At 67.6% G+C, this 57,671-nt stretch carries 55 protein-coding genes and 2 riboswitches (2 of these 57 only partly in view); of the genes, 12 read left to right on the top strand and 43 right to left on the bottom strand.

Features of this window, described 5'->3' with window-relative positions; genetic code table 11:
• From gcvP to secA2, 11 genes are all read right to left on the bottom strand, one after another.
• A protein-coding gene (gcvP, locus tag ACJH71_RS06360; protein ID WP_406757160.1) for an aminomethyl-transferring glycine dehydrogenase crosses the window boundary here: on the bottom strand, nt 1–2,047 show its 5' portion. 785 nt of this gene lie to the left of the window's left edge; the window shows 2,047 of its 2,832 coding nt (coding positions 1–2,047); the start codon lies at nt 2,045–2,047; the stop codon falls past the left edge of the window.
• Between the two features lie 163 nt (nt 2,048–2,210).
• Nucleotides 2,211–2,308, bottom strand: a riboswitch (glycine riboswitch).
• 199 nt (nt 2,309–2,507) lie between these two features.
• Entirely contained in the window at nt 2,508–3,143 is a 636-nt protein-coding gene (locus tag ACJH71_RS06365) for a MerR family transcriptional regulator (RefSeq protein ID WP_406757161.1), read from the bottom strand.
• Between the two features lie 232 nt (nt 3,144–3,375).
• Nucleotides 3,376–3,870, bottom strand: coding sequence for a bifunctional nuclease family protein (locus tag ACJH71_RS06370; RefSeq protein WP_406757162.1), 495 nt, complete (start codon nt 3,868–3,870; stop codon nt 3,376–3,378).
• A gap of 124 nt (nt 3,871–3,994) precedes the next feature.
• Nucleotides 3,995–4,732, bottom strand: coding sequence for a MerR family transcriptional regulator (locus ACJH71_RS06375; RefSeq protein WP_406757163.1), 738 nt, complete (start codon nt 4,730–4,732; stop codon nt 3,995–3,997).
• Entirely contained in the window at nt 4,732–5,217 is a 486-nt protein-coding gene (garA, locus tag ACJH71_RS06380; protein WP_406757164.1) for a glycogen accumulation regulator GarA, read from the bottom strand. The genes ACJH71_RS06375 and garA overlap by 1 nt, the downstream gene beginning before the upstream one ends.
• Nucleotides 5,218–5,392: 175 nt before the next feature.
• On the bottom strand, nt 5,393–5,797 hold the full coding sequence (gcvH, locus tag ACJH71_RS06385) for a glycine cleavage system protein GcvH (RefSeq protein WP_406757165.1): 405 nt from the start codon (nt 5,795–5,797) through the stop codon (nt 5,393–5,395).
• Nucleotides 5,798–5,825: 28 nt separating this feature from the next.
• Nucleotides 5,826–6,599 (bottom strand): DUF881 domain-containing protein, encoded by a 774-nt coding sequence (locus ACJH71_RS06390; RefSeq protein WP_406757166.1) that lies wholly within the window; start codon nt 6,597–6,599, stop codon nt 5,826–5,828.
• Between the two features lie 5 nt (nt 6,600–6,604).
• Nucleotides 6,605–6,937 carry a small basic family protein gene (locus ACJH71_RS06395; RefSeq protein WP_046189077.1) on the bottom strand — a complete coding sequence of 111 codons (333 nt, stop codon included), beginning with the start codon at nt 6,935–6,937 and terminating at the stop codon, nt 6,605–6,607.
• A 79-nt stretch (nt 6,938–7,016) separates the two neighbouring features.
• Nucleotides 7,017–7,946: a DUF881 domain-containing protein gene (locus ACJH71_RS06400; protein WP_406757167.1), complete on the bottom strand. Its 930-nt coding sequence runs from the start codon at nt 7,944–7,946 to the stop codon at nt 7,017–7,019.
• Nucleotides 7,939–8,541: a CDP-alcohol phosphatidyltransferase family protein gene (locus ACJH71_RS06405; protein ID WP_406757168.1), complete on the bottom strand. Its 603-nt coding sequence runs from the start codon at nt 8,539–8,541 to the stop codon at nt 7,939–7,941. Before ACJH71_RS06405 ends, ACJH71_RS06400 begins: the two co-directional genes overlap by 8 nt.
• A gap of 9 nt (nt 8,542–8,550) precedes the next feature.
• Complete coding sequence (gene secA2, locus ACJH71_RS06410; protein ID WP_406757169.1) at nt 8,551–10,911, bottom strand: accessory Sec system translocase SecA2; 2,361 nt, start codon at nt 10,909–10,911, stop codon at nt 8,551–8,553.
• 184 nt (nt 10,912–11,095) lie between these two features.
• Between secA2 and ACJH71_RS06415 the strand changes: the two genes are divergently transcribed.
• Entirely contained in the window at nt 11,096–13,030 is a 1,935-nt protein-coding gene (locus tag ACJH71_RS06415) for an ABC transporter ATP-binding protein/permease (RefSeq protein WP_406757170.1), read from the top strand.
• 81 nt (nt 13,031–13,111) lie between these two features.
• Here the strand turns inward: ACJH71_RS06415 and ACJH71_RS06420 are convergent, their stop codons facing one another.
• The 23 genes from ACJH71_RS06420 to eccB form a co-directional block, all read right to left on the bottom strand.
• Nucleotides 13,112–14,563: an FAD-binding protein gene (locus ACJH71_RS06420; protein WP_406757171.1), complete on the bottom strand. Its 1,452-nt coding sequence runs from the start codon at nt 14,561–14,563 to the stop codon at nt 13,112–13,114.
• Between the two features lie 52 nt (nt 14,564–14,615).
• Nucleotides 14,616–15,116, bottom strand: coding sequence for a VOC family protein (locus ACJH71_RS06425; RefSeq protein WP_406757172.1), 501 nt, complete (start codon nt 15,114–15,116; stop codon nt 14,616–14,618).
• A complete protein-coding gene (locus ACJH71_RS06430; RefSeq protein WP_406757173.1) occupies nt 15,113–15,787 on the bottom strand; it encodes a hypothetical protein in 675 nt (224 codons plus the stop codon). Before ACJH71_RS06430 ends, ACJH71_RS06425 begins: the two co-directional genes overlap by 4 nt.
• Nucleotides 15,788–15,904: 117 nt before the next feature.
• A complete protein-coding gene (locus ACJH71_RS06435; protein ID WP_406757274.1) occupies nt 15,905–16,456 on the bottom strand; it encodes a LysM peptidoglycan-binding domain-containing protein in 552 nt (183 codons plus the stop codon).
• 120 nt (nt 16,457–16,576) lie between these two features.
• Entirely contained in the window at nt 16,577–17,500 is a 924-nt protein-coding gene (locus ACJH71_RS06440; protein ID WP_406757174.1) for a sterol desaturase family protein, read from the bottom strand.
• A 56-nt stretch (nt 17,501–17,556) separates the two neighbouring features.
• On the bottom strand, nt 17,557–18,270 hold the full coding sequence (locus tag ACJH71_RS06445) for an MgtC/SapB family protein (protein ID WP_406757175.1): 714 nt from the start codon (nt 18,268–18,270) through the stop codon (nt 17,557–17,559).
• 19 nt (nt 18,271–18,289) lie between these two features.
• Nucleotides 18,290–19,501, bottom strand: coding sequence for a PPE family protein (locus ACJH71_RS06450; protein WP_406757176.1), 1,212 nt, complete (start codon nt 19,499–19,501; stop codon nt 18,290–18,292).
• A 437-nt stretch (nt 19,502–19,938) separates the two neighbouring features.
• Nucleotides 19,939–20,124, bottom strand: a riboswitch (M-box (ykoK) riboswitch).
• A gap of 126 nt (nt 20,125–20,250) precedes the next feature.
• A complete protein-coding gene (locus tag ACJH71_RS06455; protein ID WP_406757177.1) occupies nt 20,251–21,600 on the bottom strand; it encodes a PPE family protein in 1,350 nt (449 codons plus the stop codon).
• A gap of 5 nt (nt 21,601–21,605) precedes the next feature.
• On the bottom strand, nt 21,606–22,910 hold the full coding sequence (locus tag ACJH71_RS06460; RefSeq protein WP_406757178.1) for a PPE family protein: 1,305 nt from the start codon (nt 22,908–22,910) through the stop codon (nt 21,606–21,608).
• Between the two features lie 3 nt (nt 22,911–22,913).
• A complete protein-coding gene (locus ACJH71_RS06465; RefSeq protein ID WP_406757179.1) occupies nt 22,914–24,137 on the bottom strand; it encodes a PPE family protein in 1,224 nt (407 codons plus the stop codon).
• An 85-nt stretch (nt 24,138–24,222) separates the two neighbouring features.
• A complete protein-coding gene (locus ACJH71_RS06470; protein WP_047317298.1) occupies nt 24,223–24,507 on the bottom strand; it encodes a WXG100 family type VII secretion target in 285 nt (94 codons plus the stop codon).
• A gap of 14 nt (nt 24,508–24,521) precedes the next feature.
• Nucleotides 24,522–24,818: a WXG100 family type VII secretion target gene (locus tag ACJH71_RS06475; protein ID WP_406757180.1), complete on the bottom strand. Its 297-nt coding sequence runs from the start codon at nt 24,816–24,818 to the stop codon at nt 24,522–24,524.
• Between the two features lie 50 nt (nt 24,819–24,868).
• Nucleotides 24,869–25,168, bottom strand: coding sequence for a PE family protein (locus ACJH71_RS06480; protein WP_046286641.1), 300 nt, complete (start codon nt 25,166–25,168; stop codon nt 24,869–24,871).
• 343 nt (nt 25,169–25,511) lie between these two features.
• Nucleotides 25,512–27,302 (bottom strand): type VII secretion AAA-ATPase EccA, encoded by a 1,791-nt coding sequence (gene eccA / locus ACJH71_RS06485; RefSeq protein WP_406757275.1) that lies wholly within the window; start codon nt 27,300–27,302, stop codon nt 25,512–25,514.
• Nucleotides 27,303–27,334: 32 nt separating this feature from the next.
• Nucleotides 27,335–28,504, bottom strand: a complete 1,170-nt coding sequence (eccE, locus tag ACJH71_RS06490) for a type VII secretion protein EccE (RefSeq protein ID WP_406757181.1) — start codon at nt 28,502–28,504, stop codon at nt 27,335–27,337.
• On the bottom strand, nt 28,501–30,318 hold the full coding sequence (locus ACJH71_RS06495; protein ID WP_406757182.1) for a S8 family serine peptidase: 1,818 nt from the start codon (nt 30,316–30,318) through the stop codon (nt 28,501–28,503). Before ACJH71_RS06495 ends, eccE begins: the two co-directional genes overlap by 4 nt.
• On the bottom strand, nt 30,296–31,810 hold the full coding sequence (gene eccD, locus ACJH71_RS06500) for a type VII secretion integral membrane protein EccD (protein ID WP_406757183.1): 1,515 nt from the start codon (nt 31,808–31,810) through the stop codon (nt 30,296–30,298). The genes ACJH71_RS06495 and eccD overlap by 23 nt, the downstream gene beginning before the upstream one ends.
• A gap of 183 nt (nt 31,811–31,993) precedes the next feature.
• Entirely contained in the window at nt 31,994–32,893 is a 900-nt protein-coding gene (locus ACJH71_RS06505; protein WP_406757184.1) for an ESX secretion-associated protein EspG, read from the bottom strand.
• A gap of 148 nt (nt 32,894–33,041) precedes the next feature.
• Nucleotides 33,042–33,326, bottom strand: coding sequence for a WXG100 family type VII secretion target (locus ACJH71_RS06510; protein ID WP_047317298.1), 285 nt, complete (start codon nt 33,324–33,326; stop codon nt 33,042–33,044).
• A gap of 20 nt (nt 33,327–33,346) precedes the next feature.
• The gene (locus ACJH71_RS06515; protein ID WP_406757185.1) at nt 33,347–33,646 is read right to left on the bottom strand and encodes a WXG100 family type VII secretion target; all 300 of its coding nucleotides are present in this window, start codon (nt 33,644–33,646) and stop codon (nt 33,347–33,349) included.
• A 155-nt stretch (nt 33,647–33,801) separates the two neighbouring features.
• A complete protein-coding gene (locus tag ACJH71_RS06520) occupies nt 33,802–34,101 on the bottom strand; it encodes a PE family protein (protein WP_046283697.1) in 300 nt (99 codons plus the stop codon).
• A gap of 359 nt (nt 34,102–34,460) precedes the next feature.
• Nucleotides 34,461–38,675 carry a type VII secretion protein EccCa gene (gene eccCa, locus ACJH71_RS06525; RefSeq protein WP_406757186.1) on the bottom strand — a complete coding sequence of 1,405 codons (4,215 nt, stop codon included), beginning with the start codon at nt 38,673–38,675 and terminating at the stop codon, nt 34,461–34,463.
• Complete coding sequence (eccB, locus tag ACJH71_RS06530) at nt 38,672–40,183, bottom strand: type VII secretion protein EccB (protein ID WP_406757187.1); 1,512 nt, start codon at nt 40,181–40,183, stop codon at nt 38,672–38,674. Before eccB ends, eccCa begins: the two co-directional genes overlap by 4 nt.
• 600 nt (nt 40,184–40,783) lie before the next feature.
• On the opposite strand from eccB, the gene ACJH71_RS06535 reads away from it, so the two are divergent.
• Nucleotides 40,784–42,550: a molybdopterin-dependent oxidoreductase gene (locus ACJH71_RS06535; protein WP_406757276.1), complete on the top strand. Its 1,767-nt coding sequence runs from the start codon at nt 40,784–40,786 to the stop codon at nt 42,548–42,550.
• Nucleotides 42,551–42,726: 176 nt separating this feature from the next.
• Nucleotides 42,727–43,122, top strand: a complete 396-nt coding sequence (locus tag ACJH71_RS06540; RefSeq protein ID WP_406757188.1) for a hypothetical protein — start codon at nt 42,727–42,729, stop codon at nt 43,120–43,122.
• A 19-nt stretch (nt 43,123–43,141) separates the two neighbouring features.
• On the opposite strand, the gene ACJH71_RS06545 is transcribed toward ACJH71_RS06540, so the two are convergent.
• The 5 genes from ACJH71_RS06545 to fabG are packed head-to-tail and all read right to left on the bottom strand — an operon-like array spanning nt 43,142 to nt 47,588.
• On the bottom strand, nt 43,142–43,705 hold the full coding sequence (locus ACJH71_RS06545) for a hypothetical protein (protein ID WP_406757189.1): 564 nt from the start codon (nt 43,703–43,705) through the stop codon (nt 43,142–43,144).
• 14 nt (nt 43,706–43,719) lie between these two features.
• Nucleotides 43,720–44,439, bottom strand: coding sequence for a GntR family transcriptional regulator (locus ACJH71_RS06550; RefSeq protein WP_406757190.1), 720 nt, complete (start codon nt 44,437–44,439; stop codon nt 43,720–43,722).
• A 4-nt stretch (nt 44,440–44,443) separates the two neighbouring features.
• Complete coding sequence (locus ACJH71_RS06555) at nt 44,444–45,637, bottom strand: acyl-CoA dehydrogenase family protein (RefSeq protein WP_406757191.1); 1,194 nt, start codon at nt 45,635–45,637, stop codon at nt 44,444–44,446.
• On the bottom strand, nt 45,637–46,854 hold the full coding sequence (locus tag ACJH71_RS06560; protein ID WP_406757192.1) for an acetyl-CoA C-acetyltransferase: 1,218 nt from the start codon (nt 46,852–46,854) through the stop codon (nt 45,637–45,639). The genes ACJH71_RS06555 and ACJH71_RS06560 overlap by 1 nt, the downstream gene beginning before the upstream one ends.
• Nucleotides 46,851–47,588, bottom strand: coding sequence for a 3-oxoacyl-ACP reductase FabG (gene fabG / locus ACJH71_RS06565; RefSeq protein ID WP_406757193.1), 738 nt, complete (start codon nt 47,586–47,588; stop codon nt 46,851–46,853). Before fabG ends, ACJH71_RS06560 begins: the two co-directional genes overlap by 4 nt.
• Nucleotides 47,589–47,690: 102 nt before the next feature.
• Here fabG and ACJH71_RS06570 point away from each other — a divergent pair, with 102 nt between their 5' ends.
• Nucleotides 47,691–48,878, top strand: coding sequence for an acyl-CoA dehydrogenase family protein (locus ACJH71_RS06570; RefSeq protein ID WP_406757194.1), 1,188 nt, complete (start codon nt 47,691–47,693; stop codon nt 48,876–48,878).
• Between the two features lie 327 nt (nt 48,879–49,205).
• On the top strand, nt 49,206–49,856 hold the full coding sequence (locus ACJH71_RS06575; protein WP_406757195.1) for a peptidoglycan endopeptidase: 651 nt from the start codon (nt 49,206–49,208) through the stop codon (nt 49,854–49,856).
• Here the strand turns inward: ACJH71_RS06575 and ACJH71_RS06580 are convergent.
• The gene (locus ACJH71_RS06580) at nt 49,853–50,434 is read right to left on the bottom strand and encodes a class I SAM-dependent methyltransferase (protein ID WP_406757196.1); all 582 of its coding nucleotides are present in this window, start codon (nt 50,432–50,434) and stop codon (nt 49,853–49,855) included. The genes ACJH71_RS06575 and ACJH71_RS06580 overlap by 4 nt on opposite strands.
• A 4-nt stretch (nt 50,435–50,438) precedes the next feature.
• Between ACJH71_RS06580 and ACJH71_RS06585 the strand changes: the two genes are divergently transcribed.
• The gene (locus ACJH71_RS06585; protein WP_406757197.1) at nt 50,439–51,035 is read left to right on the top strand and encodes a hypothetical protein; all 597 of its coding nucleotides are present in this window, start codon (nt 50,439–50,441) and stop codon (nt 51,033–51,035) included.
• 21 nt (nt 51,036–51,056) lie between these two features.
• Nucleotides 51,057–52,712: a recombinase RecB gene (locus tag ACJH71_RS06590; protein WP_406757198.1), complete on the top strand. Its 1,656-nt coding sequence runs from the start codon at nt 51,057–51,059 to the stop codon at nt 52,710–52,712.
• Nucleotides 52,713–52,718: 6 nt separating this feature from the next.
• Here ACJH71_RS06590 and ACJH71_RS06595 read toward each other — a convergent pair whose 3' ends face one another.
• Complete coding sequence (locus ACJH71_RS06595) at nt 52,719–53,114, bottom strand: hypothetical protein (protein ID WP_406757199.1); 396 nt, start codon at nt 53,112–53,114, stop codon at nt 52,719–52,721.
• A gap of 121 nt (nt 53,115–53,235) precedes the next feature.
• Between ACJH71_RS06595 and ACJH71_RS06600 the strand changes: the two genes are divergently transcribed.
• Nucleotides 53,236–53,547 carry a hypothetical protein gene (locus ACJH71_RS06600; protein ID WP_406757200.1) on the top strand — a complete coding sequence of 104 codons (312 nt, stop codon included), beginning with the start codon at nt 53,236–53,238 and terminating at the stop codon, nt 53,545–53,547.
• 117 nt (nt 53,548–53,664) lie between these two features.
• Nucleotides 53,665–54,348: a glycoside hydrolase gene (locus ACJH71_RS06605; protein WP_406757201.1), complete on the top strand. Its 684-nt coding sequence runs from the start codon at nt 53,665–53,667 to the stop codon at nt 54,346–54,348.
• A 107-nt stretch (nt 54,349–54,455) separates the two neighbouring features.
• Here ACJH71_RS06605 and ACJH71_RS06610 read toward each other — a convergent pair whose 3' ends face one another.
• Nucleotides 54,456–55,151, bottom strand: a complete 696-nt coding sequence (locus ACJH71_RS06610) for a TetR/AcrR family transcriptional regulator (protein ID WP_406757202.1) — start codon at nt 55,149–55,151, stop codon at nt 54,456–54,458.
• A gap of 159 nt (nt 55,152–55,310) precedes the next feature.
• Here ACJH71_RS06610 and ACJH71_RS06615 point away from each other — a divergent pair, with 159 nt between their 5' ends.
• The gene (locus tag ACJH71_RS06615; protein WP_406757203.1) at nt 55,311–55,682 is read left to right on the top strand and encodes a DoxX family protein; all 372 of its coding nucleotides are present in this window, start codon (nt 55,311–55,313) and stop codon (nt 55,680–55,682) included.
• Nucleotides 55,683–55,704: 22 nt separating this feature from the next.
• Nucleotides 55,705–56,346: an NAD(P)-dependent oxidoreductase gene (locus ACJH71_RS06620; RefSeq protein WP_406757204.1), complete on the top strand. Its 642-nt coding sequence runs from the start codon at nt 55,705–55,707 to the stop codon at nt 56,344–56,346.
• Nucleotides 56,347–56,397: 51 nt separating this feature from the next.
• On the opposite strand, the gene ACJH71_RS06625 is transcribed toward ACJH71_RS06620, so the two are convergent.
• Nucleotides 56,398–57,189, bottom strand: a complete 792-nt coding sequence (locus tag ACJH71_RS06625; protein ID WP_406757205.1) for an SDR family NAD(P)-dependent oxidoreductase — start codon at nt 57,187–57,189, stop codon at nt 56,398–56,400.
• Nucleotides 57,190–57,498: 309 nt separating this feature from the next.
• Between ACJH71_RS06625 and ACJH71_RS06630 the strand changes: the two genes are divergently transcribed.
• On the top strand, nt 57,499–57,671 hold the 5' portion of the coding sequence (locus ACJH71_RS06630; RefSeq protein ID WP_406757277.1) for a DUF6319 family protein. It continues 223 nt past the right edge of the window; the window shows 173 of its 396 coding nt (coding positions 1–173); it begins with the start codon at nt 57,499–57,501; the stop codon falls past the right edge of the window.

The following is a 57,671-nucleotide window of genomic DNA, read 5'->3' on the forward strand; positions in this document are numbered from 1 at the left end:
ACTTTCCGGGCCGAGCCAGGCCGACCAACGCGTTGAGGTTGGCTCCATCGACGTAGACCTGGCCGCCGGCGTCGTGCACGGAGGCGCAGATCTCGGCGATGTCGTGCTCATAGACGCCGTGCGTGGAGGGGTAGGTGATCATCAACGTCGACAACGCCGCAGCGTGCTGGTCGACCTTGGCGCGCAGATCGTCAAGGTCGACATCGCCGTTGTCCCGGCAGGCCACCACCACCACCCGCATTCCGGCCAGCGCCGCCGACGCGGCGTTGGTGCCGTGGGCGCTGGAGGGGATCAGGCAGATGTCGCGATGCGACTCACCGCGGCTGGCGTGGTAGGCGTGGATGGCCAGCAGACCCGCGTACTCCCCCTGCGAACCGGCATTGGGCTGCAGCGACACCGCGTCATACCCGGTGATCCCCGTCAGCCAGGTCTCCAACTGGGCGATCAGCGTCCGCAGTCCCACCGCGTCGCCGGCCGGGGCGAACGGGTGCTGGCGGGCGAACTCCGGCCAGGTGACCGACTCCATCTCGGCGGCGGCGTTGAGCTTCATCGTGCAGGAACCGAGCGGAATCATGCTGCGGTCCAAGGCAATGTCCTTGTCCGACAGCGTGCGCAGGTAGCGCATCATCGCGGTTTCGGTCCGGTAGCGGGTGAACGCCGGGTGCGTCAGGAATTCCGACGTGCGGGTGGCGATCGATGCGCCGGTGGGCTCGACCGCGGCCAACCCGAAGGCGTCCAGCACCGCCGCCACATGCGCGTCGGTGGTGGTCTCGTCGCAGGCCACCGAGACGTGGTCGGCGTCGACACGCCACAGGTTGATCCCCTTGGCCTTGGCCGCGGCGATGACCTCGTCAGCGCGGCCGGGCACCCGGGCCAGCACCGTGTCGAAATAGCGCTCGTGCACCAGCGCCTCGCCGAGTGCGGCGCCGATCTTCTCGGCCTGGCCGTGCACACGCCGCGCGATGGCGGCCAAGCCGTCGGCACCGTGGTAGCTGGCGTACATCGCAGCCATCACGGCCAGCAGCACCTGCGCGGTACAGATGTTCGACGTGGCCTTGTCCCGGCGGATGTGCTGTTCGCGGGTTTGCAGCGCCAGCCGGAACGCCGCTGATCCATCGGCGTCCAGGGACACCCCGACCAGCCGGCCGGGCAGCTGGCGGGCATGGCCCGAGTGCACCGCCAGGTAGCCGGCGTGCGGGCCGCCGAAGCCCATCGCCACCCCGAACCGCTGGGCACTGCCGAACGTCACGTCGGCGCCGATCTCGCCGGGCGGGGTGAGCAGCGTGCATGCCAGCAGGTCCGCACCCACCGCCACCAGCGCACCACGCTCATGGGCGGTCTCGATCAGCTCGGACCAATCGGTGATCCGGCCCGAGGCGCCCGGCAACTGCACGATCACCCCGAAGAAGTCGCCGTCGGGAAGTCCTTCCCGCAGGTCGGCGGTGACGATCTCGATGCGCAGCGGCTCGGCCCGCGTAGCCAGCACCGCCGCGGTCTGGGCGAACAGATCGGAGTCGACCAGCAACCGATGCGAGGCGCCCCGCGTCGCGCGGTGCATCAACGTCATCGCTTCGGCGGCGGCGGTGCCCTCGTCGAGCATCGAGGCGTTGGCGATCTCACACCCGGTCAGATCGGCGATCATGGTCTGGAAGTTCAGCAGGGCCTCCAGCCGGCCCTGGCTGATTTCCGGCTGGTAGGGCGTGTACGCGGTGTACCACGCCGGGTTCTGCATGATGTTGCGCAGCAGCACCGGCGGGGTGAGCGTGTCGTAGTAGCCCTGGCCGATCATCGACACCGCGACGGTGCTGGCATCGGCCAGTTCGCGCAGTTCGCCCAGGGCCTGAGCCTCGGTAGCCGGAGCCGGAAGGACGTCGAGCCCCGGCGCGATGCCATCGGCATTCAGCGCGTCGAGGATGCCGGCGGGCACCGCCTTTGCCGCGAGATCCTCCAGCGACCCGACACCGATGGCGGCGAGCATCGTGCTGATCGCGGTGTTGTCGGGGCCGATATGCCGGTCAACAAAGCTGGATTCGGGGTGCTCGGACACGGGAACTCCTGGGCGCTAGACGACTGCGAGACGAATTCGTGTCCTCCCCCTCTGTCGTCTGCCCGGCCCGGGCGCCTGAGAGATTCGGCGCCGCGATGTCTGGGGCGCCTTTCCCCATGGGCGGGTGTTGCCCGACTGGGCGTCACCGCTTTCCAGAGGCATCAATGCCGGCGCGGTCCGGGTGCCTGAGAGGTTGACGGAGAGGTATTGCTCCTTCGGCGTCCGCGGCTGGCTGCCACGGAACTCTCCCGCGCAAGGCTGATGCGGACCCAATACTACCCGCCGAGCCTCGCTCCGCCGACGTCGAAGCCCGCTACCGCGCGCAGATTGGCCGCGCCGAACAGGTGAAAGACGCCGGGCGCCGGGTCAGCGAAGTGAATGGCTAAGACCGGATCGGATAAAAGCCGCGTGCCCCAACGGGTTTCGTTGGCTGCGAAGCCGCAGGAAGCCCTGGGAAGCCCTAGCCGGTCTTGCGGTCGCGGAACTTGCGGCGGCTGGCCAGCTCGTCTTCGGGCGCGGCGATCGACTCGCCGCCGTCGGCGCGCTCCCCGGGGAAGTCGGAGATCACGCCGGTCAACTCACGCATCGCGCCCGACACCGCGATGCCGAACACGCCCTGGCCGCCCTGCAGCAGGTCGACGACCTCTTCGGCCGAGGTGCATTCGTACACGGTGGTGCCGTCGGAGAACAGCGTGATGTTGGCCAGATCCTGGACACCGCGCTCACGAAGGTGATCCACGGCGATCCGGATGTTCTGCAGCGAGATACCGGTGTCCAAGAGTCGCTTCACGATCTTGAGCACCAGGACGTCTTTGAACGAGTACAGCCGCTGGCTGCCGGAGCCGGCCGCGCCCCGGATCGAAGGCACCACCAGCGAGGTCCGGGCCCAGTAGTCGAGCTGACGGTAGGTGATGCCGGCGATCTGGCAGGCGCTGGGGCCGCGGTAACCGACAAGCTCGTCCGGGACGGAGTCGTCGGGGAACAGTCCGCCCTGTACGGGTTGGCCGGCACTGGATGGGGCCGCAGGGACGTCACGGTCACCCTGGTCGGACTGACCCATGTAGTCCAGCTGATCCTGCCCCGGTTGGTCGCCCACGCTGCTTCCTCTCGCCGATCGCGCTCGTTGCCACTGGCTGGCCGGTGGCCGCGTTTGCTCTTGCCCGAGTTGGTCGTGAGCATACGCCGTCCGACGAGCTGCCGTGCAGTTGTTCCCGCCGTGGCTCAAGTATGGGGGCCCGGTTTTGCGCGTGTTGCTTTCGTTCGGGCGTGTCGCGCTGACCGCGAGAGATGAAACGGATCTGTGACGAGGCTGAGTCCGCCGCGCCGAGTCAGGTTGCTTTGAAATCGTCGGGCGACACGCTATCGAGGAATTCCTTGAACTTCTCCACCTCGTCTTCGCGCACCGCGCCGGCGGTCTCGTCGTCGGTCTCGTCGGGGATCAGCAGGCCCGCTTCGGCCAGCACCGCTTCCTCGACATAGATCGGCACCCCCACCCGCAAGGCGATGGCCACCGAGTCCGACGGGCGCGCCGACACCGTGATGTCGCGGTCGAAGATCAGGTCGGCGTAGAACGTGCCCTCCTGCAGATCGACGATTCGGACCTCCTTGAGCGAATGCCCGAGTGCGCCGATCAGGTCACGGATCAAGTCGTGGGTCAGGGGCCTGGCCGGCTCCACGCCCTGCTGCTCCAGGGCGATGGCGGCGGCTTCGGCCTGCCCGATCCAGATCGGGAGATATCGATCACCGTCGGCTTCACGCAGGAGCAGCACCGGCTGGTTCTGCGGCTGCTCGACGCGGATGCCGACCACGCGTACTTCACCCATCTCCAGTCAGCCCTCCGCGTTCGCTGCGTCCCAAAGTCCTTGTCGTCCCAGTATGACTCGCTGCGAAACCCTCGGTCGGACAACCGTATGCCGCGCAACTAGCCGCCGAGGCGAAGTCTAGTCCTCAGCCGTGCAGTACGTCGTGTACCGACGACTTGAGCAGCGCGGTGTGCAGTGCGATCGCCAGCGCCGCGACCTCGCGGGCCAAGTCGTCGGCCCGGTCACGTGCGCCGGCCTTGCCGCCCTTGACCAGCGGACCGGCGATCTGGGCGATCAGGTCGGATTGCCGGTCGGCCGCCGAGCGGAAAGCACGCAGGTGCCGCGGCTCGACGCCGTAGTCGGCCAGCCCCCGCGCGCACTGGACGATCACCACCGCGTGCTCGTCGAACAGCCCACCGGGCCCGGCGGTGATCACGCCCGATCGCACCAACGCCGTCACCAGGACGTCGTCGCCGCCCGAGCGCGCCAGCAGATCCTCCCGGCTCAGCCGCACCTGCCGGGGCGGCGCAGGCAGCGCCGTCCCGTTATGGGCGGTGTCACCGCCGGCCGAGACCAGCCGCGGCGTGGGATACGGCGACTCCGGTGAGGGCAGCGCGCCGTCCGGTTCGGCATCCAGCCGCGCCTTGATCACCTTCAGCGGCAGGTACTGGTCGCGTTGCGCGGTCAGCACGTAACGCAGCCGAGCGCAGTCGTACGCGCTGAATCGGCGGTAGCCCGACGCCGCCCGCTGCGGCATGACCAGCCCCTCGGTCTCCAGGAAGCGAATTTTGGAGACCGTGACGTCGGGAAAATCCGGCCGAAGCAGATCCAGCACCGCTCCGATTGACATCCCGGCCAGTTCAGGGCTGTCAGGCGCGGTCATTAGCTGCCCGGCCCGGCCTCTGCCTCACCCGTCTTCGGGCCGGTCAGGAACACCAGACGGAACTTGCCTACCTGGACCTCGTCGCCATTGACCAGGACCGCCGAATCGACCGGCTCCCGGTTCACGTAGGTCCCGTTCAGGCTGCCCACGTCGACGACCTGAAACTCGTTGCCTTCCAGCCGGAACTCGGCGTGACGACGACTCACCGTGACGTCATCGAGGAAGATGTCGCTGTCGGGGTGCCGACCAGCAGCGGTGACCGGTTGGTCGAGCAGGAACCGCGATCCGGCGTTGGGACCGCGCTTGACGACCAGCAGCGCCGAACCCAGGGGCAGCCCCTCCACGCCTGAGGTCAGGCTCTCGCCGCCCGCCTGCGCGGGAGCGTCGAGTTCGTTGAGGAAGTCGGCGCGGAAAACCGATGTGGTTTCCACGGTGACCTCGTCGCCTGCCTGGTCTTGCCCCGTCGCCGGGTCCTTCTCCGTCACCCGCTACTCCTCACTGGCCGCTGTTTTGCTACCTGGTCGCGCCTGCCGGACATGTGTTGCGCCCAACCCTGAATCGTTGAGTCGACCGTACCGCGCAGCGGTCCGTCATGTCCCCCGCACCGCGGGATCGTGTCGCCGGACACCCGGCGCGTCCCGGCAGGCAGGCTAACAATCGTCATTCCGACAACGTCGCCCGGTAGGCGTCGGCGGTCAACAGACCCGACAGACTCTGGTCCAGAGCCGCCGAATCCGCGTTGGCCACCTGAAGTTCCAGCAGCCAGCCGGCACCGTACGGGTCGGAGTTCACCAACTGCGGGTTCGCGTCCAGGTCGGCGTTGACCGCGCTCACCGACGCGGTGATGGGCGCGTAGAGGTCGGAGACGGACTTGGTCGACTCCACCTCGCCGAAGGCCTCGCCCGCGGTGACCCCGGTGCCCGCAGCGGGCAGTTGGACGAAGACCACGTCGCCCAGCGCCGCCTGCGCGAAGTCGGTGATACCCACCCGGACAGTGTCCGGGCCGGTGCGGCGAACCCACTCGTGCTCAGCGGTGTAGTACAGGTCGGATGGAACGTCGCTCACGGTGATCGTGCTCCTTGCGCTGTCGGGCTCACTTGACTGGCTGAGCGTATTGGCGTGGTTTCGGTTGCCGCAACACGGTCACCTCCACGCGGTCGGCCTGTTGCACCGCCATGGCGCCGCCGAGGCGTTTGACGCTGTCGACCGCCCCGCCGGGAATGTTCATCGCGGCCGCCAGAGTCGGGGGATCCCCAATCGCCAGAACCGAATACGGAGGCGTCAGCGCGGTGCCATCGAACTCCAGCGCGCCGGGCGTGCCGGCGACCCACGAGTCCACGCCGATGCGCACCGCCTTCGTGCCATCGCGGACTTCCATCGCCTCGGCGCCGGCCGCCCGCAGCTCGTTGATCACGTCGAGCATCGTCTCGGGTGCGACACCGCGGGCCGGATCCTCGACGGTGACCACCACGCCGGGGCCGACCGCACCCACGGTGCCGATCATGATCGCCAGGGCGGCGAGCCGCGCTTGGGCGTTCTCGATAGCGGCCTGGTCACTGCTGCCGGACTCCTGCAGTGCATTGAGCGTCTGCTGCAGTTCGGCGACTTCGGTGCCCAGCGTGGCCTCGCGTTGACGCAGTGAGTCCAGCAACACCAGCAGGTCGGCGGGCCGAGCCGTCTCCAGTGCGTCCTGGGAATCGTTCTGGCGAACCTGGGTGACAATCGCCACGCCCAACAACAGGCACAGCAGCATCCCCAGCACGCTGAACAACGGCCCGGAGCGGCCCCGCGGCGGCGGCACGCCGTCCTGCGGTGACGGCTGCGGCCGCTCGTGGCGGCCGTGCGACGCCGGGTCGGTGCTGCTCATGGGAGTCAGGCCCCGAACAGTCGTCGCCGCAGTGCCGCCGCGTTGCCGAAGATGCGGATGCCCAGCACCACGATGATCGCGGTCGAGAGCTGTGTGCCGACCCCCAGCTGGTCGCCGAGGTAGACCAGCAGTGCGGCCACCAGAACGTTGAACACGAACGACACGACGAACACCTTCGCGTCGAAGATCCGCTCCAGGTAGGCACGCAGGCCACCGAACACGGCGTCCAGCGCCGCCACCACGGCGATCGGCAGATAGGGCTGAACCACCTCCGGCACGCTGGGATGAAACACCAGCCCCAGCACTATCCCGGCGATCAGCGCGGCGATACCGATCATTGCGAAACCACTCCAGCCTCCCGAACCGGACCCGTGCGGGCCGCAGCGGCAGCGCCGCGGCCCGCAGCGCAAGCTTGCGTCACGATGCCCCTATCTGTTTGGCAAACCGGACATCTCGCACCGAACCAGCCGGCAGCGTGATGTCGGCCGAGCCGCGGCCGTCGACGCGCACCACCACCCCGTAGGAGGCCTCCAGCAGCCGCAGCCGGTAAAGCCCCGGGCTGCGGTCGAAGGCATCGCGCAGCTGCTGTGGCGGCCCGATGGCCTGCAGCGCATAGGGACTGCTGATCGGCTTGTTGTCGACCAGGATGGCGCCACCGGCCTGCCGGATCGTGACGTTGGGGCCGATGCGGACGTCGCCGACGGCGATCGCCTCGGCCCCGCTGGCCCACAGCGAGTTGACCACCAGCTGCAGGTCGCGGTCCAAGATGATCTGCTGGCTGCCCGACACCCGTTGTTTGGACGCATCGGAGAGATTTCGCCCGGCGCCCGGATCGGTCACCGTGACGGTGACCCCGGGGCCGGCCACCCGGGTGCTGGCAGCCTCCAGGCTGAGCGCATCCAGGCCGGCCAGCACCCGCTGCCCCTGGGCGTCGTCGGCCAGCCGGTGCCGGCGCAGGTCGTCGACGCGGTTGGCGTACGTGTCACGTTTGTCAGCCAGCTTGCCGGTCACGGCTTCGGCCGATCGGACGTTCGTCGCCAGCACCTGTTGGGCGTCGTGCACCCCGGGCGCCACCGACCGCGCCTGCGCCACCGCCACGGCGAACACCGTCGCCACCAGCAGCGCCGCCACCGCCTCCCAGGCCCATCCCGCGACCCGGGTGGTGGCCGCGGGGGGCGCGGTCCGGCGTGCACGCCGGGCGGCCGCGGCGGCATAGCCCGGGTCGAGATGTTCGGAAAGCAGCGAACGCAGCAGCGACGGCACCGCGAACTTCCGTGGCCGGCCGGCCTGGTGGGCACCCGCACCCTGGGAGTCGTATCCGCTCAGCGCGAAGAACGGTTCAGCCACCGGTCACCTTCGGCATCGTGCGGACCACCAGGGTCACGTGGATCAGATACAGCACGAACGCCCACAGGTACATACCCAAGCCCCAGAGCAGGAAACCCCAGCCGGCCGAGAGCACCACCCGGCTCCACAGCTGGTCCCACTGCCCCAGCAGGATCAACGGAAACGCCGACATCAGCGCGAAGGTGCCCGCCTTGCCGATATAGGTCACCGGCAGCGCGGTCAGGCCCCGGCTACGCAGTGCAGGCAGCGTCGCGGCCAGCAGCAGGTCCCGGGCCAACAGCGTTGCGATGATCGCCCAGGGCACCAGTCCGCGCATCCCGAAGGCGACCGGAATGGTGATCATGTAGAGCCGGTCGATCGCCGGATCGAGCAGGGCGCCAAGCCTCGAATACTGGTTGAACAGCCGAGCCACTTTGCCGTCGGCCCAGTCCGAGGCGCCGCTGAGCATCAGAATCGCCACCGCCGGCCCGTCCGCCCGCGCGACCAGCAGCAGGTACAGAAAGACGCCGATCAGCCCGAGACGGGCCAGGCTGATGACGTTGGGCACCGTAAGCACCCGGTCTTGGACGCGGTCGGAGCCGGACCCGGCAGACATTCCGACCCCCTAGCGGAAGATCCCGGGCAGGCTCAGTGCGTCCATGCTGTCGTCACTCAGCGGGTTGTCCCGGACCATGTAGGTCCACGTCGAGGTGGGCCGCGCCAGCTTCGACAGGTCGATACCCGGCTCGGACTCGATCGAATCCGAGGTCTCCAGCGTCTGTTGGGAGGCCTCGATGGCGTCGGCGGCCAGCGAGGCGAACGCGTCGAGTGCCAACCGGTGGAATTCGTCGAGCGGGTTCTGCCGGCCCAGCGCACGCAGGTGGATGCTCTCCCTGATGTCGGCCAGGTACGCGAGGTGGTCGGCCCAGCCGCGGTCCAGGTGATAGAGCATGATCAGCCGGCAGATCTTCTCCAGCTTGGCTTCGCCGTCTTCCCCGTTCTGCCCCAGCTGCGCCTTCAACTCGGCGTAGCGCTTCGGGGTGAGCTCGGCCAGCTCCTCGCGAGCGGCCGGGGTGGACAGCAGCGTGTTGCGCCGCTCCACGATGATGGTGCGCTGCTGGGCGATCAGCTGGTTGTACCGCCAGGTGTTGGCGTGGATGTCGAGCAGCTTGCCCTCGGCGATGCGCTGCGCGTGGTCGAGCAACCCGGAGGCCTTGGGACTGAGGATCCGCGCGTCGTCGTCGGTCTCGGTCGGGAGCTTGTTGGCTTCCAGGTTGGTCGCGGCGACCTCGTCTTCCCAGCTGGAGAAGAACACCGACGACCCCGGGTCCCCCTGACGGCCGGCCCGGCCCCGCAGCTGATTGTCGAGGCGCTGGGTGTGCTGTCGGCCGGTACCGATCACGTGCAGCCCGCCCAGTTCGACGATCGCGTCGTGGTCGGCCTCTTCGGACCCGCCCAGGCGGATGTCGGTGCCGCGGCCGGCCATCTGGGTGGAGACGGTGACCACCCCGAGCTTGCCGGCCTCGGCGATCACCGTGGCCTCTTCGGCGTCGTTCTTGGCGTTGAGGACCACCGCCGGAACACCGCGCTTGCGCAGCCGCTCGTGCAGTTCCTCGGACTCGGCGACGTCGTGGGTGCCGACCAGCACCGGCTGTCCGGTGGCGTGCACCTCGACGATGTGGGCCACGATCGCGTCGTTCTTGGCCGCGGCGGTGATGTAGACCCGGTCCGCCTCGTCCTCGCGGATGTTGGGCATGTTCGGCGGGATCGGCGAGACCCCCAGCTGATAGAACTGCCGCAACTGTTCACCGGCCGCCAACGCAGTACCGGTCATGCCGCACACGGTCGGATACCGGTTGACCAGCGCCTGCACCGTGATGGTGTCGAGCACCTCACCGGTCTCGGTGGTCTCGATGCCTTCCTTGGCCTCCACCGCGGCCTGCAGGCCGTCCGGCCAGCGCTGCAGGGCGGCGATCCGGCCGCGCGAGGCATTGATCAACTGCACTTTGCCGTCGCGGACGATGTAGTGCACGTCGCGCTGCAACAGCACGTGTGCGTGCAGAGCGACATTGACCTCGGTCAGCGTGGAGACCACGTGCTCCTCGGAGTACAGGTCGATGCCACCGAGCGCCTTCTCGACTTTATTCGCCCCCACCTCGGTGAGGTGGATGTTGCGCCGGTCCTCGTCGGAGTCGTAGTCCACTCCGGGCTTGAGTCGTCCGACCAGCTCGACGATCTCCATCCGGGGCGTCTCCCGGTGGGTGGTGCCGGCCAGCACCAGCGGCACCAGCGCCTCGTCGACCAACACCGAGTCGGCCTCGTCGATCAGCGCCACGTCGGGGTTGGGCGAGACCAGGTCGTCGACATCGGTGACCAGCTGATCCCGCAGCACGTCGAAACCGATCTCGTTGATCGACGCGTAGGTGACGTCGCACTGGTAGGCCGCACGGCGCTCGGCTGCCGTGGAGTCTTCGGTGATCCACCCGACGGTGACCCCGAGAGCCTCCAGCAGGGGGCCCATCCACTCGGCGTCGCGGCGGGCCAGGTAGTCGTTGATGGTGACCACGTGCACGTGCCGGCCACCGATGGCGTAGCCGGCGGCGGCGATCGCGCCGGAGAGCGTCTTGCCCTCACCGGTGGCCATCTCGACCACATCGCCGGCCAGCATCCGCAGCGCGCCCTGCAGCTGAACATCGAACGGGCGCTGCCCGATGCTGCGCTCGGCGGCCTCGCGGGCGATTGCCAAGAACTGCGGGATGTCCGAGGCGTCGGCCAGCTCCTTGAGTTTGAGCAGTTGCGCGGCTTTGCGCAGCTGCTCATCGTCGAGCCCGGCCGCCTTCTTGGCGTACTCGCCGGCGGCCGTGACCTCGGCCATCGAACGACTCTGGTTCTTCTCGGTGCTGGCGCCCAGCAATTTCCAGAATTTCCCGCTGAGCCGACCCGATTTGGTTCGCGTTGCGGAGACAGTCTTGGAGGTGTTAGCCACAGCACAACGGTACGCGGTGGCCACCGCCTGCAAGCCGGGGGCACCATCGCGTCGGCGGGGTGACGGGCAAGGCTTATCCGGCGCGACGCCGCACTGCTGCGGTAGGTTTCGCACGGGATTTCTCGATTCGGATACCGGCCGCGACGCGATTGTGGCGATAACGAACGGCAAGGAGACATCGGCAGTGGACTCGAAGCTGTTCAACCCATCCATCGACTGGGCGCACGCGCTGCCCGATTCCCTGGTGTGGATCGCCCTGGCCTGGACCATCAGCGCCGTCAGCGTGCTCGCTGTGGCCGCCCTGCTGCGGGTCAGCACCCGATGGGGACGCCAGTTCTGGGAGATCAGCGGCGCCTACTTCACCGGGCGGGAGAGCCTCCGCGTCTGGCTGATGCTGGGCGTGCTGCTGCTGTCGGTGATCACCGCCGTCCGGCTCAACGTGTTGTTCAGCTTCCAGGGCAACGACATGTACTCGTCGCTGCAGACCGCCTTCCAGGGCGCCGCCGGGGGCGACGAGGCCATCAAGCAGTCGGGCGTACACGGATTCTGGATGTCGATCGGCATCTTCAGCGTGATGGCCGTGCTGCACGTGGCACGGGTGATGCTCGACATCTATCTGACCCAGCACTTCATGGTGAACTGGCGCAGCTGGCTCACCGAGCGACTGACCGGGGACTGGTTGGACGGGCGGGCCTACTACCGGGCCCACTTCGTCAAGACACCGCTCGACCCGGCCGTCGGCGAAGCTATCGAAGGCGCGATCGACAACCCGGACCAGCGCATTCAGCAGGACATCGACATCTTCACCGCGGGCAACGGCGCCAACGTCAACGCACCGGCCAACGGCACCGGCAGCACGCTGTTGTTCGGCGCCGTGCAGTCCATGGTCACGGTGGTGTCGTTCACCGCCATCCTGTGGAACCTGTCGGGCACGCTGACCGTGTTCGGGTTCGACATTCCGCGGGCGATGTTCTTGATCGTGCTGGTCTACGTGGCCATCGCGACCGTCGTCGCGTTCTGGATCGGCCGTCCCCTGATCCGGTTGAGCTTCCGCAATGAGCTCACCAACGCCGCCTTCCGGTACGCGCTGGTGCGCGTGCGCGACGCCGCCGAATCGGTGGCGTTCTACCGGGGCGAGCTGGCCGAGCGGGTCCAGCTGCGGACGCGGTTCCGCGCGATCATCGCCAACTATCTGAAGTTCGTGAACCGGACCATCGGGTTCTCCGGCTGGAACCTGTCGGTCAGCCAGGCGATCGTGCCGCTGCCCTGGGTGATCCAGGCGCCACGGCTGTTCTCCGGGCAGATCATGTTCGGCGGGGTGGCGCAGACCGCCTCGGCGTTCGGCAACATCTCTGACTCACTGTCGTTCTTCCGCAACGCCTACGACAACTTCGCCGGCTACCGGGCCTCGATCATTCGTCTGCACGGGCTGGTGGAAGCCAACCGCGAGGCCCGGGACCTTCCCGAGCTGCTGGTCAAGCCCAGCCCGGACGGCACGGTGGCCCTCGAGGGTGTCGAGGTGCGCAACCCCGAGGGTGTCCCGCTGATCGAAGCGCTCGACGTGCAGCTGGGCATCGGTGACGCCCTGATGATCGCCGGACCGTCGGGCAGCGGCAAGACGACGCTGCTGCGCAGCCTGGCCCAGTTGTGGCCGTACGCGTCGGGAACCCTGCGGCGCCCCGATGCGGTCAACGCCACCATGTTCATCTCGCAGCTGCCCTACATCCCGCTGGGCGACCTGCGCGCGGTGGTTTCCTACCCGCTGTCGGTCGGCGAGGTCTCCGACGCCGAGATCACCGAGGCGTTGGTCAAGGTGTCACTGCCGAATCTTCTCGACCGGCTCGACGACGTCGAGGACTGGGCCAAGGTGCTCTCACCCGGTGAGCAGCAGCGCGTGGCATTCGCCCGAATCCTGTTGACCCAGCCCAAGGCCGCGTTCCTCGACGAGTCGACATCGGCCCTCGACGAGGGGCTGGAGCTGACGCTGTATCGGTTGCTGCGCTCCGAGCTGCCCGACACCATCCTGGTCAGCGTGAGCCACCGCCACACGGTCCGCCAGCACCACAAGCACGTGCTGGAGCTGCTCGGCCAGGGCCGCTGGGACCTCAGTCCGGTCTAGCCGCCGCCTCCCCCTTCGCCGAACGTGAAGCCACCTTCACGCTCGACGGGGGTAGGGACGCTGGGCGCGTAGGGCGGGGCGCTAGCGGGTTGCCGCGTGCTCCCCGGCGCGGCGGCCGAAGAACGAGCCCTCCCCCAATTGGGTTCCACTGGCATAGCCCTTGCCGTCCTGGGCAATGTTGGCCGCACAGGCCCCGGCGGCGTAGAGGCCCGGGATCGGCTGGCCGTCGCTGCGCAACACTTCGCCGTCCACCGAGGTCGCCAGCCCGCCGATGGTGAAGCCGGCGTAGATCGCCTTGCCCAGCGACAGGTCGAACGCACCCCACGGTCCGGTGTCCTGCGGAGCCAGGAACGGCGGCTGCTTGTGGAAGTCCGGGTCCTGTCCCTGCGCCGCGTGGGTGTTGTAACGGTCCAGGGTGGCCACCAGGTTTCCTTCCGGAATGCCTAGTGCGGCTTCCATTTCCGGCACCGTCTCCCACCCGTCGATCAGGGGAACCAAGGGCACCTGCGGCTTGCGCATGTGGGACTCGTCGACGATCAGGAACGCCGCGCTGTCGGGCTGGTCCATGACGAACCCCGAGGTGCGTGAGTGGTAGGAGTCCTCGGCGACGAAGCGCTTGCCCTCTTTATTGACGATGATCCCGGTGAGCAGGATCGAGGGCGGGTAGACCGGCGCGGTGATGAATATCTGGTCCATGTGCTTGGTGGCGCCGCCCGCCGACATCCCCATCCGGATGCCCAGGCCGTCGTCGTAGGTGTTGCCCAGCACGAACGGCTTCTCCGCCAGCTTCGGCGTGTACTGGGCGACCATCTCCGGATTCATCACGAAGCCACCGGCGGCGATCACCACCGACTTCGCCTTGATGACACCGCTTTCGGTGAAGTGCTTCCACGTGACACCCACGATGGCGCCGGCGGCGTCGGTGACCAGACCGGTGGCACCGGTTTCGTAGCGGATCGTCACGCCGAGGCTGTCGGCCCGCTTGAGCAGCAGATCGATCGCCATCTTGGCGCCCTGGGTGTCACCGGGCACCGGGACCTTGTGCCCACGCGGGGCCGGAACGGCCTCGTTCAGAAACGGCCACACCTTCTCGTTGCCGGTGAACATCAGCCCCTCGGTGTTGGGCTGGATCACGGCCTTCTCCGGGTAGTAGCTGCGCTCGAACGCAATGCCCAGGTCTTCAAGCCAGTTGAAGTGCTCGACGCTGCCGTCGCAATAGGCCCGGATCTTGTCGTGCTCGGGTTCGCGCGACACCGCGACGAGGTACTTGTACATCTCGTCGGCAGAGTCGGCATGCCCGGTGGCCTGCTGGACCGCGGTGCCCCCGCCGAGGTAGAAGTGACCGCCGGCCATGGCGGTCGTGCCGCCGGCCTCGGCGGCCCGCTCCAGCACCAGCACCCGGGCCCCGGCTGCCGCCGCGGTGACGGCCGCGCAGCCGCCACCGATGCCGAAGCCGATCACCACGACGTCGAACTCGTCGGACCACTCCGAAACCGTTTCGGCACTGGTGATGTCCGGGATCTGGGTGCTCATTGCCGCCACTCCTCTTCGTCGCCGGCGCTCGTCATCGGCGCCGCTGCGGTGTTCACCGCTGCTCCTGTTTGATGTAGTCGAAGACCGCTCGGATCTCGGCTGGGATGTAGGCGATCTCCAGGTAGGGGATGCCGGCGTCCGGAGCTGAGACGTACGCGAATTGCATGCCTCCGGGCATCACGCCCCGGGCAACGACCTGGGCGCCCTGCTCGGCGGCGTCGTTCAGCATAACTTCGAAGGTCGCGGGGTCCTCGGCCTCGATGCAGACGTGGTGCAGGCCCGGCCCGCGGTCACGGAGGAAGTCGTCGTAGAGGCTGCGCCCGCGCACCGGTGCGATCAGCTCCAATTGCATGTCTCCGGCATAGCTCAACGCGATGTCGGCGACGAAATCGGCCGGCTCACCCAGGTAGCTGCAGGTGTCCGGGGCGAAGTGCACCCCCGGCATACGGACCCATTTCCGCACGCCCAGCAGCGCGGTCAGCATCGATGCCGTGGCATCGAGATCACCTGTGACCCAGGCGATCTGGATGGGCGGGCGCGGCGTAGGCGTCACGACAGCGGGGTCGGCACGCCGACGTCTTCGCGGACCTGCTGGGAGATCGCCGGCCACGACACCGCGGCGGGGTAGTCGCCCCACATGCTGTTGAACAGTCCGACAATCCGGGCCGAGCCACCGTCGCGCAGCGCATACACCGGACCGCCGGAGTCGCCCTGCTGACTGCGAACACTGCGACTCATGGTGAACCAGCCGTTGTTGATCCGCTCGACGGTGCCGCAGGTTTCTCCGGTGACAATGCCGAAGTGGCAGACCGGCTCGCCGGGCTCAAGGCTGTCGTCCGGGCCGGCCTGCAGGTGCCGACCATCCGGCAGGACATCGTTGACATCGACGTCGTCGGCCAACTCGATCGCCTCGTAATCGGCGATCACCTGGTCGGTGTTGACCGTCGAACCATTGGGCGTGTTGTCACGAAAGGTCGCCAACCGACCGATCACCGTGCCGCCCCGGTCGGTGACGATTCCGCTCCCCCGACAATGACCGGCGGTGAAGGCCACCCGCAGCAGCGGGTCGACGTAGCCGAGAGTGCAGACATGGGTGTCCTGGCGGATCTCCATCCCCGGGAACACCAGCACTCGATCGGCTCGGGCCGTGGCGACGGTCGGGCCGGCGGCAGCCGCGCCGACCCCCAACAGCACCGCCAGCACCCGCGCAACGAGCCTGCGCAACCGTCGACTCCTATCGTTGAGGGCCGGGTTTCGGTCCGGCCGGACCATGCCACCATGGCGCAGCGCGGCGGCCCGGCCCCTGGGGATCCGGGCCGCCGCGGCGGCGTTGCGCGGCGATCAGGGGATCGTCAGCTCCTGACCGGGGTGGATCAGGTCGGGGTTGGCGATGCCGCTGGCCTCGGCGATCTGCGGGTACTTGTTGCCGTCACCGTAGAACCGCTCGGCGATGGCGAACAGGGTGTCACCGGCGACCACGGTGTACGTGCGCGCCGCGGGTGCTGCCTCCTCCACGGGAGCCGGAGCCTCTTCGGCCTTGGGCTCCTCGGGCGGCGGGGCGTCGGTCTCGGTCTTGGTGGACCAGGCCGCGCCGTCGGCGGCGTAGAGCACCACGTTGCGGTCGTCCTGCAGGACCAGCTTGACGTCCTTCTTGCCCTTGGTGTCGGTGTGCCAGATCGGCTTGTCGGCGGTGTACAGCACAAAGTTGCCGTCCGTCTGCACCTCGGCACGCACCACGTCGTTGCCATTGGTGCCCGATGACCAGATGGCTTTGCCTCGCGCCGCCAACACCAGGTTGCCGTCCTCCTGCAGCGTCAGGGTGTAGGCCCCGTTGTTGGAGGTCAGCGACTCGCCCTTGACGAGTTTCTTTCCTGCAGTGAGCGTGTCTCCCAAGCTCTGTGCCACGTTGTCCCCTTCTCATCGGCACGCCGCGACCTGAATCGTCGGGCGTTGTCGCTCGGATGCGACGTTAGTCAGCCTAGGCGAACACCCGCCGGAGTGCCCCGCATTACGTCAGCGCGGTCTCGGTACCGGAGCTCCGGCCGGTTCCGCGGCCATGGGCTGCCAGCCGGGCGGCCCGAAGATGTAGCCCAGCCGGTCGCGCCACCGGGTCGCGCCGCGTACATCGGCGACGATCGAGGCGTACTCGTGGAATTGCAGGGTCACGATGTTGAAGGTGTCGACCGGCTTGGTCAGCCCATAGTGCGGTCGAAACCGCTCGGGAGCGAAGCTGCGAAACATCCGATCCCAGATGATGAGGATTCCGCCGTAGTTCTTGTCCAGGTACTCGGGGTCCATGCCGTGGTGCACCCGGTGGTGCGACGGAGTGTTGAAGACGAACTCGACTGCCCGCGGCAGTTTGTCGATTCGCTCGGTGTGCACCCAGAACTGGTAGACCAGGCTCACCGAAAAGCTGGCGAACACCATCCACGGAGGAATGCCCAACAGTGGCAAGGGAATCCACATCAAGATCTCGCCACTGTTGTTCCACTTCTGGCGTAGCGCGGTGGCGAAGTTGAAGTAGCGGCTGGAGTGGTGCGCCTGGTGCGTCGCCCAGATCAACCGGATCCGATGCGCGATGCGGTGGTAGCTGTAGTAGAGCAGGTCCACACCGACCAGTGCGATCACCCAGGTGTACCAGCGCGCGGGCGACAGATGCCACGGCGCCACATACGTGTAGATCGCCGCGTAGCCGAGCAGCGCGACGAACTTCCACGCCGCGGTGGTGGCCATGGACACCAGGCCCATCGAGATGCTCGCCCAGGCGTCCTCGGTGCGATAGGCACCGGCGGGCACACCCTGTGAGTCGAACTGCTCGAGCTTGCGCGCGGCGAACCATTCCAGGCTCAGCAGCAGGAGGAAAAAAGGCACGGCGAATATAACCGGGTCACGCATCGGCCCGGGCAACGCCGACCACACACCCGCGATCGCATCCACCGCCTGCTACCTCCGGATCACCAGCCTAGCGATGCCGGACTCGGCGGCACCCCCGATCAGTCCGATGACAACGACGACTGGTCCTCGGCGTGCCACTGCACCGCGTAGACGCCCGGCTGCAGAGACAGTTCGCCGACCAGTCGCTCAAGCCGGTCCGGCGCCCGGCTGTCCGACAGCATGGACGCGGTGAGGGCAATGTTGTCCTCGCCGGCGCGGACGGTGTGAATCCCCCGCAGAATCAGGTCGTTACTGGCGGTATGTTGCACGATCTGGGCGCGCAGGTACTTCTCGGACTTCGGCCGGCAGATCACCTGCACCTCATACGGCGACTGCGGTTCGTCTTCCTCCACGTGCTGATCACGGTCGATGAGCCGACCCAGCGGCCTCAGCAACACGTGGGTACCGACGATCGCGCCGGTCCCGATCACCGCGAACAGCAGGTTCCCCGCTGCAGCCAGCACACCGACCGCAGCCGAGCACCACAGCGTGGCCGCGGTGTTCAAGCCGCGAACGTTGAATCCTTCACGCAGGATGACCCCGCCACCGAGGAAACCCACCCCGGACACCACATACGATGCGACGCGGGTGGAGCTGGTGTCATCCGCAGCGATCGAGTACAGCACGAACAGCGTTGCGCCGGCGGCCACCAGCGCATTGGTACGCAGCCCCGCCATCCGCGCGCGCCACTGTCTTTCCAGCCCGATCAGCGCACCGCAGCCCAACCCGACAGCCAGTCGCAACGTGAACTCGGCGACGGTCAGCGTCTGCATGGACTTCAGCCTCCCACAGTCACCCGGCGACCACCGGCCGAGCCATGACCGTGGGCTTGAAGCCGTACCGCGGGGCGGCGAAACCGTAGTTGCGGCCCTGTCCGGCGCCCGCCAGCGGCACACCGGGCATACCGGCGGCGCCGGCCTCCGGTGCGTGCGCGGCGACCGTCCAGCCGGTGGCCGCGACCGAGGTACCCGGAGCTGCGGTAGCCGGTACGGCGGCAGCCCACGTCTGCGGAACCGACAGTGCACCGACTGATGCGGCGTGGCCCATGCTCGCCGAGGCGGTGCCCAGACCACCCAACCCGTGCATTCCGTTGCCCAATCCAGCGCCCAGCCCGCCGAGCATCGGCGTGAACGGGTCGATGGCACCCAAGCCCAGCGGGTCACCGGCGGCGATGGCAGCACCACGCACCACCGCCATGTCGGCAGCGAAGCTGGAGATCCCGGCCGCGGCCATCGGACTGAACGAGCTGCTCATGAGGTTGGTGGCGCCGTTCGCCACATCGCCAGGCTCCACACCCAAGAAGCTGGCGAGCCAGTCGATCAATGAAGCAGGCGCCGACGGCTGGGTGGGCGACGCGAGGCTCTGCAGTGTGTTCGGCGTGTTCGCAAGCGCCTGGGATGCTGCGGATTGCGCATTCGACGTGGCGGCCGTACCGGCGGCCTGGCTGACCGCGCCCTGCTGCGCGCCCTGCGCCGACGGATCGGCGACCTCACGCGGCGAGGTGAACGGCGTGACCTTGGTGGCTGCCGCCGACGACGCCGCGTAGCCGTACATCGCAGCGGCGTCCTGGGCCCACATCTGGCCGTACTGCGCCTCGGTGGCCGCAATCGCCGCGGCGTTCTGGCCGAGGAAGTTGGTGGCCACCAGTGCCGCGAGCTGGGACCGGTTGGCGACGATCAGCGGCGGTGCAACCGTCATCGCGTATGCCGCGTCGAACGCCGCGGCCGCCGCCTTGGCCTGCATGGCCGCCTGCTCTACCTTGGCGGCGGTGGCGCCCATCCACACCGCATAAGGTGCGGCCGCAGCGGCCATCGCGTTGGACGCCGGCCCCATCCAGCCTTCGCTGACGAGTCCGTTGATGACGCCCTGGTAGGCGGCCTCGGCCGAGCTGAGCTCGGCGGCCATCTTGTCCCAGGCGCCGGCGGCGACCATCATCGGTCCCGAACCGGGCCCGGTGTAGATACGCGCTGAGTTGATTTCCGGCGGGAATGCTCCGAAGTCCATGGTATTGCTCCCTTTTGATGGTTTTCGCCGTGAATTGCTGGTCTTTGGGTGGGTTGTGCAGGCACGCTCGATGCCCGATATGCGTTGCAGCCGTAATTCAGACGGCCGGAGAAATCGGGACAGCGGTCATAGCGACATGCCGGAGCCAGTCATGCCGAACCGCTCACCTGCTCGACGAAAAGATCGAGCTACCAAGCAATTTCAGGGCATGCCGAAGCCTGGCGCCTTCCGCTTCGGAAAGGTACGCCAGTCGACGAGTTCAGCGCCGGTGCGAATCAGATGGTGAAAGCAGTACCGAGATCGAAGGAGACGAACATCGATCTCGGATAGGAACTATCACTCGGACTCAATGTCGCTCTCACCTCCTCTCGGCCTGGGCACGCGCGGGTGCCTGCACGTATGCACGACGAGGTGAAGTTACCCGGCGACAGCCGAGATCCGCACCCCTCTCGTCAGAGCTTCGGCACTGCACGGCGTGTCCTGGCCTGCGCAAATGTGCAAACCCGGAAGCCACTTGGGCTCAACCCTTAATCCGGGAGGAGCTGTCCTGACCCGGGGCGTCTTTCGACGTTCGGGGTCAGTGGCCTATATCCGTGCAGACGCCTCACCTAACGAGGTGCTTGCTTAACCATAGTGCACCAGTGCGGTGACAGGGTCAATCGGACGCGGCGGGTCGCCGGCAAGCCGCCGTCCACGGGCCCGCGCCGGATACGAAAGAGCTTGCCCTCACAAGAGAAGTCGCACCGGAGTCAGCCCGGCTGCCGATCCGTTCCGGCACCGCTGTGACCGTCCGGGTTGACGTGAACGGCGTGCACGCCGGGCTGCTCGGCGAGTTCCTCGAGCAGGCTGTCGAGGCGGTTGGGGTCGACGTGCCAGTGCTGCACGTCGGTGGTGCCGGCCAGCTCGGTGACCAGGCGTTCTAGTCGGCTCTGTGCATGTCCGTTCATAGCCGCGGCGGGCCCGCCGCGCGGGGCTGCGCCGGTGAGCGCCCTTCCCGCCAGGCTCGCCAGCGTCATATCAGCGAACACGCCGGTGGGGATCCCGGCCGCGGCGGCCGCAGCGGCTGGCGCCCCCACTACCCCGGCGGCCGGCACCGCGGCGGCGGCCAGCTTGGCCACCGGCGCGGTCGACGTCCAGCTCGGCGGAACGCTGAGCCTGCCAACCGTTCCCGCCGCACTCGGGGGCGAGGATACCGACCCGGCGCCGGTGGCCAGCGGTACCATGGTCTGCCCTGAAGCAGCCAATGCCGAAGCCCCAGAACCGAATCCAGCACTTCCTCCGGTAGCCGCCGCGATGTCCAGGTCGGTGGTGAGATTGCGGGAGTATTGGATCATGCCGTACAGAACGGATTTGATGGCGTCGTTGAACGGCACGATGCTCTTCGGCAGGATCAACAAGTAGGAGACGAGTTGTGACAGGGTTGGCGCGCTCGCCTGAGCCGTCGGGGGCGACAGCGAAGCCGCCGCCTGACCAAGCCCGTGCAACGCCTGCGGGATCGCACTGATCAACCGCGACAGCTCGCTGTTTGCGGTCGCTTGGGCGACCGCCGCCGCCTGCCCGCCCAACCCCGAGGGGTCGGTGGTGGCCGGCGGCTGGGTGAACGGGGTCAGCTCGGTCGCGGCCGCTGACTGGGCCGCATAGGCGTACATGGCCGCGGCGTCCTGAACCCACAGGTGTGCATACTCGGCCTCGAGCGCCGCGATGGCTGCACTGTTCTGGCCGAAAACGTTCGTTGCGACCAGCGGCTCCAGCGCACTGCGGTTAGCTGCTATCACCGGTGGCGGCGCAATAGCCGAGTACGCCTCTTCGAAGGCTGCCGCCGCCGCGGTGGCGCGGGCCGCGGCTTGTTCAGCGAGCGCCGCGCTCGCATTGAGCCACTCCACGTACGGTGCGACGGCGGCGGCCATCGAGCCCGCGGCTGGTCCCAGCCACCCCTCGTCCAGCAATCCCGTCAGCACCGACTGATAAACCCCGGCAGCCGAAGCGGTTTCGGATGCCACCTGTGCCCACGCGGTCGCGACAGCCAGCATCGGCGCCGAGCCCGGCCCGGTATACAGGCGTCCGGAATTGACCTCCGGCGGCAGCACGGCGAAATCCATCTCGGTCACCCCCCGTGCCCGGGACCTTCGCACGAGCCCGGCTGTTGATCGGCGTCGAAGTACACCTCATGGACACCGGGTTGTGTGGCCACCTCGCCCAGCAGGCCCTTGAGCTCGCCCGGTTCGGCATGCCAGTGCCGCACCTCGTTGGTTCCGAGGAGCTCAGCGGTGGTCCACTCGCTATGGCTCTCGGCCCGCCCGCTCCTGTGGCCTGCGCGCCCGCCGACAGCAGCCGCCGCCACCCCGACGCCAGGGCGTGCAAGGGCTGCCGCGGCTGCCGGTGGCGTCGCGGGCGCGGAGGTCGCAGTGGTCCCTACCTCGGGCACCGAGTCGGTCCAGGCCGACGGGACCGCAAGCTTTCCGACCGCACCCGCGGTTCCGGTGCTCGCAGCCACCACCGGCCGGGCGCCGGCCCTGATTGACGTGGATTCGATCGCGGTGGAGATCGTTGTACCGGAACCGAATCCGGCTCGGCCGCCGGTGGCCTGGGAAATGTCGAGGTCGGTGTTGAGGTTGCGCGCATACTGGCCCATCCCGTAGAGCACCGAGATGTTGGTGTCGTTGGCGGGCAAGACCGACCGCGCCAAAGTCTCGATATAGGACGCGGTCTGCGACACCGGGTCGCTCGGCGCGGCCTGCGCACTTCCCGCGGCGGAAAGGCCCTGCAAATCGTGCGGAATCGCGCCGAGCATCTCCGACAGCTGGGAATGCGTGCTGTCCGAGGAGGCCAGTCCCGTTGCGACACCCTGGGCGGGTAACGCGGCCGGGTCAACGACCGGTGGCGGCGCGGTGAACGGCGCCACGGCTGTCACGGCTGTCACGGCTGTCGAGCGGGCCGCGTAGCCGTACATTGCCATCGCGTCCTGCAACCACATCTGGTTGTAGTCGGCCTCGGTCTCGGCGATCGAGGCCGCGTTCTGCCCCACCGCGTTGGAGGCAACCAGGACCGCCAACAGGCTGCGGTTGGCGGCAATCGCCGTGGGCGGCACCGTCGCTGCGAACGCCTGCTCGAAATCGCTCACGGACCGCAGCAGCGCGCTCGCCGCCTGCTCCGCCGATACCGCGGTGGTGGCGAGCCAGTTCGCGTACGGCGCAGCCGCGGCAGCCATCGACTGCGATGCCGGACCGAACCAGCTCTGCCCGGTGAGGCCGGAGACCACCTGTTGGTAGGCCGAAGCCGCAGCGCTGAGCTCCCCGGCCAGCCCGCGCCATGCCGCGGCCGCGACCAGCATCGAGCCGGTTCCCGGACCCGCGTACATCCGCGCAGAGTTCACCTCCGGTGGCAAGGCTGCGAACTCCCCGCCCGACACGGATCAGTCCGCCGCGGACGGGGGAATCACGATGATGGTCGCCTTACTCGGCTTACTGGGCTTGCTCGACGCCGCCAGTCCGGTGGCCCCGCCTTCCCCGCGCCCGGCGGCTGCCCCGGTGGCACTCATGGCCCGCGCGGCCAGACCGCCTAGAGCCAGGTCGCCGGCCAGTCCGCTTTCGCCCTCCGCGGCAATTGCCGCAACGGCTCCCGGGCCGGCTTCGGGAAATACCGCGGCGACCGCCTTCGCGGTCGGGGTCTGCGCTATCCAGCCCTGCGGCACCGCCAGTCGCCCGATCCAGCCGCCGTTGCCCGACGCCGCTGACACCACCGGGGCGCCGACCAATCGGTTTCCCGCCAGCGCTCCTGCCGGTAGTGCCTGCGGCCCCTCGAGCCAGGGTTTGGGTCCCAGCGCCCGGTTGACCGAGGAGACGACATTCGCCCCGTTCATCGGCAGCAGCACGCACTGGATCGCCAGCAAGTACGGGATACCGCCGATACCGAACAGCGAGATCGGCGACAGCGGGCCGGCCAGGAAATCAAGGATCGCGGTCGGATCCGCCTGGGCCGACCCCGATAGCGCCATACTCTGCAGCGCCTGGGGCACCATCGAGATCAGTTGGGCTAACGACGACTGAGTCTCGGCTCCGGCTCCCCCGGCCGCCTGGGTCGCTGCCGCGGACTGGGCCTGCAGACCGGCTGGGTTGGTGGTCTGCGGCGGTGTGGCGAACGGCGGCAGGGCGGTGGCGCCGACCGACGCGCCGGCGTAGCCGTACATAGCTCCCGCATCCTGGGCCCACATCTCGGCGTATTCCAGCTCGGTGGCCGCGATAGCCGGGGTGTTCTGGCCCAGGATGTTGGTGGCGATCAGGGACAGGAGCAGGCTACGGTTCGCCGCGATGACCGGTGGCGGGACCGTCGCACCGAAGGCGACGTCGTATGCAGCAGCGGCGACCCGGGCTTGCACGGCGGTCTGCTGGGCCTGCGCGGAGGTGCTGCCCATCCAGCCCGCGTAGGGCTGCGCGGCCGAAGCCATCGATGCCGCCGTCGGGCCGGACCAGACATCACCGGTGAGACTGGAGACCACCGAGCTGTATGACGCCGCGGTGGACGTCAACTCCCCGGCCAGGGCATCCCACGCGGCGGCAGCAGCCAACAAGGGACCGGAACCCGGGCCGGAATACATCCGGCCCGAGTTGATCTCCGGCGGCAATAGCCCGAAATCCATGCCAGTCCCCTTTGGTCAATCGACCACCGGGCGGATTTCCGATCAGCTGGTGAAAATTACTTGCGCCCCAGCGCGTTTCGGCCGATCAGGCCCAGCTGGAGCCCACCGAGGCGTCGGTGTTGGCCATGTTGTTGCCGGCCGACTGCACCTTCTGACCGTGGCTGTTGGCCTGCTCGTAGATCACCGCGAAGTTGCGACCCAACTGCGCCACAAACTCCTGGCACGCCACCGAACCAGCACCACCCCAAAAATCACCGGCAGCCAGCACATCGTGCACGATCGCCTGATGCTCAGCCTCCAACGAAGCAGCCTGCGCACGAATCAACGCACCGTGAGCATCCACATCACCGAACTGGTAGTTAATCGACATCTGCGGTTCTCCTTCTAGCTCGACAGGATCTGCTGGGAAGCAGCTTCCTGCTGCTCGTAGTGGTTCGCGTCCCGAATCAGCCCATCCCGCACACCGTGCAGCATGGTCACGATGTTGCGAAACGCGGTCTGCATCTGACCCATGGTGTCCATCGAGGTCCGCTCGGCCAGACCACCCCAGCCCGCACCGGAGATGTTCGTCGAGGACGCCCACATCCGACGAGCCTCGTCCTCCACCGTCTGCGCGTGCACATCAAAACGGCCCGCCATCGAACGCATCGCGTCCGGATCGGTCATAAAACGTGTTGCCATGTTTGTTTCCTCGATTCTTGAAAGTTGTTGAGATGTAAAGGTATTTGGAACTATCCGGCCGACGCGGCGTTGGCCGCCTCGGTCGCTGCGTAGGTGTTGGCGCTGGTGTTCAAGGTGGCCACGAACGCTTGGTGGATGGCCTCCGCCTGGGCGCTGATGGCCTGGTACATGCTGGCGTGCGCGGCGAACTGCGCAGCGGTCAGCGCCGAAACCTCGTCAGCAGCGGCCGGCACCACACCCGTGGTCGGCGTTGCCGCCGCCGCGTTCTGAGCACTGAGCGCCGAACCGATGGCGGCCAGATTGCCCGCAGCCGCCGTCAGCGCCTCCGGCTGGGTGTTCACAAAAGTCATGGGACTCTCCTCCAAGAATGCCGGCCGCAGCACGACCGACGCTCACCGACTGCGACGAGCCGAGGCCCCGTGACGACGTCGTACCGGAGCGTGCTCAACGCAACATGGTTCAAATAACAGAAACGGTGCCGGAGTCGGATCGGGACCAATCAGTCGCCGATTCCGAGCGGGAATTATCGCCGGGACACAACTCTCGTCCTCACCTCCTGACACCGACAGAGACCAACTGAGCCGGGCAAAAGCACCGGCCCCTTACCTGCGCAATGGTGGCATCGGTACCGGTGAGCGTCAACCCAGACAAGCGGTCCTTACCCTGTGAATCGACTGTCGGGCGACTGTTAGTTCAGGACGGCTTCTTCTCGGCAACCGCCGCGCTGAGTCCTTCGGCGAGGTCCTCGCGGGTCAATTCCCTGAACTTATGCAGCCATTCCTCGCTGAAATCGGTGACATCGCCGGAGAGCACCGCGTCCAATTCGGAATCATCGAGACGGAAACTGCGGTGATCGCGGGCCTTCTCCACGACATTGCGGACGAAACCGGCGTTGCCCAGCACGTCGATGCCCCGGATCAGATCGCCGTCCTCGGAGTAGTTCTCGTCGGCGTAGAACTTCTCATAGGACGGCAGCAGTCCCTCGACAGCCTCGTCGCTGACCACGTCCTCGTTCTCCGCGCCCATCATCTTGGTCAGTTCCAGCAGTTCGGGCGGGGTGTAGCTGAAGAACTCGATCACCGTCGAGAAGCGGCGCCGCAGTCCCTGGTTGACCTCCAGCATCCGCTCCATCGCGTTTGCGTAGCCGGCACCGAACACCACCAGTTCGTCGCGGTGATTCTCCATGTAGAGCAGCAACGTGTTGATGATCGCGTTGCCGTACGCGTCGCCCTGGCTGTAGCCCCGCTCGTTCAGGGTGTGCATCTCGTCGAAGAACACCGCACCACCGAGCGCGCCTTCGAGCAGTTCCTCGGTGTTCTTCTCCGCGTCGGCCATGTAGCGGCCCAGCAGCTTGGAGCGGTTGGTCTCCACCACCAGTGGTTTGCGCAGCACGGTCAGGCCGCACAACTGTTTGGCGAAGGCCCGGGCCACCGAAGTCTTGCCGGTGCCGGGCGGGCCGAGCAACAGGGTGTGCCGCGAGGCCACCGGAACCGGCAGCCCCATCTTGGCGCGCGCCAGATTCACCTTGGTGGTCGCCTTGATCAGCTTGATCTCCCGCTTGGCCTGCTCCATGCCAAGCATGGCGGCCAGCTCCGCATCGCCCTCGGCCAGGTACCGGGCGGCCTCTTCGGCGTGCCGATCGGCTTCGGCCTGTTCACGGGTCGGGGCACTGTCGGGATCCCACGGATCGGTGCGGGCCTCGATGGTCTCCGGGTCGGTCAGCACCAGGCGAAAGTCGGGATTGTCCAGTGCCTCGCGCGCGGGCGTGAATTTGGAGTCCCGCGAATAAACCCGGCGCAGCAACTCGGCGGCCTCGTCCTCGCGGCCCAGATGGCGCAGACACATGCCCTGGGTGTAGAGCGCGACGTTTGCGGCGCCGGGCACGCGGTCGCCCTCGATGGCCTCCTGAGCCCGCCGCGTCGCCTCCTCGAACACCCCCAGCGAGGCCAGCGCAGTGGTGGCCATCGCCGCCGCCGCGGCCTTGAGTTCGGGCTGGCGCCAGGGCGCCGCTGCCGGGAACTGCTTGAGCACGTCCGGCCAGCGTCCGGTCCGGAAGTACAACAGACCCCGCACGTAGCTGACCAGTTCGGTTTCGAAGGGGTTCCGCGGCTCGATGCCGTCGAGCAGCTTCGCCGCCTCGTCGTAGCGCTTGGCTTCGGCCAGCGCCGCGGCATACGCGGCGGCCAGCGACTCCACGCTGGTGACCATCAGGCGCAGGAACATGCCGTCGGAGACTTCCGGGCGGAACTCCAAGTCGGACAGGCCCAGTCGCCGGGTCTCCCAACCGAACGTCCGAACCGTCCGCCAGGCGTTCCCCAGCGTCTCGATGTCGGAGTCACCGGCTAGCACCCGAGCCAGCCAGGCATCGCACATGCTCGGGTCGATGGAGCTGGCCGTGGTGAACATCTGCAGCGCGACCTGCGGGTTGTGACTCGGCTGCAGTCCGTTCACCGAGATCCCGGAGGCCAGCATGCCCGCGACCATCGCGTTGCGCGCGTCGGACGTCGCCGGTCCGGTCACCCGCGCGCTCCAGCCGCCGCCGCGGGTGTGTACTCCTCGATCACATCGACCGACACCGGCAACTGCTCACCGTCCTGCAAGTCCCGTCCCGGCACCGACATCCGCCGATGGGCGGTGGGCGCCGGCAGGCTGGCGCAGACGGCTTCCAGCTGGCGCCGGCCCACGAAACGGTTCAGCGCGGACCGCACGTTGCGGCTGGGCTTGTCGGCAGTGTGATAGCGCGCCAACACCGAGATCTCGGTGGTTCGGCCCCCGCCGCGGGAGAGCCGCACCGTGACCACCGTTGCTTCGCTCTCGGGGTACCACAGATGTTCGAGATTCTCCGGGTTGATGTCGTTCGGCGAGACCCAGAAGTTGGTGACTTGACCTGCCGGCCGGTCGCGGAACAACCGGTGCCGCAACTGGGTGGCATCGAGGCCTGCGAGTACCGCCTCGTCGACGGCGTCGAACTCGTCGGCGTGCAGTACCTGGGCGCTGAGCTGACGGCCGTCGATCTCCTCGGCCAGTCGCTCGGTGGCGGCCGCCAAGGTGGCGGCCAGTGAGTCGCGCGTGGCCACCGCGTTGACGTTGTGCTGCGGGTCCATCCGCAGCACCACCCAGGTGTGACGGCGGTCGGGCATCGACGGGTTCTCTTCGACATCGGGGTCGTCGGCGTCGCGCGGATCCTTGCGGGTGCCGACGGACACGACATCGATGCTGTCCAGCCGCACGTCGAACTGGCGCAGCCCGGCGGCCAGGCGCTCCACCGGCAGGGTCGCCTCCGCAGCTCGGCCGTGCCGGCCGGTCACCGACGCGGCCCGCCCGCCCACCGCGATGACCGTCACCAGCCGGCCTTCGTGCTCGCGGACACCGACCGACTCGCGTCCGAAGCGCCGGTGGTGATCGATTGCCACGCCACGGCCCTGATGCAGCGCCGCGTCGGGGTCGGTGAACTGATCGGCCACCCAGGCCGCCCACATCGTGCTGATCGGCACCCGCCGATAGGTGAGCAGCGCGAGGAGCGCGACCAGCACGGCGACGGCGACACCGGACCACCACACGTAGTCAGCCGCCTTCGGGTCACCGGGCCAGCGACCGGCGAGGACCAGGATCCCCACGTCGATCAGAAAGACCACGGTGACCCGCATCCAAGACAGGTTCAGACCTAGTGCGTGATGTGCCTTCATCGGTTCCTTGACGATCGTCGCAGTGCTGCCACTCCCAGTGCCACGCCGGCCGCCGCGAGCGCCGCCAACAGCCCGGCTCCGGCGACCCAGGCCGGTGTCATGTCACGTTCGGGCGGCATCGGCGGTACCTGCAGCGGTGCCGACAGCCGCTCCGGCGGCTGGGCCGGAACGTCGGGGACGTCCCAGGTCAGTGCCGCGACCGGGTCGACGATGCCGTAACCGACCACATTGTCGACGCCACGCGCCGGTGGCCGGGCGGTCCGGATCAGCCGGTTGATCACCTGGTGTGCCGACAGTTCCGGGTATTTGGCCCGCACCAGGGCCACCACCCCGGAGACGATCGCCGTGGAGAAGCTCGTCCCGGACGGGACCAGCAGCGAGTTCTCCGGGCCGTCGACGGCGTTCATCAGCCCGTCGTCGCGCGGCGAAAGCCCCTCGATGTCGGTACCGGGAGCGGCGATCGACACCCATGGGCCGGCCACACTCGACTTGGACATCGGTGCGCCCGCCGAATCGACCGCGCCGACGGTCAACACGTACTCGTCGTACCAGGCCGGGGTCACCACGGTGTTGACGCCGTTCCAGTCGCGGGGGTCATCGGGGCGCATCGCGTTGTAGACGGGGTTCTGCTTGCAGTCCCGCCAACTGGCGTCACCGGCGGCGGCGACGATCACCGCGTTCTTCTCCACCGCGGCGTAGCGCACCGCCGCACCCAGATCGGCCTGGTCGATGAGCGTGCGCACGTTCATGCAGATGGCTGAGGAGATGTTGATGACCTGCGCACCCATGTTGGCGGCGTGCACGATCGCCCGGGCCATGGTGCGGATGCCGTCGGTCTTCTCCCGCAGCTGCGGGTCACGTCCGTCCGCGAACGGTTCCTTGGGCCCGAAGGCCGCGCTGTACTGCCGGATCGCGATCACCTGCACGTCGGGCGCGATGCCACTGAACGCGTCCGGCGCCCCGCCCGGTGGCGGTGCGCTCGGGGCGCGGAAGTCGACCGGCGCGGTCCGGGCCTGACCGGAGAAGCCGGCCGATCGCACCGCACCTGCGCTTGCGCCAGAGGGCGTGTGCGTCGACGACGCTGCAGCGCCGGGCCCCGGGGCCGGCCCGGGCGCCGGTCCAGGTGCCGGAGCAGGAGCGGGTGCGGGAGCGGGGGCCGGCGCGGGGGCGGGTACCGGGCCCTGGCCCGGAGCCGGTTCCTCGCCCTCGACAGGCGGTGGCGGCGGCGCTTGTGGCGGCGGCATCACCAGGATGGTCGTCGCCGGCGACGGCGTCGGTGGCGGCGGCTCGTTGGTGGGAACCGACGGTGGCCGACGAGTCTGACGGGGCGGTGGCAACGGGGCCACCCCGTTGTCGGGCATCGCGGCGATCAGCGAGGCCACCAAGGTGCCGTGCGCATCGCAGTCCGACAAACCGTCGCCGCCGGCCATCACATAGTCACCGCCGGGGATCAGGTTCGGCAGCCGCGGGTGCGGGCTCACGCCGGTGTCGATGACGGCGACGGTGACGCCTCCCCCGCGACCGAATTTCCAGGCCTCCTGCAGGTTGAGCATGTCCATGTAGGCCGGCTGCACGCGGAAGTCGGAGTTCGGCAGTACCCCGACCTCGGTGCAGTACGAGGTCTGCCGCATGGTCTGCGGCGGTCCGGGCGTACCGTCCGGCGGCAGCGCCGCAGGGTCGATCCCGGGCGGCTCGATGGCGCCGGCCGGTGGCATACCGGCCAGCGAGCCGCTGGCCACCATGATCATCGCGGCGCCGGCGGCCGCGGTGCGCTGCAGCCGACGCACGCCCCTACCGGTACCGGATCGCTTCATAGGTATTCATCAACCACAGTGCCAGCGGGAACAACGGCATGAGGCACAGGTATTCGATCCACTCGACGAACTTGCGGAACAGCGGGCTGTAGATGGTGTTCGGCACGATCACCGCGGAGAGCAGCCCGAACATCGGAACCAGCACCAGCACCGCCACGCCGACCACCAGAGCCGTGGGCGTCCACAGCACCACCGCGAATCGCACCACCACGGCCGCGACGATCACCAGCCCGGTCAGCGTCACCGTGACCGCCTGCAAGCGATCCCGGAAGGAACGGCCCCGCAACACCAGGAACCCCGCGGTCAGGCCGGCCAGCAGCAGCGGCAGCCACGACCGGTCCGAGTGGGGGTCGCACAGCCCGGTCATGCACACCGCAATCAGCACGCCCAGCCCGGACAGCAGGCCGGTCAGGAACGACCGCGCCCGTTCCGCGCGCAGCACCACTTCGCGAACCGACTCCGGCCCCTCCAGCGACGGCGGGGCGCCGGGCGTGGTCACCACCGTGGTGGGCAGGTCGGGGCGGGCCTCGAACACCCAGCGGCTGGTGGCCGACGGGAATACCGGCAGCCGCAGCCCGGCCAGCCACCGCGACAGCGACGGAGCCCACTGGTAAGCCAGCACACAGACCAGGTACACGCACGTCATGAGGGTCACCGCGCCGGTCAGGAACAGCATCCGCAGCACGCAGGCGAACATCACGGCCACGCTGATGGTGGCAACGGCCGAGTAGGCGGCCAACTGCCGCCCGGTGAGCCGGATGACAGCCAATGCCGCAATACCGGCGACACCGAAGCCCAGCGCGGCATGCGCTGCGCCCACCTCGCCGGGCACCGCCGCCGCGGCCGCCACCACCAGGGGGATCAGGCCGGTGGCCAGCAGAATGTCACCGACGCGCCGGTCGGACGCGTTGCGCGCCTGCATCAGGATCAGTGCGGCGGCGATCAGCACCAGGAAGGCCAGGCCCGCACTGAAGCCGGCCGTCAGCCAGCTGTCGTGCTGGACGCGCCAGCCCGCGAGGAGTCCGGTGGCCAGCAGCACACCCAGCGACAGGGTCGAGACCCCGACGCGCACGGCCGTTGCCGCGTCGACCGGGGCGAATCGCTTTGCCAGGTTGACCGAGACCGCGGTGGAGATGTGCTCGATGACCGGCGAGCGCCGCTCCCGGTCCTCGATGAAGCGCAGCCACAACCGGTCGCCGTCGTAGACGTCCTGTTCGGTCAGCGACTGGTTCGGCCGCAGCGCCGTGCCGTCGACCAGGCACAACACCCAGCGGCCACGGCCCTCGGCTTGCAGGGTGGGTTCTTCGAGTTCGGCAAGCCGGCCGTTGATCACCTTCAGCAGCGGGTCCAGCATCACCGATACCGGGGCGTCGGCGTCGAGCAGCGTCCCGATCTGGACACCCTCGCCCGCCATGACCCCGACCACCACGGCCCGGGGTGCCGACGGAGCAAGGTCGCCGCCCGCCTGTCCCGACTCGATCGCCGCGGTCATGAGTGCATCACCTGACCGACGAATACTGACCCCATAGAGCCCATAGGTGCCGCCTTGCAATTTGTCATTTTTAAAGTCAGTCCAATTCTAAAGGCACTTCATGTTATTCGCACGACCCGCGTTTACTCGCAGTTTTCCGGTGCGACACTTGGCATTCGGCGCCCAGACCTAACGAGCGGTCCGTCAGACCCTCCGATGCGTTTTCCAGGCGCCGTAGGGCAGGGTGTCCAGGACGGTCTTGACGCCCACCTGAACCAGCTGCGGAGTGGCCGGGCAGATCGCCAGCCACGCTTCGCCCGAACCTGCGGTGCGCGCCTGCTGATACAGCGCAATCCGGCCGCCTGACCCGTCTTTGAGCGACAGCACCGAGGCACTCGGACCCTTCGCGTCATCGCGGTATTGCCGCGCATACACCGCGGCTTCGGCCGCCGGCTCCGACAAGGCCTGTCCCAGCGCCGCGACGGTGGCGGCACTGATTCCCATCCGGCGCAGGTCTCCCCCGGTGAAAATGTTGAAACCCGAATCCTGCCAGCTCTGGGTGGCCTCCAGCATCTCCTCCATCGGCACGTTGACCGCGGTGATCTGGGCCGGGTCAGCGTGGTGGATGGATTCCATACCGTCGATCACCAGCGCGGCGATCGAGGCGGGGTCGGTCACCGAGACGTCGTCGACGGTGATGTCGGTGCCGACGCGTACCGCCGACACCCAGTGCTCACCGCGCCGCGCCAACAGCACCCGGAACTCGTTGTCGGGGATGTCGCGGGTGCCGGGTTCCTGGTCTTCGGCGTCGATGACCCCGTAACGCAGCTTGCCCAGCGACAGCAGCGCGATCACCTCGAGATCGGGTGCCGCGAGCACCCGCATTCGTGCTGCGACGGTCTCGTTGACCTCGTCGTCGACGACGATGCCCTGCTCGCGCATCACCGCCATGCCGGGATGCTCGGACAACCAGTCACTCGAGTCAGTGGAAACATAAGGCCGACAACGTAACTCGGGTGCAACATGGCGGATGTCCAGCAGCGCCTGCAGCATCCAGAAACCCTCGACGTTGACGGTGATGTCGGTGCGAGTGCTCGGGTCCATCACTACCCTCCTCTTACGGGTTGGTCGATGTACTTGGCTATTGGATCACGCGAGAGGGCGCGACCGCTCGGCACCACCCGCCAATTGCAGCACGCGACAGCACACCCGTGGATCGGGTGTGCTGCCGCGCTGCGAAATTGCGGGGCGCTCAGGCCCAGCTGGAGCCCACCGAGGCGTCGGTGTTGGCCATGTTGTTGCCGGCCGACTGCACCTTCTGACCGTGGCTGTTGGCCTGCTCGTAGATCACCGCGAAGTTGCGACCCAACTGCGCCACAAACTCCTGGCACGCCACCGAACCAGCACCACCCCAAAAATCACCGGCAGCCAGCACATCGTGCACGATCGCCTGATGCTCAGCCTCCAACGAAGCAGCCTGCGCACGAATCAACGCACCGTGGGCATCCACATCACCGAACTGGTAATTGATCGACATGTTCGTGTTTCTCCCTCTGCCTAGCTGCCCGACAGGATCTGCTGCGACGCAGCTTCCTGCTGCTCGTAGTGGTTCGCGTCCCGAATCAGCCCATCACGCACACCGTGCAGCATGGTCACGATGTTGCGAAACGCGGTCTGCATCTGACCCATGGTGTCCATCGAGGTCCGCTCCGCCAGACCACCCCAGCCCGCACCGGAGATGTTCGTCGAGGACGCCCACATCCGACGAGCCTCGTCCTCCACCGTCTGCGCGTGCACATCAAAACGGCCCGCCATCGAACGCATCGCGTCCGGATCAGTCATAAAACGTGTTGCCACTGCACTGTCTCCTTGTCTGAAGTTCGTTGTTTCTGATTGTTTTTCGTAGTTGACGGGTTATTGCCGCCGGTTACGTCGGTAACCGACGACCGGCTTTGAACGAATGAATGGTTCCCCTTCCATCAGCCCGTAGCCGGTAATGCGGTTGGCTCCGATCAGCCCGCCGCGGCAGCGTTGGCTGCCTCGGTGGCGGCGTAGGAGGTCGCACTGCTGTTGAGAGTGGCCACGAACATCTCGTGGATCGCCGCAGCCTGCGCGCTGACCTGCTGGTACATCGTCGCGTGCGCAGCGAACTGCGCCGCGGTCAGTGCCGAGACCTCGTCAGCAGCGGCCGGGACCACGCCGGTGGTCGGGGCGGCAGCGGCGGCGTTCTGCGCGTTCAACGCCGAACCGATACCGCTGAGATTCGCAGCGGCAGCTGACAACGCTTCTGGCTGCGCATTCACAAACGACATTCGAGTCCCTCCTCATCGATCGCGGTCAGCAATCTCTCCGCTGTCGATCGTAAGGGCTCAAAGTGCCCGGGAGTAGCCACAACGCCGAGTGTTCACCTGCCGATAACAAGTGTTCATCTGGGGTAACAATCCGGCAGCGGCGACCAGGCCGCTGGGCCCTTGAAATGGCTCCAAACTGGAAAAACACAGCGCTGCTATTTCCAGCACCGTCGGCGGCCGCGCACTGCTGTGAAACCTGCCGTCACGACGCCCCGATTAAAATCCTGCCGCGATTAATTCGCAGTCCCATGACGGGCTGTGACAGCGCCAGCAACCACCGTGAAGCTGTTGTAGGCGTCACAGTGGTTGCTGGAGTCCGGTCAGCCGGCCGGGGTGGCGGCGCGCTCTTGCGCCGGCGCCCGCCGCAGCTCGGTGGCGGCGACCTGAACGAACACACCGGTGTCCTCGGCCATCAGCAGGCCACGACCGCGAGGCAGCGGGCCGCCCTTCATCTTGCCGCGGATGAAGCCCTCGTCCGGGTCGGCGTCCATCACCAACAGTGGTGCGTTGGCCTGGTGCAGTGCCCGGAGCAGCGGGTCGGCACCCGCCGACGACCAGCCGCCGAAGGTGCGGGTGGCGATCACGTGCAGACCGACGTCTGCCGAGCGCGTGACCCAGGGCGCAGCCTTCTGGAACGGCGAGTCGAAGCCGGGCGGGAACTGCTGGATGTCGTCGATGATCAAGAAGATCTCCGGCCCACTCCACCAGGTCCGCGACAGCAGCTCTTCGGCCGACAGTCCTGGCGGAGGTTCACGGTTTGCCAGCGTGGTGGCCAACTCGTTGACCAGCGCCACGGCGCCATCCATGTTGTAGGCGAACTTCTCCACGTAGTCCGACCCCAGCGTGGTCAACAGCTGACGACGTGGGTCGATCAGCCACACCTGCGCCGACGGCCGACCGTCCGGGCTGGGCGCGGGCGCGCTGCTGGATCCGGGCGCGTAGAGCCGCTCGATCTCGCTCATGATGGTGGCCAGCGTGGTGGTGCGACCGCACTCGCGACGCCCGGTCACCATCAGGTGGCCGTTTTCGGCGAAGTTCAGGTAGACCGGCTGCAGGTCGAGTTCGGAGATCGCCCAGGCGATACCGCCCGCTCCCACTCCTTCGCGGCGGTCGTTGGCCGCGACCGCACGCACCTCTTCCAGCCCGAACCGCGCCGGCAGACGCCGCACCGGGCGCACCCGACCCACCGCCAGCTGGCTCACCGCCGCCGCGACGCTGTCGGACTCGAACACCTTGCCGCCGGTGTCGGCCATCGCGGGCCGGGCGATCAGGGTGTGCAGACCGGACTGGGGATCGCTGTCGAGGCGTACGTAGTTGACCGCGACCATGCCGCGCCCCGGCTTCACCGGGACATCCTTGGCGAACCGGGAGCGCACCAGCTTGGCGTCCTCGACCGCGGCCAGACGCAGCTCGACCCGGGATCCGAAACCGCTTCGCACCGGCGGGCGCAGCTCCGATTCGCGGTCGGCGGTCACGATCACGTGCACACCGAACGACGGCCCCTGGTTGATGATCTGGTTGACCTGCTCGACGAGCACCTCGTTGTCCTCCGAGAGCGCCCGGTAGTTGTCGACCACCAAGTAGACGTCGCCGAAACCGTCGTTGGGCACCGTGCCCGGCGCACCCTCGAACTTCCGCCGGCGGAAGACGTCCATCGACGCAACGTCGTTCTCCAGGAAGCTGCGCTTGCGGGTTCGCACCAGCGCCAGCAGCTCGGCCACCGTGCGGCGCACTCCGTCGGGGTCGGTCGGACCACAGACGCTGCCCACGTGCGGCAGTCCGGCGACCGTGGTCAGCGAGGTGCCGCTGTAGGCCAGGCAGTAGAACTGGACCTGCTCAGGGGTGTGGGTCAACGCCGCCGAGCAGATCAGCGTCTGCAGTGCGGTCGTCTTGCCCGAACCACCGGCGCCCAGGATCAGCACATTGGCGCCCGGACCGGAGGTGTCCACCGTCCACGGCGGCTGATCGTGCTTGAAGGGCCGGTCGATGACCCCGATCGGGAACACCAGGTCGCGCCGGGTGCCGTAGTCCTGCTGCCACGGGTGACCCAGGTAGCGGTTGACCAGGTCCTCCACGGTCACCGGGGTGTCCAGCGGCGGCTGCCACAGCCGGTAGGGCTCGAAGTCGATCTGGCGCAGCTGGTCGATGATGACCGTGCCGACCTTGGGCGTCCGGATGAAGTCCTCTTCCTCGGCGGGCTCACCGGCCGCTGGCGCGGGTTTGGTGTCGATCGCCGGGATCTCGTCGGGCGCCTCGATCTCGGGCGTGCTGACGCTGACCTCGAGCGGAGTGAACTCGGTGGTGAACAGCTGCGGGCGGATGTAGTCGACGGAATGCGTCAACGGCATCTGGTCGTCGTCGAGCATTCCGCCCCGGTGGTAGTCGCGCCACAGGAACTCGGCCTGGAAACGGATGACCTCTTCGCCGCTCTTGCGGAAGTAGCCGAGACCGGCCTTGGCCGGCAGGTTCACCGCATTGGGCACGCCGGCTGCCTGCGCGGCGCCGGCGGTCTGCGCCTTGAGCACCAGCCGGTAGCCCATGTTCTCCATCAGCTTCTCGGCGCGGCTCTCGATGGTCTGCGAGGCCATCATCAGGTGCACCCAGTAGGCGCGGCCCTGCCGGCCGATCGAGTCCAACACCTCCACCGCGGTGGGCATGATGCGGAACCACTCATAGAACTCGTCGATGACGACGACCAGCATCGGCAACGGCGGCAGGCTGTCGTCCCCGCGCGCCCGCATCCGGGACCGGATCTCGTTGTACTCCTTGGCGCCGTCGACACCGGCGTTGTCGCACATGGTCTTTCGCCGGGCGATCTCACCCCACATGGCTTCCAGGAAGCGCTCCATGAGGGCCTGGTCGTCTTCCAGGTCGGTGATGATCCGCGACACGTGCGGCACCCCGGCGAACGGCTTGACCGCCGATCCACCCTTGAGGTCGGCCAGCACGAACTGCAGCTCGTCCGGCGGGTGAGCCAGCAGCAGCGACTCGATCACCGTGCGCACCAGGGTCGACTTACCCGAACCGGTGGTGCCGGACATGACGCCGTGCGGCCCGTCGCCGCCCTCGTCGAGGGACTTCATGTCCAAAAACAGCAGTTCGCCGTTGTCGGAACGGGTTCCGAACGGAATCCGCAACCGGCCCCGGCTGCCCGCATCGCGCCGGGTCGCCCACAGCTCTTCGAAGTCGATCCGCCCGGCGTCGTCGATCCCGTAGTAGGCCATGATGTCGCGCGCACCGATGTGGTGCGTCACCTTCTGGCCGATCTCCTCGTAGGCCGCCGCGAGGCGCCAATGCGCCAACCGCTGCCCGAACTGTTCGGCGTCGGTCGGGCTGACCTGGTCCGCGAGGGCGAAGAACCACTCGTTGTCGTCGATGACCATCCACGTGTCGCGGTCCCGCGGCAGGGCGTTGATGATGCCCTTGTCGTCGAGGCGCAGCACCCGCTGCGAAACGCCCCGCCACTCCGGGGCGCCGGTCAGGTCGAAGAACGTCACACCGTCGATGCCCTCGGTGGTGTTGACGTACTCCCACTGCGGGTCCAGGCCGTCGACGATGATCAGGTGGTGCGGCGTCGGGGTCTCCGCCGACGAGCTGGCGTGGCGCGGCATGAACGATCCACGCCCGGAGAACAGTTCGGCGTGTTCGGTGGCGAAGTCCTGCACCGAGCCGTAGACCATCCGGGCGTTGCCCGCGGCGTCCTGGCGGCGCGGGTCGCCGAAGTGCGGCATCCACTTGACCCAGTCCCACTGCGCCACATCCGACGTCACCACGACCATGCGCAGATGGTCAGGCCCGTGCGAGAAGGCCAGTTGGCAGATGATCGCGCGCATCAGCCCGAGCACTTGCTCGCGGTCACCGACCAGCGAGTACCAGGGCTCGACCAGCAGCGAGATCATCTTCGGCAGGTTGTAGACCACGCTCTGGTAGCGCCCGAACTCCTGCAGCGCCTTGCCGGTCACCGGTTCTAGCTCGATGTCGGTGGGCATGTTCTGCGGCTCACCCCAGGTGACCTCCGGCCGGGTCATCCCCACCCCGACCCGGGCCAGGCCGAAGTTGAGGTCCTTGCCGTTGGGCTGGCGCTCCCACATGCGCGACGACCCGACCGCGGCGGCCAGGGTGGACGGCGCCGGGTGGTACCACCGGTAGTTGGCGTCCATGCTGTCCGCGGACTCCGCCGCCGACTCGCGCAGCCGGTCCAGCATGAGCATGAACTGGGCGCGCATCGCGTCGAGCTTGGGCCGGCTCAGCTGCTGGGCGCCGCCGCCGAAGCGGCCGCCGAACATCATCATCGCGACGCCGCCGATCATGAAGATCGGGAAGATCGAGCCGGCCCCCAGGAACATCCGGGAACCGCTGGCCACGGTCATCGCGACCATGCCCACCAGCAGGCCGACCACCAGCACGCCGACCACCACCAGCCACCACGGCTTGCCTTCCGGCGGCGGGACGCTCAGCGGCGTCGGCAATACGATGTTCTCCGGTTTGACCACCGGCGCGCGTTCCGGCGTCGGCCGGGCGTATCCACGTTTCACTTGGGCACCGCCAATTCTGCTGGGCTCATATCGGTTGGCAGAGTGTCGTGACGTACCAGCGCATCCTGGCGAGACAGGGTCGGGCCGTGCGCCAGCAGGCGCAGCGCCACCGACGGCGCCAGTGCCGGTTCGCCGACCAGGCCCAGCGCCTTGCGCTCGTCGTCGCCGGGGATCCCGAATCGCACGCCCGACGCGGAGATCCACCACAACGATTCGCGCGTCGAGGCATCCGGGTCGTTGCCGGTCACCGCGACGAAGTTTCCGTAGCCCGAACCGAAGTAGACCCGGTCGGCCTCCGGCACGTTGGTGTCGTTGGTCTTGACCAGCGACACCACCCGGTTCATCTGCTTCTGCGACACCGGAATCGTGGGGCCCGACACCACCTGCACCCGGGCCCGGCTGTCACCGGTGGAACGCTCCCACCACCAGCACGTGGAGGGGTTCTCCTTGATGTCGACGACCTGCAGCGGCCCCTCGGGGTAAGCCGACAGGTCCAGTCCGGTGACCACCGGCATCTTCGCCAGATCCTGCGGCGTCACCACCGCGGGGGCACCGCCTCCGGTGGCCCCGGCGTTCTGCAGGATGCGGGCCACCACCGGCGACACCGTTTGCACGCCGTTCATCAGGACAACCGAATACTGTTGCGGCCCAGCCAACTGCGGTGTGGTGAACACCATTCCCACCGGACCGGGGGCATTCGGGAAGGCCGGCGGGTGACCGGCATCCGGCACGAACGGCACGGCCAGTTCCGGACCCACCGGCAACGCGTCGAACAGTGCCTGACTCATCGGGCGAGCGTGGTCGACCTGCTCGGGGGTCAATCCCAGCGGCAGCAGCACCGCCCGGTCGGCCGCGTCGATGCGCGAGCGGCGGCCCTGGCGAACCACCCAGGAGTCATTGCCGTAGCGCAGCACCACCGCGTCGGGCCCGTCCAGCACCCGGCGGCGGGAGTTGAGCTCCGGGGCGCCGTCGATCACCGTCACGGTCACCGGCGACGGCGCACCGACGCCCTGAACGTTGGCGACGGTGTCGCAGATCAGCCACGACGACGTGGAGGGTGTGGTCGGCAGGATGTCCGAGGGCGCACCGGGAATTCCGACGAGCGGGCCGTGCGGCTGCTCGGCGATCTGAGTGGAGCGCACCTTGTGCGGGTTGTCTGCCCGGCCGGCGATCAGTCGAGCCGAGGCCAAATTCAGTGCCGGATATATGGTGTCGCCGACCCGCACATACAGGGCGCCGGAATCACGGTCGGCAATGATGGGCGATTCGTTCATCTGGCCCGACGGACTCAAAAACGACCACAGCAGCGCACCGAGACAGACGACGGCTCCCGCCGACACCGAGGCCACCACGGCCAGCGACTGGCGCCGGCCGGGCTCTACTTCCATCCGAACCTGCCAGCGGGTCAACGCCATCGCGGTCCGTCGCGCCAGGAATTGGTACCCGGTCATCTGGGTACGCGTCGACAGCCCAAGGCCGTAACCGGGTCCCCGCTGTTCGTCAGCCACGGCGCGCCCCAGCCCCCGCCCGCAGCATTGGCAGTACTGCCGAATTACGGCGCGGTGCCGGTCCCCTATAGGTCGTCATCTACCCCTGCCTGGTCACAAGTTTCTCCACTGCGCATGCTAGCTGTGTCGCGCTAGGACTGCCCGCAGTGCAGATTGCAATCTGATGGCGATGGCGAAACGCACTTCGCCCGTTCTGCCTCGAATTATGACCGCGCTAGATGAACGGTCTGTAAAGCGCGAGATCCGCGTGAGTTCACTTCTGCCCTGCACAGCGAAATGCGGCGGTTTGCCTACCGAAATAATCGCCTCGATCGCACGATCGTGCCGGTCGGCGCCCCAGCACACGCCAGCCGGCGGCACGGTGGCCGTCGACCATCGCCGAAATCCGCACTTGCGTTACCTGAGTTTCCTGTCAGAAGCCTGCGTATCTGATGTCAGAGTATCGGGACACGAGCCTTTTCGCGCTACCGTCGAAAAGTGACCACGATTGATGGACAGGGTGCTGAAGGGCAGCTCGACCCGCGGGGTCCCGCGACCTCACCAGCAACGAAAGAGACAACTCACCCAGTCAGCTACTCCGCTGACGTCGTCGACGTCGAGTTGGAGCTGGAACAGGGGTACCGGGCAGAGATTCACAAAAACCACAACGAGACCGTCGACGTCGAGACCTACGGTGGCGGTTTCGACCTCAGCCGGCGCGCGGTCGCCCCGCATCTGCGTGTCGGCAAGGACAAGTGGTTCAACCTGCTCTGGCTGATCCCTATCGGCTTCGTCGGGCTGATAGCGATGATCGCGATCGGCAAGGGCATTCGGCACATGCCCGGCGTGGAGGATTTCATCGCCACCTACCCGGGCAGCAGTCCGTCCACCGAGGTCGCCGGCGGCCTACCGGCCTGGGCCGGGTGGACCCACTTCTTCAACCTGTTCATGATGATCTTCATCATCCGGGCCGGCATCCAGATTCTCTGCGACCACCCGCGGCTGTACTTCAGCCGCAACTCCACCCCCGGTAAGGACGAGTGGCTGCGAGTGGGGCCGCCGGTTCCAGACGACCCGTACTGGACGGCCAACGCCGACACCGTCGCCCTGCCGGCGCAGTTCGGTCTGCCGGGCTTCCGGCACTCGATCGGGCTGGCGCGGTGGTGGCACATGGGGCTGGGCGTGTTGTGGCTGCTCAACGGCGCGGTCTTCTATGTCCTGCTGTTCACCACCGGTCAGTGGCGCCGCATCGTCCCGACCAGCTGGGATGTCGTTCCGCACGCCGCCTCGGTGATGATCCAGTACGCGTCGCTGGACTGGCCGGACGACCACACCTGGACCAACTACAACGCGCTGCAGCTGATCTCCTACTTCGTCACGGTGTTCGTGGCCGCGCCCGCCGCGCTGATCACGGCGCTGGGCATGTCCCCGGCGCTGTCACAGCGGCTGGGGCTGATCAGCAAGCACATGCGACTGAACCTGCAGATCGCCCGGTCCCTGCACTTCGTGGTGCTGGTCTACTTCCTGATGTTCATCCTGGTGCACGTCACCATGGTGTTCGCGACCGACGCCTTCGACAATCTCAACCACATGTTCGCCGCTCGCGGTTGCGCTGAGGGTGCGGGCCCGGAATGCCACAGCCCAATCGGCTTCTATGTCTTCTGCGTGGCGGCGGTGGTGTGCATCATCGGCTGGATTGCCGCCACTCCGCTCACCCTGCGCTACCCGCGGGTTGTGCAGAAGATCGGCTACGCCCTGATCGGGCCGTTCCAGCGCGCCCTGGAGCATCTCGACCCCGAGCCGGGGACTTTCACCGAGGCCGACATCTCACCGTTCCACTGGCGCAACGGCCGGCTGCCCGAGACCGTCGAGTACAAGGAATACGAGGCAAACGACTTCAAGGACTGGCGGCTCAAGGTCTACGGCCTGGTCGAGAACCCGATGGAGTTCTCCCTGGAGGATCTCAAGGCTCTTCCGTACCACGACCAGATCACCCAGCACATGTGCGTGCAGGCCTGGTCCGGCGTGGCCAAGTGGGGCGGAGTGTCGATGTCGACCATCATGGACATCGTCAAGCCGCTTCCCCAGGCCAAATGGGCGATCTTCTACTCGATGGGCCTGGGCGCCACCGGCGGCATTTTCTACAACGCACACCCGGTCGACCAGATGTGGCACCACATGTCGATGCTGGCCTACAACATGAACGACCAGCCGCTGCCCTACATGCACGGCCGGCCGCTGCGACTGCGCAACGAGCTGCAGCACGGCTACAAGCTGGTGAAATGGATCAAGGGCATCGAGTTCGTGGAGAGCTACAAAGAGATCGGCAGCGGACACGGCGGCTACAGCGAAGACCACAAGTTCTTCGGACGCCATCAGACGATCTGAGCCGAACCCAGGGAAAGCCCGCTCGCGCGGCCTGACAGGAACACCTGTCAGGCCGCGCCGCATCTGCGGAAGTTACGACGGCCAGCAGCCCGGCCTGACGTTGGCGACGGCTAGTCCGCCAAAGCCACCCGCGCGTCGTAGGGTGACATGAGGCAACTGAACAACGGGGAGAATCCATGCGCAATCGCGGAATCGGAAAGTCAGTCCTGTCGGTGGTGGCCGTCGGGCTCACAGTGGGCGCGGTGGCGACCGCCTGCGGCGGCTGCGACAGTGATTCCGAGGAGGACAGCTACGGCGAGGTCACCCAGGCACCCGCGTCGCCGGCGCCGCTGGCGCCGACCCCGCCCGCGGACAGCGGCGCCGACGAGTCCGGCCCCACCACGTTGCCGGATGCACCGCTCACCAGCGCCGCCCCGGTAGTCGAACCCACCGCAAAGCAGGCTCCGGCGGCTCCCGCAGCGCCGCGGGCCCCGTCTGCGCCGGCAGTCCCGGCCATCCCCGCGATTCCGGCAATCCCGGCGATTCCGGCAATCCCGGCCATTCCGGCCATCCCCGCAATCCCCTACCCGTAGGGGTCGCACCGGCGAGCGGTCAGATACCGGTCCAGGCGGAGTCCAGCTGCTCGGCCACGTCGATGATCTGCGCCCGCTGAGACTGCGGGCTGTCGATCTCGGCAGCCACGTAGTGCGCGATGAATCGGCGGATCTCGCCATCGACTCCGGCGAAGATCCGCAGCAGCTCGCCGCGGATGGACGTCGACGACACCTCGACGGTGATGTCGGAAGACCGTGGTTTGGGCACGTCAATGATCAGCAGCAGCGGTTCGGCGGCTCGCGCGGTGGCATGCAGGGCGATGTCGCCGGCCACGGTGAACCGTTGCTTGTCCAGCCGCAGATCGATGAGCAGGTCGATCTCCAGCGGAATGTGGATCGCGAACGTCAGCAGGTCGCCCAGACCGCGTGCCACCCGGGGCTCTTGGACCCGCACCTTCGCGGTGACCTTGGCGATGCCGCCCGGACCCTGCCGCATCGCGGGCATCTCGAACTCGTCGCCGGCGATGACGGCGAACGCAGCTGCCACTCGTTCTTCGGTGACCGCGACCTCGAAGAACTTGCGCCCGAAGTCTTCGTAAGTCAGGTAAGTGTGGTTCTGCATAGGTTGATACGGTCTCACGTCCCCGTCGCCGACGGGCGCTGATCTGACTGCGCGTCGCTGTCTGCGCAGTCCACCACACCGCGGTCGGTCAGATGCTCGATGAGCGGCGTCACGCCGGCCGCCAAGTGCTCGGCCATCGCGGTACGGGCCAGCGTCTGATCGTGTGCCGCCAGCGCGGCGAGCACCCGCCGGTGATCGGCCATGGACCGCTCCGGCCACCCGGCGATACCCGGGAAAACGGCCTCGGGCGCATACCGTGTTATCTGCGACATCATTTGGGCCAGCTTGGTCGAGGCGGCGGCCACATTGATCGCCCGGTGGAAATCGTGGTTGAGCCGAACTGTCCGCTCTTCGTCGTCTCCGGCGTAGGCCTGTTCCAGCCGGGACTGAATCTCATTGAGCTCACTCAACTGCTCCTCGGTGATACCGGCGGCAGCCCGCGCCGCCAGCTCACCGCCGACGAACGCCTGGACCTCGGCGACATCAGCCAGGTCACGCCTGGTGACCGGCAACACCACGAACCCGCGGTGCGGCTGCTGGTCGAGCAGACCTTCACCGCGCAGCTCGAACAGCGCCTCCCGCACCGGGGTGACACTGATGCCCAATTCCGTTGCCAGTTGGTCTAATCGGACGTACTCCCCCGCGGCGTAACCGCCGTCGAAGATCCGCTGGCGCACGTATCGCGCGACGGCTTCCGCCAATTGCGGCCGGGTGCTGAAGTCGGGGGCGGACATGGTTTCAGATGCGGTAGTCGGCCAGCAGGCGCTTGCTGATGATCTGTTTCTGGATCTCGCTGGTTCCCTCGCCGATCAGCAGGAACGGCGCATCGCGCATCAGGCGCTCGATCTCGTACTCCTTGGAGTAGCCGTAGCCGCCGTGGATCCGGAAGCTCTGCTGGGTGACCTCGTTGCAGTACTCGCTGGCCAGGTACTTCGCCATGCCCGCGGCGAGGTCGTTGCGCTCGCCGGAGTCCTTCAGGCGGGCCGCGTTGACGACCATCAGGTGTGCGGCTTCCACCTTGGTGGCCATCTCGGCAAGGCCGAACGCGACGGCCTGGTGCTCGGCGATCGGCTTGCCGAAGGTGCTGCGCTGCTGGGCGTATCGGGCGGCGAGTTCGAAGGCGCGGATGCCCACCCCGCAGGCGCGTGCCGCGACGTTGACCCGGCCGACCTCGATACCGTCCATCATCTGATAGAAGCCGCGACCGGTCGTGCCGCCCAGGATGTCGGCGGAACTGGCGCGGTAGTCGTCGAAGATCATCTCGGTGGTGTCGATACCTTTATATCCGAGCTTGTCGAGCTTGCCGGGGATGGTCAGACCCGGGACGACTTCACCGAATCCGGTGGGCTTTTCGACCAGGAACGCGGTCATGTTGCGGTGCGGGGTGTCTGCCCCTTCATCGGTGTGGACCAATACCGCCACCAGGCTCGACGTGGCTCCGTTGGTCAGCCACATCTTCTGGCCGTTGATCAGGTAGTCACCGTCTCCGGTGGGTGTGGCCCGGGTGCGGATGGCGGCGACGTCGGAGCCGAGCTCGGGTTCGGACATGGAAAACGCCCCGCGCACATCGCCGGTCGCCATCGCCGGCAGGTAGCGCTGCTTCTGCTCGTCGGTGCCGTGCTGGCGCAGCATGTAGGCGACGATGAAGTGGGTGTTGATCACCCCGGAGATGCTCATCCAGCCGCGCGCGAGCTCCTCGACGCACAGCGCGTAGGTCAGCAGGGACTCGCCCAGCCCGCCGTAGGCCTCCGGAATCATCAGGCCGAACAGGCCCAACTGCCGCATGCCGTCCACGATCTGTTGCGGGTAGGCGTCGGCCCGTTCGTATTCGGCGGCCTGCGGTATGACCTCTTTGTCGACGAACGCCCTTACCGCCGCGATGATCTCGGTCTGGCTCTCGGTCAGCCCCAGCGTCTGGCACAGCTTGGTCATTACGCCACCCTCTCGAACACGGCGGCCAAGCCCTGGCCACCTCCGATGCACATGGTTTCCAGTCCGTAGCGCTCCTGGCGGCGGTGCAGCTCGCGCGCCAACGTCGCCAGCATCCGTCCGCCGGTCGCACCGACGGGGTGCCCCAGTGAGATTCCCGACCCATGCACGTTGGTCCGGTCGCGGTCGGCGACACCGAAACGCCACTCCGCCATGACCGCCAGCGCCTGAGCGGCGAACGCCTCATTGAGCTCGATCAGGTCGATGTCGGCGAGCGTGAGCCCGGCCTTGTCCAGAGCGACATCGGTGGCCGGTACCGGGCCGATGCCCATCACGTTGGGCTTGACCCCGGCCAGGCCCCAGGAGACCAGCCGCACCAGCGGGGTCAGGCCCAGCTGCTCGGCCTTGTCCCGGGTGGTCACCACACACATCGAGGCCGCGTCGTTCTGACCGCTGGAATTGCCGGCGGTGACGGTGGCGTCCGGATCGCTTTTGCCCAGAACCGGTTTGAGTTTGGCCAGCGACTCCAGCGAGGTGTCGGCGCGGGGATGTTCGTCGGTGTCGATCCGCTGCTCGCCGGCGCGGGAACGCACCGTGACGCCGATGATCTCGTCGGCGAGCACACCGCTGCGCTGGGCCGCCACCGCGCGCTGATGCGAGGTGACCGCCAGTTCGTCCTGCTCGGCGCGGGAGATCTGGTACTGGCGGCGCAGGTTCTCCGCGGTCTCCAACATGCCGCCGGGCACCGGGTGGTACTGCCCACCGGCGGTGGTCCGGCCGCGTGCCAGCCCGTCGTGCACCCGCACCCCGTTCCGGGCCCCGCCCCAGCGCATGTCGGTGGAATAGAAGGCCACGTTGCTCATGCTCTCCGCGCCGCCGGCGATCACCACCTGGTGCGCGCCACTGCCGACCTGCAGGCAGGCTTGGATCACCGCCTGCAATCCCGATCCGCACCGCCGGTCGACCTGCATACCCGGAACCGTCACCGGCAGGCCGGAATCCAGCGCGACCACCCGGCCGATCGCCGGCGCCTCACTACTGGGATAACAGTGCCCCAGCACCACGTCGTCGATGACATCGGCGGGCAGGCCGGTGCGCTCCAACAGTCCGGTCAGCGCGGCAACGCCGAGCTCGACTGCGGTCAGCGACGCGAACATCCCGCCGTAGCGGCCGATGGGGGTACGAACCGGTTCGCAGATCACCGCCTCGCGCAGCGTCATAGGTGGCGACCGCCGGTCACCTCGAGCACGGTGCCCGTCATATAAGAGGACAAGTCGGACGCCAGGAACAGCGCGACCGTCGCGACCTCATCGGGCTCCCCGGCCCGGCCCATCGGCACCTCGGCGACCTTCGAATCCCAGATCCGCTGCGGCATGGCCTCGGTCATCGCAGAGCGGATCAGCCCGGGCTGGATCGCGTTGACGCGGACACCGAGGTACGCCAGCTCCTTGCTGGCGGCCTTGGTCATGCCGACGATGCCGGCCTTGGCGGCCGAATAGTTGGTCTGGCCAACCATGCCGACCTTGCCCGATATAGAGGACATGTTCACGATCGCACCGCGCTTGCGTTCGCGCATGATCGCCGCGGCCGCGCGCAGACCGTTCCAGGTTCCCTTCAGGTGGACCGCGATCACCTGGTCGAAATCGTCTTCGGTCATCTTGCGCATGGTGGCGTCACGGGTGATGCCGGCGTTGTTCACCATGATGTCCAGGCCGCCGAACCGCTCGACTGCGAGCGCCACCAGTGCCTCGACGTCGGCGGCGTCCGTGACGTCGGTGCGCACCGCCACCGCCGCGTCGGCGCCCAGCCGCGCCGCCGCCGCCTCGGTCGCCTCCAGGTTCAGATCGCCCAGCACCACCCGGGCGCCCTCGGCGACGAAGCGTTGCGCGATCGCGAAGCCCAGCCCCTGCGCTCCGCCGGTGATCACCGCCGTCTGCCCATTGAGTAATGCCACGCCGAAACCGTCCTCTACATGTCGTGATGTCGTGCCCACCCGTGGTCCGGTACATCATATTTCATATATGATTTGTCGGCCAGTGCCGAAAGGGGCCTTGCCATGACGAGCGCATCCGTCTCATCCGTTGACGACGACGTCTTCGCCGACATCCTGTCCCAGACCCGCCGGTTTGTCCGGACGATGGTCCTCCCGCGCGAACAGGAGATCCTCGACACCGATCGGGTGCCCGACGACCTGCGACAAGCCGCCAAGGACCTGGGCCTGTTCGGCTACGCGATCCCCCAGGAATGGGGTGGGCTCGGCCTGAATCTGGCCCAGGACGTCGAACTGGCCATGGAACTGGGCTACACCTGCCCGTCGGTCCGGTCGATGTTCGGCACCAACAACGGCATCGCCGGCCAGGTGCTGGTGGGGTTCGGCACCGATGAACAGAAGGAGCGCTGGCTGGAGCCCATCGCCTCCGGCGCGGTCGCGTCCTTCGCCCTCACCGAGCCCGGAGCGGGCTCCAATCCCGCGGGGCTGCGCACCAAGGCCGTCCGCGACGGCTCGGGAGAGGACGAGGCCTGGGTGCTGGACGGCCAGAAGCGCTTCATCACCAATGCCCCGCTGGCCGATCTGTTCGTGGTCTTCGCCCGCACCCGGCCCGCCGACGAGCGCGGCGCCGGGATCGCGGTGTTTCTGGTGCCTGCCGATACCGCCGGAGTCGAAGTCGGCGCCAAGGACGCCAAGATGGGCCAAGAAGGCGCCTGGACGGCCGATGTCACCTTCACCGGCGTCCGACTGCCCGCCGCCGCACTGGTCGGGGGCAGTGAGGACATCGGCTACCGGGCGGCGATGACGTCCCTGGCCCGCGGCCGCATCCACATCGCCGCGCTGGCGGTGGGAGCCGCGCAGCGCGCATTGGACGAATCGGTGAACTACGCCGCCACCGCCACCCAAGGCGGCAGCATCATCGGTGACTTCCAGCTGGTTCAGGCGATGCTGGCCGACCAGCAGACCGGGGTGCTGGCCGGCCAGGCACTGGTCCGCGATGCCGCCCGCAAGTGGGTCAGCAACGAGGATCGGCGGATTGCGCCGTCGGTGGCCAAGGTCTTCTGCACCGAGATGGCCGGCAAGGTCGCCGACTTGGCGGTGCAGATCCACGGCGGCAGCGGCTACATCCGTGGCGTGCCGGTTGAGCGCATCTACCGGGACGTACGCCTGCTGCGGCTCTACGAGGGCACCAGCGAGATCCAGCGGCTGATCATTGGATCGAATCTGATCAAGAACGCGAAGCGCTCACTGTAAGCAGCATCACTTTGGGCCTGAGAGAACGACACGCCACCTGCGTCGCTTTTTTCGCTGATACCCGCGGTAATGGATACCTGCGGCGTACCCATTGATCAGGCAATTTCATCCTAATAATGCGAATTTGTGACCTTTGCGATCACTCTCAACAAACACATACGGGTCATCTACCAGCACTTTCGTAAATTGACGGGCCCGCTCGGTGGATTTTCACCGCTCTACCTGCCGTTTTCCGTTCCGGCGTTGCGTTTGACAACATGAATGCCAAACGTGATGGGCACCACAGATTTTGGTAAGTCCAGTTATCCATGGTTAATGTGCTCGGTCATGTTTGGTCTAGAAGCTCTGATGGCGCTCATCCAGCAGGTTTCCGGCACCCCGTACATCGTCGGTGGGAACACTCCTGCCGGTACGGATTGCTCGGGTTTGGCCTCGTGGGTGTCCAACGTCGCCAGCGGCCGTCCGGCCTTCAGCGGCCGGTTCCACACCGCTAACGAGGAGTCGGCGCTGCTGGCCCGCGGCTTCCGGTATGGCACCGCCCCCAACGCTCTGGTGGTGGGTTGGAACAGCCACCACACCGCGGTGACCCTGCCGGACGGCACGCCGGTCGCCAGCGGTGAGCCCGGCGGCGTGAAGATCGGTGGCGGCGGCGCCTACCAGTCGCAGTTCACCCACCACATGTACCTGCCCATGGACGAGGCGCCGGCACCGGACGCACCGGTGGTCGAATTCGCCGCCATGGTGGAGCCGGCCCCGGAGCCCGCCGCAGAGCCGATGGCCGAGCCCATGGCCTTCGAGCCGGCCGCGCCGCCGCTGGAGGCCCCGCCTTTTGAGGCACCCCCGGCCGAGGCCCCCATCGAGGCGCCGATGGACATGCCGCCCGGCGAGGCGCCCCCGATGGATGCCCTGCCGCTCGACGACGCTCCGGCCGAGCCCGCCCCGGAGCCCGGCGACCGCGAGGCACCGGCCCCGGCTTAGTCCCGTCCGTCCCCGTGCGGTGCCGGCGACGGCGCCTTGCGGCGTCGCGCCAGCAGCCACGCCAATGCGTCCGCCTCCCCCTCGGCGATCATCTCCAGGTTCGCGAAGGCCGTGCGCAGCTCACCGGGCGCGGCCCGGAACCGTCCCGTGGTGCTGCCGACCTGGCTCAGCGCGGTGATCGCCAGCAGTCCCCCCGGGGCCAGGCGCTGGATCATCGGTGCGTCGAGCCGCCGGTCGCGAAACCGGGCGCTGTAGACCACGTCGGCGGGCGGCCCGTCGGGCAGGCCGTCATCGAGATCGACGGCGTCGAATCGGCACCGGTCGCCGACGCCGCTGTGCTGGGCGAACGCCCGCGCCTGTTCGATAGCGACCGGCGAGACGTCGAACCCGGCCACCTGCAGGCCGCGCTGGGCCAGCCAGACCGCCGCCGCACCCTGACCGCAGGCGATGTCAAGCGCGTGGCCCGCGGTCGGAAACACGTCCGCGAACGGCGCGAACACCGCGGCCGGCCCGATCGAGCCCGGTAGCGAACGGCCGGCATATTTCGCATCCCAGCGGGTGCGGTCCTCGACGCTCATCGGAATGGACGATACTGCGATGGTGAAGTTACGCCCCTCGATCGCACTGTTGCTGTTCGTCGTTGGTGGAGCTGCCGGTCTGATCGGTGACCACTCGCACGTGATCACCGGGACCACCGAATACCTGCCGGGATCGCACGTGGTGCCGTTCATCTGGAGCAGCCCGCTGTATTTCCCGATCCTGGTGGGGTCCGCGACCGTCTTCCTGGCGGAACTGCGACTGCATCTCCCCTCGCCGCGGACCGCGGTCACGGTGCGTCAGGGGGTGGCTGGCCTGGCCGCGGTCCTGGGCAGCTACGTCGTCACCGCGATGTTGCATGCCTCGCCGGTGGTTCCCCTCACGACGTTGATCTGTGCGTTCGCCGCCATCACGTTCTGCGCCTTGGGTGATCGTCCGGCGATAGTCTGCGGTGCGCTGGTCGCGGTCGTCGGTCCGGTGGTCGAGATCGGGATCGCCGAAGCCGGACACTTCCGCTATGTCCCCGGCTCGGACGGGTTGTTCGGTGTGGCGCCGTGGCTGGTTCCGCTGTATTTCGCATTCGGGGTCGTCGCCGCGCTCTTCGCTGAGATCGCCACCGGCGTCAGGCGGTCGGCAGACTAGGGCAACCTGAGGACGGACGCGATGGCACCGGTCACGCTCGGCGGCTACCCGGCGAAACAGTGTGCCCGCGTCACCCATAACGAGTTCGCCCCCGGAGTTCCCGAAGCCGCACCGCCGCGCCCGGATCTGGAGTCGCTGCGCACTGCCGGAATCGCCTTCGAGGAACGGGTTCTCGACGAGCTGCGGTCACGCTACGGCGACTCGGAGCGCCTGTTGTTCCTCGACGCCGACACCAGCCGGGCTGAACGCCAGCGGCGCACGGTGGCCGCGATGCAGGCCGGAGTCGAGGTGATCGCCGGCGGGCACCTGCCGGATATCAACGGCCGCAGGGGCCTTCCCGACGTGTTGATCAAACACCGGGACGGCTACCTTCCCGTCGACATCAAGAACCACCGCACCGTGATCGCCGGAAAGCGCTCGGAGGTGCAGATTTCGACACTGTGGGAGCCCGATCGGCGGGTGACCCTTCCCGGCTACAGCGATCACGGCGCACGCTGGCGTGACGATGTCATGCAGCTGGCGCACTACACCCGGATGTTGCAGGAGTTGGGTTTTCACTGTGGCGTGAGCAGCGGCGGCATCATCGGCAGCTCCGACCTCGCCGCCCTTCTCGGCGAGAGCCTCGGTATCACCTGGTATGACCTGGATGCCGAGAACATCGTCACGTATTCGGCCAGCGAACCGACACACCGCAGAGCGCGCTCGGCCCTGCAGCGCTACGACCATGAGTTCGCCTTCCGTCTCGACGTCGCGGCGGCCGCGGCGGCCGGGCGAGAGCTGGTGCGGCCCTACCGCATCAGTGACTGCGCCACCTGCGCGTGGTTCGACTACTGCGCGGCGGTGGCCGGCGACGACGATGCGTCGTTCGCGATCGAGGCCGGCCACCTCACCATCCGGGAGTGGCAGTACCTGTATCGACACTGCGGCGACGGTGCGACGTTGAGCGTCGCTCAGTTGGCCGCTGTCGATGTGGAGGCACACCTTCAGGCGTTTCGCATGCAGTCCGTCGGCACCAAGATGCCGCAAGATCGGCTCACCAACGCGGTTCGACGGGCCCGGATGAGTTGCACCGGAATTGATTTCGAGGAACACGAGCTCGGGCTGCCGATTGTTCCGTGCGCCGATATCGAGGTCGACTTCGACATCGAGTGGGATGATCAGGGCCGGATCTATCAGTGGGGTCTGCGTATTCGCGACGGCCAGGACGACACCACGGCCCGCTATCAACCCGTGGTCTCGTTCGATCCCCTCGACGAGGCCGGCGAAGCCGAACTCGCCGCCGAGTTCGCCTCCCGGATGCGGCAGTTACGCAGCGACGCCGCGCGGGAGGGCAAGTCTCTGCAGGTGTTCCATTGGCACCACCCCGAGATCAGCAGCACACGCAGGTTCGCCGAGGTGGAGAAGGCGCTCGACGGTCTCACCTATGACCTGCGCAAGTGGTTCGACGCGACGTTCTTCGCCCGTACCTCGTCGTCGATCAAGCAGGTTGCCGGCTTCTTCGGCTTCGGCTGGGACGTCGACGACCCCGGGGGCCTGGCCTCCCAGGGCGCCATCGAAACGGCCCGGGGCAACGGTCCGCAGGCCGATGCCGCCCGGCAATGGTGCCTGAGCTACAACGAATGTGACGTCGCGGCGCAGGCCGCGATCCGTGACGGGTTGCGCGCGTACGGCCGCTGAACCGGCTCAGCCCTGGGTCTTGGCCGTCGGGCAGATGTTGGTGCGGGCCGAGTCGACCACCTCGCCGGCGGTGGGCTTGGCGATCTGCAGGTAGACGGAGACCTGCTCGACGATGAGGCTGGTCGGATGCTTCGGGAACTCCAGGCAGGCGGTTCGTCCGGCGGCCAGGCGGCGGGCCTCCGTGCCGGGCGGGAACTTCCCGCGGATGGCGTTGAGGTAGGCCATCTCGGCCCGACTGGGGTACGTCGACTGCTGCTGGGTGCACAGCAGGATGTCGGGGCTGTTGCCGCAGTAATCGGGATCACGAGGATTGAGCGGGTCAGCCTGAGCGGATGACGCAGCACCGATCAGCCCGGCCAGCACACCTGCGGCCAGGGTCGCCGCGAGTGCGGTTGATTTCACGTCCACGCCTTTCTTCTCGCCGCTGACGCTAGCAGCAATACCAGGCCACTCGGAGTGACTTGCCGGGTCTGGCCTGCACCGGCGCAGCCCCTTCCCCCGCGCCCGCCGTAGCATTGCCGGTATGAGTTGGGCAGCCCGGTTCACCGCACCCATGACCGTCGCCGGTGTCGCGATGGGAGTTCTGGTCGGGGCCGCACCGGCGCACGCCGACGACGCCAGCTTCATGAAGTACCTCAATACCCACGGCTACACCGCCCGCTACGCGAATGACGAGCCGATCTCGGAGTCCAGCGTGCGCGCACTCGGGCACATGATCTGCGAGAACCTGCATGTGGGCCGGACCGTCGAGATCCAGCAGCCGCACTACTCGGCGTGGCCGCAGTTCCCACTGATCGCCGACGCGGCACGCCAGGAGCTGTGCCCAGGCGGGTAATTCGGTGCGGCGAGGCCGCGCAGCAGCCTGGCCCGCCGGCCGATCGGCGGCGACTCGGTACCCGCCACGGAGCGCCGGTCCGGCGGCTTCCAAGGTCAAGTAACTAAAGTGCTCGGGATGGACGGACGAAAGATCGCCAGGATCTGCGGTCGCAGCCTGGCCATTCTGACGTCGCTGGCGGTGTCGGCCGCCCTCATCCACGCCCAGAGCAGCCACGATGCGGTGCCCAAGCCCACCCAGACCGCCGAAGCGGCGCCGTCGGCCCCGCCACACACGCCGCCCACCGGAGGGATCCGCGTCGCCAACCCCGCGGAGGCCGCGGCTCTGGCAGCGAGCGTGCCGATGCCCACCGAAGGCCAGCAATTCACCTTCCCGCTGCCCGCCGGGGTGGCGCAGGAGAACGGACTGCAGGTCAAGACCATTTGGGCGGCCCGCACCATCGGCGTGCTGTTTCAGGAGATCAAGACCATCTACGGGTATCGCCAGGATCCGTTGAAGTGGCACCCCGACGGGTTGGCCATCGACGTGATGATCCCGGATTACCACAGCGAAGCCGGGATCCTGCTCGGCGACCAGATCGCCGGCTATGCACTGGCCAATGCCCAACGGTGGGGCGTCAACCACGTGATCTGGCGCCAGAAGATCTACCCGGGCGTCGGCGGCGGCAACTGGACCTCGGACTACGGCAACGAAACCGCCAACCACTACGACCACGTCCACATCGCCACCGACGGCGGCGGCTACCCCTCCGGGCAGGAGACCTACTTCATCACCTCGATGACCCCACCGCCGAAGGATTGAGCGGTGATCCTCGCGTTCACCCAGAGCACGTCCGGATTTGGTTGGCACCTGATCTGTGATCATTCGTCCTCGTCGGACGGATGCCCGGCTCCCATTCGCCTGGCTGGTCAACGAAGATGCGGGCGGATCAGTCGGATCATCGCGCGGTAGAGTGCGCGGGGTTCGGGTGCCGGCGGCAGGGGGGGAACCTCTGCGCCGGGGGCGGCGAAGGAACGCAGCATGTAGCCGACCAAGCGCCTCCAGGCCTCAGGCGCGGCGTCACCGGTGGCGGCGATCACTCCGGCGTTGGCCATGAACAGGACGACTAGGTCCCCGTCGGTGAAGTCGTTGCGTAGCTTGCCGCCGGCCTGCGCGCGGCCGATGAGCTCGAGGAAACCGTTGTACGCTTCGGCGCGGCGTGCTTCTAGCGGCGCGGCGGTCGGGAAGGTCATGGTGAGGACGTCGGCGAACCCGCGGTCGGCGGCCTGCATCGCGCACACCGCCTGGACGTAGCCGGCGAAGCCCTGCCACGGATCCGGTTCCGCCAGCGCGATGGTGACTGCCGCGGCGTAAGCATCCATTCGATCGGCGAACACCGCAGCGATCAGGTCCTCTCGGGTGGCGAAGCGCCGCGACAACGTCGCCTTGCCCACGCCAGCTTCCCGGGCGACCGAGGCCATGGACACACCCAGGCCCTCCCGGGCAAACAGGTGGCGCGCGGCGGCCACGATGCGCTCGCGATTGCGCTCGGCATCCACCCGCAACTCCGATGCGGTGCCGTCAGCGATCCGGTCGGGCTCCGGCGCGGGAAGATCCGTGTCCATCACGCCACTGTACCCAAGTGGAACAGCCTGCCCATTTGCGCTGCTATACTCCTTGCTGAATGCGGGAAGCGCGTTCCATTTCTGCGTTGCCGCTGCTCTGACCTGCGATGTCTCTGCGCTTGATCCGGAGCGGCCGGCCTCTTCGAAGGAGTTCGGGCGGTGAATGTTGCACTGTGGATCGCGGCCTGGGTGCTGGCCGCGATGTTCGCGATGGCCGGGCTCATGAAGGCCACCCAGCCCAAGGACCGGCTCGCCGAGAAACTGCCGTGGGCCGCCGGCTTCTCCGCGAACACGGTGCGCTTCATCGGGGTCATTGAGCTGCTCGGTGCGCTGGGTTTGATCCTGCCCGCGTGGACCGGGATCGCCCCGATCCTGACCCCGCTGGCCGCGGTCGGGCTGGCACTGGTGATGGTGCTCGCCGCGATCACCCACGCCCGCCGCAAGGAGCCGTCGGCGATTCTGTTCAATCTGATCCTGCTCGCCGCCGCCGTTTTCGTGGCGTGGGGACGCTTCGGCGCTCACGGCAGTTGACCGACCCGGGAAAGAAGAACCCATGAATGTCACCGTCTTCGGCGCTACCGGCGCCATCGGTTCCCTGACCGTCGACGAACTCCTCGACCGCGGCCATAGCGTCACCGCCTACGCGCGCAACCCAGCGAAGATCCCCACCAGCTGGGGTAAGAAGGTGCGCGTGGTGATTGGCGAGATGTCCGACGCCGCCGCCATCGACAACGCCATCGCAAGCGCCGACGCCGTCGTCAGCGCCCTCGGTCCGGCCATGGACCGCAAAGCCACCGGCCTGCCGCTCGTCGACGGCACCCGGCACATCCTCGACGCGATGAAACGCCACGGTGTCACCCGCTACATCGGCCACGGCACCCCCAGCCTTCTCGACCCGCGCGAAGAGCCCACCTGGCAAACCCGGCTCATCGGGTTCATGGGGCGCCACGCTCTGCCACGCGCCTACCAGGAACTACTCGGCATGAGCCGGATGATCATCAACAGCGGAGTGAACTGGACCATCGTTCGCTTCACCGCCCCGAGGAACACCCCTAAGACCGGAGAGCTGCGGGTTGGCTTCTACGGAACCGACCGGATCGGATTCACCGTCAGCCGCGCTGACATCGCCGCCTTCACCGCGGCACAGGTCAACGACGACACCTACCTCAACGCCGCGCCCGCCATCAGCAACTGACCGTTGCGTGGCGCGACGACGGTAGCAACGCGTCGGACGGCGGTGGGCGTTTCAGCGGCGGATCATCATGCCAGAAGCGCGTGCCATCACTGTGCGGGAAGGAGCGAGTTTGGCCGCGAGGCGCATCGCTTTGTTGCCGACGCCGGGGATGCAGGCGGGTTTGCCGGCCATCATTGCCTTGTATCCCGCTTGTGCGACTGGGGCGGGTTCCATGTACATGTACCGTAGCCAGCGCTCGTTGGTGATGCCGGCGGCGCGGAAGAAGTTGGTTCGAGTGGGACCGGGCGCGAGATGGGTGCAGGTCACCCCGGTTCCCTTGAGGTCCTGCGCGAGGCACTCCGAGAAGCTCACCACAAACGCCTTGGAGGCCGCGTAGCCGCATTCCAGGCCATGCGGCACAACGTATCCCGACACGGAACTGACATTGAGGATGCGACCCGCCCCGCGGCCGACCATCTCCTGCGCATATGCGCAGGCCAGGTTGGCAAGGGTCATCACGTTGACCTGGAGCATGCGGGTCAGATCGGCCGGGTCGTACCGTTGCAGCGGTATGCCGACGATGCCGAATGCGGCGTTGTTCACCAGGAAATCGACGACGCCGCCGTCGGTGCCCTGGTGTACCCGTGCGCGAAGCTCAGCGGCCGCATCCGGGGTAGCGAGATCCATCGAAATCGGTTCGACGGCAATGGAATAACGTTGCCGTAGCTCCTGCGCCAGTGTGTTGAGGAGGTCGGCGCTGCGAGGCGAGGAGGTGATCGCCAGGTCGATGCCATCGGCAGCAAAGAGGTGGCAGAACTGTTCACCGATGCCGGATGAAGCGCCGGTGATGAGCGCCCACGGCACTAGACGCCCCTCCTGGGCGCCCCGGACGATGCTGCGATGCGCGCTTTCATTTCAGCTCCTCGCTGAGGGACGTTGGAGCGGTCCGGATGGCGCTGCGGACACATCAACGCGAGACTCAGTCTCATTATGCACGGCGGCTCGCCCGCGGCCGACCCTGCTTCGCACCCCGACACATGCCGAGGCGCCGCGCCAATCGGAGTCGGCGATACCCAGCGCATCGAACGCGTGTTCTAATACCCAGGACTGCCCGCTGCCGCGGGAGACGAGGAGAAGGAGTTCACCGCGACCATGACCGCACCGACATTCGCAATGGAAACCCCGTCCGCAACCGATGACGCCGCCAGCGTGGAATCGGCCGCGGAGAGCACGCCGACGCCCGACGCTCACGTTGCGACCACAGACGCAACCGCTCCGGCCAAGAAGACGGCCGGCAAGAAGGCCAAGACTTTCGAGTTGACCCTTAGTGTGTCCGGCACCGCCGA

Origin of the sequence: Mycobacterium sp. SMC-15 (assembly GCF_045310925.1) — a bacterium.
In the GTDB taxonomy this organism is placed as follows: domain Bacteria; phylum Actinomycetota; class Actinomycetes; order Mycobacteriales; family Mycobacteriaceae; genus Mycobacterium.

Excerpts from the sequence above, each read along its gene's own strand:
- ACJH71_RS06620 (WP_406757204.1), top strand. The coding sequence starts at position 55,705 with ATGAATGTCACCGTCTTCGGCGCTACCGGCGCCATCGGTTCCCTGACC.
- ACJH71_RS06395 (WP_046189077.1), bottom strand. The coding sequence starts at position 6,937 with ATGATCGGTATCGCCGCGCTGATCGCCGGGATAGTGCTGGGGCTGGTG.
- ACJH71_RS06560 (WP_406757192.1), bottom strand. The coding sequence starts at position 46,854 with ATGACGCTGCGCGAGGCGGTGATCTGCGAACCGGTTCGTACCCCCATC.
- ACJH71_RS06505 (WP_406757184.1), bottom strand. The coding sequence starts at position 32,893 with ATGGACCCGAGCACTCGCACCGACATCACCGTCAACGTCGAGGGTTTC.
- ACJH71_RS06600 (WP_406757200.1), top strand. The coding sequence starts at position 53,236 with ATGAGTTGGGCAGCCCGGTTCACCGCACCCATGACCGTCGCCGGTGTC.
- ACJH71_RS06540 (WP_406757188.1), top strand. The coding sequence starts at position 42,727 with ATGCGCAATCGCGGAATCGGAAAGTCAGTCCTGTCGGTGGTGGCCGTC.
- ACJH71_RS06520 (WP_046283697.1), bottom strand. The coding sequence starts at position 34,101 with ATGTCGTTTGTGAATGCGCAGCCAGAAGCGTTGTCAGCTGCCGCTGCG.
- ACJH71_RS06585 (WP_406757197.1), top strand. The coding sequence starts at position 50,439 with ATGGACGATACTGCGATGGTGAAGTTACGCCCCTCGATCGCACTGTTG.
- ACJH71_RS06590 (WP_406757198.1), top strand. The coding sequence starts at position 51,057 with ATGGCACCGGTCACGCTCGGCGGCTACCCGGCGAAACAGTGTGCCCGC.
- ACJH71_RS06375 (WP_406757163.1), bottom strand. The coding sequence starts at position 4,732 with ATGACCGCGCCTGACAGCCCTGAACTGGCCGGGATGTCAATCGGAGCG.
- ACJH71_RS06605 (WP_406757201.1), top strand. The coding sequence starts at position 53,665 with ATGGACGGACGAAAGATCGCCAGGATCTGCGGTCGCAGCCTGGCCATT.
- ACJH71_RS06450 (WP_406757176.1), bottom strand. The coding sequence starts at position 19,501 with ATGGACTTCGGAGCATTCCCGCCGGAAATCAACTCAGCGCGTATCTAC.
- ACJH71_RS06465 (WP_406757179.1), bottom strand. The coding sequence starts at position 24,137 with ATGGATTTCGGGCTATTGCCGCCGGAGATCAACTCGGGCCGGATGTAT.
- ACJH71_RS06495 (WP_406757182.1), bottom strand. The coding sequence starts at position 30,318 with ATGAAGCGATCCGGTACCGGTAGGGGCGTGCGTCGGCTGCAGCGCACC.
- ACJH71_RS06510 (WP_047317298.1), bottom strand. The coding sequence starts at position 33,326 with ATGTCGATCAATTACCAGTTCGGTGATGTGGATGCCCACGGTGCGTTG.
- eccD (WP_406757183.1), bottom strand. The coding sequence starts at position 31,810 with ATGACCGCGGCGATCGAGTCGGGACAGGCGGGCGGCGACCTTGCTCCG.
- ACJH71_RS06470 (WP_047317298.1), bottom strand. The coding sequence starts at position 24,507 with ATGTCGATTAACTACCAGTTCGGTGATGTGGATGCTCACGGTGCGTTG.
- ACJH71_RS06610 (WP_406757202.1), bottom strand. The coding sequence starts at position 55,151 with ATGGACACGGATCTTCCCGCGCCGGAGCCCGACCGGATCGCTGACGGC.
- ACJH71_RS06545 (WP_406757189.1), bottom strand. The coding sequence starts at position 43,705 with ATGCAGAACCACACTTACCTGACTTACGAAGACTTCGGGCGCAAGTTC.
- ACJH71_RS06445 (WP_406757175.1), bottom strand. The coding sequence starts at position 18,270 with ATGCAGACGCTGACCGTCGCCGAGTTCACGTTGCGACTGGCTGTCGGG.
- eccA (WP_406757275.1), bottom strand. The coding sequence starts at position 27,302 with ATGGTCGCGGGCATGCTGGCCTCCGGGATCTCGGTGAACGGACTGCAG.
- ACJH71_RS06555 (WP_406757191.1), bottom strand. The coding sequence starts at position 45,637 with ATGACCAAGCTGTGCCAGACGCTGGGGCTGACCGAGAGCCAGACCGAG.
- ACJH71_RS06570 (WP_406757194.1), top strand. The coding sequence starts at position 47,691 with ATGACGAGCGCATCCGTCTCATCCGTTGACGACGACGTCTTCGCCGAC.
- ACJH71_RS06480 (WP_046286641.1), bottom strand. The coding sequence starts at position 25,168 with ATGACTTTTGTGAACACCCAGCCGGAGGCGCTGACGGCGGCTGCGGGC.
- ACJH71_RS06550 (WP_406757190.1), bottom strand. The coding sequence starts at position 44,439 with ATGTCCGCCCCCGACTTCAGCACCCGGCCGCAATTGGCGGAAGCCGTC.
- eccE (WP_406757181.1), bottom strand. The coding sequence starts at position 28,504 with ATGAAGGCACATCACGCACTAGGTCTGAACCTGTCTTGGATGCGGGTC.
- ACJH71_RS06370 (WP_406757162.1), bottom strand. The coding sequence starts at position 3,870 with ATGGGTGAAGTACGCGTGGTCGGCATCCGCGTCGAGCAGCCGCAGAAC.
- ACJH71_RS06580 (WP_406757196.1), bottom strand. The coding sequence starts at position 50,434 with ATGAGCGTCGAGGACCGCACCCGCTGGGATGCGAAATATGCCGGCCGT.
- ACJH71_RS06455 (WP_406757177.1), bottom strand. The coding sequence starts at position 21,600 with ATGGATTTCGCCGTGCTGCCGCCGGAGGTCAATTCCGGACGCCTGTAT.
- ACJH71_RS06475 (WP_406757180.1), bottom strand. The coding sequence starts at position 24,818 with ATGGCAACACGTTTTATGACCGATCCGGACGCGATGCGTTCGATGGCG.
- ACJH71_RS06575 (WP_406757195.1), top strand. The coding sequence starts at position 49,206 with ATGTTTGGTCTAGAAGCTCTGATGGCGCTCATCCAGCAGGTTTCCGGC.
- ACJH71_RS06420 (WP_406757171.1), bottom strand. The coding sequence starts at position 14,563 with ATGAGCACCCAGATCCCGGACATCACCAGTGCCGAAACGGTTTCGGAG.
- ACJH71_RS06390 (WP_406757166.1), bottom strand. The coding sequence starts at position 6,599 with ATGAGCAGCACCGACCCGGCGTCGCACGGCCGCCACGAGCGGCCGCAG.
- ACJH71_RS06405 (WP_406757168.1), bottom strand. The coding sequence starts at position 8,541 with ATGTCTGCCGGGTCCGGCTCCGACCGCGTCCAAGACCGGGTGCTTACG.